54 protein-coding genes (2 of these 54 running past the window's edge) are annotated in these 57,671 nt (G+C 43.8%); 37 read left to right on the forward strand and 17 right to left on the reverse strand.

From position 1 onward, the window contains the following. A protein-coding gene (locus V6669_RS14635; RefSeq protein WP_338594624.1) for a redoxin domain-containing protein crosses the window boundary here: on the forward strand, nt 1–25 show its final stretch. It extends 527 nt beyond the left edge of the window; the window shows 25 of its 552 coding nt (coding positions 528–552); its start codon lies beyond the left edge, outside the window; its stop codon occupies nt 23–25. A 181-nt stretch (nt 26–206) separates the two neighbouring features. Here the strand turns inward: V6669_RS14635 and metE are convergent, their stop codons facing one another. Beyond that, nucleotides 207–2,501: a 5-methyltetrahydropteroyltriglutamate--homocysteine S-methyltransferase gene (gene metE, locus V6669_RS14640; protein ID WP_338594626.1), complete on the reverse strand. Its 2,295-nt coding sequence runs from the start codon at nt 2,499–2,501 to the stop codon at nt 207–209. A gap of 684 nt (nt 2,502–3,185) precedes the next feature. Between metE and V6669_RS14645 the strand changes: the two genes are divergently transcribed. Beyond that, a complete protein-coding gene (locus V6669_RS14645) occupies nt 3,186–3,809 on the forward strand; it encodes a hypothetical protein (RefSeq protein WP_338594628.1) in 624 nt (207 codons plus the stop codon). A 73-nt stretch (nt 3,810–3,882) separates the two neighbouring features. Here V6669_RS14645 and V6669_RS14650 read toward each other — a convergent pair whose 3' ends face one another. After that, on the reverse strand, nt 3,883–4,548 hold the full coding sequence (locus tag V6669_RS14650; RefSeq protein ID WP_338594950.1) for an MBL fold metallo-hydrolase: 666 nt from the start codon (nt 4,546–4,548) through the stop codon (nt 3,883–3,885). Nucleotides 4,549–4,766: 218 nt separating this feature from the next. On the opposite strand from V6669_RS14650, the gene V6669_RS14655 reads away from it, so the two are divergent. After that, nucleotides 4,767–5,237, forward strand: a complete 471-nt coding sequence (locus tag V6669_RS14655; RefSeq protein ID WP_074095010.1) for a GNAT family N-acetyltransferase — start codon at nt 4,767–4,769, stop codon at nt 5,235–5,237. A 142-nt stretch (nt 5,238–5,379) separates the two neighbouring features. Here V6669_RS14655 and V6669_RS14660 read toward each other — a convergent pair whose 3' ends face one another. Then, nucleotides 5,380–5,745: a helix-turn-helix domain-containing protein gene (locus V6669_RS14660; protein WP_074096895.1), complete on the reverse strand. Its 366-nt coding sequence runs from the start codon at nt 5,743–5,745 to the stop codon at nt 5,380–5,382. Nucleotides 5,746–5,850: 105 nt separating this feature from the next. Between V6669_RS14660 and V6669_RS14665 the strand changes: the two genes are divergently transcribed. Both V6669_RS14665 and V6669_RS14670 read left to right on the forward strand, forming a co-directional pair. Continuing rightward, a complete protein-coding gene (locus V6669_RS14665; protein ID WP_338594629.1) occupies nt 5,851–6,708 on the forward strand; it encodes an arginase family protein in 858 nt (285 codons plus the stop codon). A 144-nt stretch (nt 6,709–6,852) separates the two neighbouring features. Then, entirely contained in the window at nt 6,853–8,031 is a 1,179-nt protein-coding gene (locus V6669_RS14670) for an MFS transporter (protein ID WP_338594630.1), read from the forward strand. A gap of 88 nt (nt 8,032–8,119) precedes the next feature. On the opposite strand, the gene V6669_RS14675 is transcribed toward V6669_RS14670, so the two are convergent. Then, nucleotides 8,120–8,932: an undecaprenyl-diphosphate phosphatase gene (locus V6669_RS14675; RefSeq protein ID WP_036608062.1), complete on the reverse strand. Its 813-nt coding sequence runs from the start codon at nt 8,930–8,932 to the stop codon at nt 8,120–8,122. Nucleotides 8,933–9,143: 211 nt separating this feature from the next. Between V6669_RS14675 and V6669_RS14680 the strand changes: the two genes are divergently transcribed. The 5 genes from V6669_RS14680 to V6669_RS14700 all read left to right on the forward strand — a co-directional run bounded on the left by V6669_RS14680 (nt 9,144) and on the right by V6669_RS14700 (nt 13,098). Further along, the gene (locus V6669_RS14680) at nt 9,144–10,172 is read left to right on the forward strand and encodes an ABC transporter substrate-binding protein (RefSeq protein WP_338594634.1); all 1,029 of its coding nucleotides are present in this window, start codon (nt 9,144–9,146) and stop codon (nt 10,170–10,172) included. Between the two features lie 186 nt (nt 10,173–10,358). Continuing rightward, on the forward strand, nt 10,359–10,784 hold the full coding sequence (locus V6669_RS14685) for a MarR family transcriptional regulator (protein WP_017688556.1): 426 nt from the start codon (nt 10,359–10,361) through the stop codon (nt 10,782–10,784). Nucleotides 10,785–10,922: 138 nt separating this feature from the next. Then, nucleotides 10,923–11,567: an SDR family oxidoreductase gene (locus tag V6669_RS14690; protein ID WP_338594636.1), complete on the forward strand. Its 645-nt coding sequence runs from the start codon at nt 10,923–10,925 to the stop codon at nt 11,565–11,567. 51 nt (nt 11,568–11,618) lie between these two features. Beyond that, the gene (locus V6669_RS14695) at nt 11,619–11,963 is read left to right on the forward strand and encodes a rhodanese-like domain-containing protein (protein WP_017688554.1); all 345 of its coding nucleotides are present in this window, start codon (nt 11,619–11,621) and stop codon (nt 11,961–11,963) included. A gap of 112 nt (nt 11,964–12,075) precedes the next feature. Then, nucleotides 12,076–13,098 (forward strand): NADH:flavin oxidoreductase/NADH oxidase, encoded by a 1,023-nt coding sequence (locus tag V6669_RS14700; protein ID WP_338594638.1) that lies wholly within the window; start codon nt 12,076–12,078, stop codon nt 13,096–13,098. A gap of 137 nt (nt 13,099–13,235) precedes the next feature. Here the strand turns inward: V6669_RS14700 and V6669_RS14705 are convergent, their stop codons facing one another. Further along, nucleotides 13,236–14,159, reverse strand: coding sequence for an AraC family transcriptional regulator (locus V6669_RS14705; RefSeq protein WP_338594640.1), 924 nt, complete (start codon nt 14,157–14,159; stop codon nt 13,236–13,238). Nucleotides 14,160–14,449: 290 nt separating this feature from the next. On the opposite strand from V6669_RS14705, the gene V6669_RS14710 reads away from it, so the two are divergent. Beyond that, entirely contained in the window at nt 14,450–15,028 is a 579-nt protein-coding gene (locus tag V6669_RS14710) for a TetR/AcrR family transcriptional regulator (RefSeq protein ID WP_338594642.1), read from the forward strand. 98 nt (nt 15,029–15,126) lie between these two features. Here V6669_RS14710 and V6669_RS14715 read toward each other — a convergent pair whose 3' ends face one another. Continuing rightward, the gene (locus tag V6669_RS14715) at nt 15,127–15,540 is read right to left on the reverse strand and encodes a MerR family transcriptional regulator (protein ID WP_338594643.1); all 414 of its coding nucleotides are present in this window, start codon (nt 15,538–15,540) and stop codon (nt 15,127–15,129) included. 192 nt (nt 15,541–15,732) lie between these two features. On the opposite strand from V6669_RS14715, the gene V6669_RS14720 reads away from it, so the two are divergent. From V6669_RS14720 to V6669_RS14730, 3 genes are all read left to right on the forward strand, one after another. Continuing rightward, on the forward strand, nt 15,733–16,773 hold the full coding sequence (locus tag V6669_RS14720; protein ID WP_338594644.1) for an NAD(P)-dependent alcohol dehydrogenase: 1,041 nt from the start codon (nt 15,733–15,735) through the stop codon (nt 16,771–16,773). Between the two features lie 179 nt (nt 16,774–16,952). Further along, complete coding sequence (locus tag V6669_RS14725; RefSeq protein WP_338594646.1) at nt 16,953–17,426, forward strand: HIT family protein; 474 nt, start codon at nt 16,953–16,955, stop codon at nt 17,424–17,426. 126 nt (nt 17,427–17,552) lie between these two features. After that, entirely contained in the window at nt 17,553–17,924 is a 372-nt protein-coding gene (locus V6669_RS14730) for an iron chaperone (RefSeq protein ID WP_338594647.1), read from the forward strand. Nucleotides 17,925–17,998: 74 nt separating this feature from the next. Here V6669_RS14730 and V6669_RS14735 read toward each other — a convergent pair whose 3' ends face one another. Further along, nucleotides 17,999–18,979 carry an aldo/keto reductase gene (locus tag V6669_RS14735; protein WP_338594648.1) on the reverse strand — a complete coding sequence of 327 codons (981 nt, stop codon included), beginning with the start codon at nt 18,977–18,979 and terminating at the stop codon, nt 17,999–18,001. Between the two features lie 411 nt (nt 18,980–19,390). Between V6669_RS14735 and helD the strand changes: the two genes are divergently transcribed. Both helD and V6669_RS14745 read left to right on the forward strand, forming a co-directional pair. Next, nucleotides 19,391–21,805, forward strand: a complete 2,415-nt coding sequence (helD, locus tag V6669_RS14740) for an RNA polymerase recycling motor HelD (protein ID WP_338594649.1) — start codon at nt 19,391–19,393, stop codon at nt 21,803–21,805. 221 nt (nt 21,806–22,026) lie between these two features. After that, nucleotides 22,027–22,731 (forward strand): SDR family oxidoreductase, encoded by a 705-nt coding sequence (locus V6669_RS14745; protein ID WP_036670878.1) that lies wholly within the window; start codon nt 22,027–22,029, stop codon nt 22,729–22,731. Between the two features lie 118 nt (nt 22,732–22,849). Here V6669_RS14745 and V6669_RS14750 read toward each other — a convergent pair whose 3' ends face one another. The 3 genes from V6669_RS14750 to V6669_RS14760 all read right to left on the reverse strand — a co-directional run bounded on the left by V6669_RS14750 (nt 22,850) and on the right by V6669_RS14760 (nt 25,936). Next, nucleotides 22,850–23,680, reverse strand: coding sequence for a carbohydrate ABC transporter permease (locus V6669_RS14750; RefSeq protein ID WP_338594650.1), 831 nt, complete (start codon nt 23,678–23,680; stop codon nt 22,850–22,852). Between the two features lies 1 nt (nt 23,681). Next, on the reverse strand, nt 23,682–24,554 hold the full coding sequence (locus V6669_RS14755) for a sugar ABC transporter permease (RefSeq protein ID WP_036670879.1): 873 nt from the start codon (nt 24,552–24,554) through the stop codon (nt 23,682–23,684). 68 nt (nt 24,555–24,622) lie between these two features. Then, nucleotides 24,623–25,936 (reverse strand): ABC transporter substrate-binding protein, encoded by a 1,314-nt coding sequence (locus V6669_RS14760; RefSeq protein WP_338594651.1) that lies wholly within the window; start codon nt 25,934–25,936, stop codon nt 24,623–24,625. Between the two features lie 206 nt (nt 25,937–26,142). Here V6669_RS14760 and V6669_RS14765 point away from each other — a divergent pair, with 206 nt between their 5' ends. The 3 genes from V6669_RS14765 (at nt 26,143) to V6669_RS14775 (ending at nt 31,840) form a co-directional block, all read left to right on the forward strand. Further along, nucleotides 26,143–27,906 (forward strand): histidine kinase, encoded by a 1,764-nt coding sequence (locus V6669_RS14765; RefSeq protein WP_338594652.1) that lies wholly within the window; start codon nt 26,143–26,145, stop codon nt 27,904–27,906. Nucleotides 27,907–28,084: 178 nt separating this feature from the next. Next, on the forward strand, nt 28,085–29,611 hold the full coding sequence (locus V6669_RS14770; protein WP_338594654.1) for a response regulator: 1,527 nt from the start codon (nt 28,085–28,087) through the stop codon (nt 29,609–29,611). Nucleotides 29,612–29,854: 243 nt separating this feature from the next. Then, a complete protein-coding gene (locus V6669_RS14775) occupies nt 29,855–31,840 on the forward strand; it encodes a methyl-accepting chemotaxis protein (protein WP_338594655.1) in 1,986 nt (661 codons plus the stop codon). A gap of 94 nt (nt 31,841–31,934) precedes the next feature. Here the strand turns inward: V6669_RS14775 and V6669_RS14780 are convergent, their stop codons facing one another. Continuing rightward, entirely contained in the window at nt 31,935–32,807 is an 873-nt protein-coding gene (locus V6669_RS14780; protein WP_338594656.1) for an AraC family transcriptional regulator, read from the reverse strand. A 244-nt stretch (nt 32,808–33,051) separates the two neighbouring features. On the opposite strand from V6669_RS14780, the gene V6669_RS14785 reads away from it, so the two are divergent. Further along, nucleotides 33,052–34,251, forward strand: a complete 1,200-nt coding sequence (locus tag V6669_RS14785; protein WP_338594657.1) for an MFS transporter — start codon at nt 33,052–33,054, stop codon at nt 34,249–34,251. A gap of 214 nt (nt 34,252–34,465) precedes the next feature. After that, the gene (locus tag V6669_RS14790; RefSeq protein WP_338594658.1) at nt 34,466–35,221 is read left to right on the forward strand and encodes a gamma-glutamyl-gamma-aminobutyrate hydrolase family protein; all 756 of its coding nucleotides are present in this window, start codon (nt 34,466–34,468) and stop codon (nt 35,219–35,221) included. A 114-nt stretch (nt 35,222–35,335) separates the two neighbouring features. Here V6669_RS14790 and V6669_RS14795 read toward each other — a convergent pair whose 3' ends face one another. Beyond that, nucleotides 35,336–37,660: an MMPL family transporter gene (locus V6669_RS14795; RefSeq protein WP_338594659.1), complete on the reverse strand. Its 2,325-nt coding sequence runs from the start codon at nt 37,658–37,660 to the stop codon at nt 35,336–35,338. Between the two features lie 19 nt (nt 37,661–37,679). Next, nucleotides 37,680–38,327 carry a TetR/AcrR family transcriptional regulator gene (locus V6669_RS14800; RefSeq protein WP_338594661.1) on the reverse strand — a complete coding sequence of 216 codons (648 nt, stop codon included), beginning with the start codon at nt 38,325–38,327 and terminating at the stop codon, nt 37,680–37,682. A 236-nt stretch (nt 38,328–38,563) separates the two neighbouring features. Between V6669_RS14800 and V6669_RS14805 the strand changes: the two genes are divergently transcribed. The 5 genes from V6669_RS14805 to nspC all read left to right on the forward strand — a co-directional run bounded on the left by V6669_RS14805 (nt 38,564) and on the right by nspC (nt 44,463). Continuing rightward, nucleotides 38,564–39,457 carry a TetR/AcrR family transcriptional regulator gene (locus tag V6669_RS14805; RefSeq protein WP_338594662.1) on the forward strand — a complete coding sequence of 298 codons (894 nt, stop codon included), beginning with the start codon at nt 38,564–38,566 and terminating at the stop codon, nt 39,455–39,457. Between the two features lie 216 nt (nt 39,458–39,673). Next, nucleotides 39,674–40,933 carry a cytochrome P450 gene (locus tag V6669_RS14810; RefSeq protein WP_074095035.1) on the forward strand — a complete coding sequence of 420 codons (1,260 nt, stop codon included), beginning with the start codon at nt 39,674–39,676 and terminating at the stop codon, nt 40,931–40,933. Between the two features lie 252 nt (nt 40,934–41,185). Continuing rightward, the gene (locus V6669_RS14815) at nt 41,186–41,554 is read left to right on the forward strand and encodes a nucleoside deaminase (protein WP_338594665.1); all 369 of its coding nucleotides are present in this window, start codon (nt 41,186–41,188) and stop codon (nt 41,552–41,554) included. A gap of 541 nt (nt 41,555–42,095) precedes the next feature. Next, entirely contained in the window at nt 42,096–43,334 is a 1,239-nt protein-coding gene (locus V6669_RS14820; protein WP_338594667.1) for a saccharopine dehydrogenase family protein, read from the forward strand. A 1-nt stretch (nt 43,335) separates the two neighbouring features. Then, nucleotides 43,336–44,463 (forward strand): carboxynorspermidine decarboxylase, encoded by a 1,128-nt coding sequence (nspC, locus tag V6669_RS14825; protein ID WP_036670896.1) that lies wholly within the window; start codon nt 43,336–43,338, stop codon nt 44,461–44,463. Between the two features lie 200 nt (nt 44,464–44,663). On the opposite strand, the gene V6669_RS14830 is transcribed toward nspC, so the two are convergent. After that, nucleotides 44,664–45,437 (reverse strand): SDR family NAD(P)-dependent oxidoreductase, encoded by a 774-nt coding sequence (locus V6669_RS14830; protein ID WP_307412863.1) that lies wholly within the window; start codon nt 45,435–45,437, stop codon nt 44,664–44,666. Nucleotides 45,438–45,548: 111 nt separating this feature from the next. Between V6669_RS14830 and V6669_RS14835 the strand changes: the two genes are divergently transcribed. From V6669_RS14835 to V6669_RS14855, 5 genes are all read left to right on the forward strand, one after another. Continuing rightward, a complete protein-coding gene (locus tag V6669_RS14835) occupies nt 45,549–45,905 on the forward strand; it encodes a MerR family transcriptional regulator (protein WP_338594670.1) in 357 nt (118 codons plus the stop codon). Nucleotides 45,906–45,995: 90 nt separating this feature from the next. Then, nucleotides 45,996–46,868, forward strand: a complete 873-nt coding sequence (locus V6669_RS14840) for a YitT family protein (protein WP_036670902.1) — start codon at nt 45,996–45,998, stop codon at nt 46,866–46,868. 168 nt (nt 46,869–47,036) lie between these two features. Further along, a complete protein-coding gene (locus V6669_RS14845) occupies nt 47,037–47,231 on the forward strand; it encodes a hypothetical protein (RefSeq protein WP_017688524.1) in 195 nt (64 codons plus the stop codon). A 215-nt stretch (nt 47,232–47,446) separates the two neighbouring features. Continuing rightward, nucleotides 47,447–48,580, forward strand: a complete 1,134-nt coding sequence (locus tag V6669_RS14850; RefSeq protein ID WP_338594674.1) for a serine hydrolase domain-containing protein — start codon at nt 47,447–47,449, stop codon at nt 48,578–48,580. A 300-nt stretch (nt 48,581–48,880) separates the two neighbouring features. Continuing rightward, a complete protein-coding gene (locus V6669_RS14855; RefSeq protein ID WP_338594676.1) occupies nt 48,881–50,023 on the forward strand; it encodes a DUF4309 domain-containing protein in 1,143 nt (380 codons plus the stop codon). A 98-nt stretch (nt 50,024–50,121) separates the two neighbouring features. Here the strand turns inward: V6669_RS14855 and V6669_RS14860 are convergent, their stop codons facing one another. Next, a complete protein-coding gene (locus V6669_RS14860) occupies nt 50,122–51,090 on the reverse strand; it encodes a DMT family transporter (RefSeq protein ID WP_156946115.1) in 969 nt (322 codons plus the stop codon). Between the two features lie 156 nt (nt 51,091–51,246). Then, nucleotides 51,247–51,807, reverse strand: coding sequence for a TetR/AcrR family transcriptional regulator (locus V6669_RS14865; RefSeq protein WP_338594952.1), 561 nt, complete (start codon nt 51,805–51,807; stop codon nt 51,247–51,249). A gap of 200 nt (nt 51,808–52,007) precedes the next feature. Here V6669_RS14865 and V6669_RS14870 point away from each other — a divergent pair, with 200 nt between their 5' ends. Further along, nucleotides 52,008–52,415 carry a cupin domain-containing protein gene (locus tag V6669_RS14870; protein WP_338594678.1) on the forward strand — a complete coding sequence of 136 codons (408 nt, stop codon included), beginning with the start codon at nt 52,008–52,010 and terminating at the stop codon, nt 52,413–52,415. A 175-nt stretch (nt 52,416–52,590) separates the two neighbouring features. Here the strand turns inward: V6669_RS14870 and V6669_RS14875 are convergent, their stop codons facing one another. Next, nucleotides 52,591–53,160, reverse strand: coding sequence for a TetR/AcrR family transcriptional regulator (locus V6669_RS14875; RefSeq protein ID WP_338594679.1), 570 nt, complete (start codon nt 53,158–53,160; stop codon nt 52,591–52,593). A 187-nt stretch (nt 53,161–53,347) separates the two neighbouring features. On the opposite strand from V6669_RS14875, the gene V6669_RS14880 reads away from it, so the two are divergent. The 5 genes from V6669_RS14880 to V6669_RS14900 form a co-directional block, all read left to right on the forward strand. Then, nucleotides 53,348–53,782: a nuclear transport factor 2 family protein gene (locus tag V6669_RS14880; protein ID WP_338594682.1), complete on the forward strand. Its 435-nt coding sequence runs from the start codon at nt 53,348–53,350 to the stop codon at nt 53,780–53,782. 248 nt (nt 53,783–54,030) lie between these two features. Continuing rightward, nucleotides 54,031–55,020 (forward strand): LacI family DNA-binding transcriptional regulator, encoded by a 990-nt coding sequence (locus V6669_RS14885; RefSeq protein WP_338594684.1) that lies wholly within the window; start codon nt 54,031–54,033, stop codon nt 55,018–55,020. Continuing rightward, nucleotides 55,013–55,891, forward strand: a complete 879-nt coding sequence (rbsK, locus tag V6669_RS14890) for a ribokinase (protein ID WP_338594686.1) — start codon at nt 55,013–55,015, stop codon at nt 55,889–55,891. The genes V6669_RS14885 and rbsK overlap by 8 nt, the downstream gene beginning before the upstream one ends. Then, nucleotides 55,891–56,292, forward strand: a complete 402-nt coding sequence (rbsD, locus tag V6669_RS14895; RefSeq protein WP_338594688.1) for a D-ribose pyranase — start codon at nt 55,891–55,893, stop codon at nt 56,290–56,292. The genes rbsK and rbsD overlap by 1 nt, the downstream gene beginning before the upstream one ends. A gap of 14 nt (nt 56,293–56,306) precedes the next feature. Further along, a protein-coding gene (locus tag V6669_RS14900) for a sugar ABC transporter ATP-binding protein (protein WP_338594690.1) crosses the window boundary here: on the forward strand, nt 56,307–57,671 show its 5' portion. The gene runs 117 nt beyond the window's last position; 1,365 of the gene's 1,482 nt are visible here — the first part of the coding sequence; the start codon lies at nt 56,307–56,309; its stop codon lies beyond the right edge, outside the window.

Raw genomic sequence — 57,671 nt, forward strand, 5'->3', positions numbered from 1 at the left:
GCAATGGCTGGAAGAGAGTATCTAGTCGTAAGCGTTGGATGGTGATAAAAGGGGCAGGAACGCTAGAGATCGCCCAAATTTGGAGTAGATGAATGTATGTTAAAAGTAACTACAAAAATATAACATAAAAAGGCGGACACCCATCTAACGAAGGGGTGTCCGCCTTTGTTACTTTTGCTTTTGAAGATATGCTGCTTCGCAGCCGATTACAATACAGCAGCTGAAGCGTGATTGGTACGAGCGATTCTGGTTGCATCAACCATGTTGCGCAGAGAAGCAACCGTTTCTTCTTGTCCACGGGTTTTCAATCCGCAGTCCGGGTTGATCCAGAACAGCTTCGGATCAAGAACACGCAGGGCACGTTCAATCATGCTGCTCATTTCATCTACACTCGGAACACGTGGACTATGAATATCATATACGCCAAGACCGATACCGAGCTCATACGTATTTTCTTCAAAACTATGAATCAGTTCACCGTGACTACGGGATGTCTCAATGGAGATAACATCCGCATCCATAGCTTCAATGGAATCAATCATGTCATGGAATTCGCAATAGCACATATGCGTATGAATTTGAGTCGTTTCATGCACCGTGCACGTGGAGATACGGAACGCTTTGACTGCCCAAGCCAGGTAATCAGCTTGTTCATTTTCTTTCAACGGAAGCCCTTCACGAACAGCCGGCTCGTCAACCTGGATCATGCCAATGCCTGCCTGTTCAAGTGCTTCGACTTCCTGTCTCAAAGCATATGCCAATTGATAGGCAATCTGCTCACGAGCAATGTCTTCGCGTACGAATGACCAGTTCATGATGGTAATCGGGCCAGTCAACATGCCTTTGACAGGACGCTCAGTCTGCGATTGGGCATATTTCGTTTCTTCAACCGTCATTTCACCAGTAAACGCAACATCTCCGAAGATGATAGGTGGCTTCACGCAACGTGAACCATATGATTGTACCCAGCCGAACTGTGTAAAGGCAAAACCAGCAAGTTTCTCGCCAAAGAATTCAACCATGTCGGTACGCTCAAACTCACCATGCACCAGTACGTCAATTCCGATCTCTTCTTGAATCTTGATCCAGATATCAATCTGATCCCGGATGAAGGCAGCATACTGTTCGTTGTTCAACTCACCCTTGCGCCACAACTGACGTGCTTTTCTGACTTCAGCAGATTGTGGGAAACTACCAATCGTTGTTGTCGGGAAGAGTGGCAATTGCCATTTGGCCTGTTGGGCTTCATGACGCTCGGCAAAAGGACGGGAGCGCTCCGGCTGTTGAACACTGATGGAAGCAACGGCTTTCTGTACAGCGGTACGGTTCCGATCTTCGGATTGTTGAAGCGCCTGAAGAGGAAGCTCTGCTTCGTTAATTTTAGCGGTAATCTCTGCACTTGGTGAGGATAAGGCTGTAGTCAAAAGAACAATCTCATCCAGCTTTTCATCTGCAAAGGCAAGAGCATTTTTCAGTTCAGATGTAAGTTTTGCCTCACGTTCAGTTGTAACTGGCACATGCAGCAGGCTGGAGGACGATTGCACGATAATACGTTCAGGCGTCACGAACTCAGTCAATTCATTCAGCAAATTCAGTTTTGTTTGAAGTGAAGCTTTCCAGATCCCACGTCCATCAATAATACCTGCTCCGAGCACTTTGTCTGCCGGGAAACCGGATGTCCGAATAGATTGTGTGTTACCAGAGAGTCCATGTACAAAATCAAGTCCTACACCTTGAACTGGCAATGCCACGATGTCGCTGTAGTTTTCGACAGATTCAAAGTACGTTTGCAGCATGATATTTAAGCCTGGAACAGCTGCTGCAAATGTTTCATATATTTTATTCAGACGCTGTACGTCTTCATCGCTTAATTTGGTTACCAGAATAGGTTCGTCGATCTGCACCCACTGAACGCCTTCGCTTGCAAGTTCTTGAAGCAATTGAGTGTACAGTGGCAGCAAACGGTCCAACCAAGCGTCCGTCTCGGATTTATCATAGCCCTTGGAGAGCTTCAGGAAGGTCAACGGTCCAACAATAACCGGTTTTCCTTCAATGCCGAGTTTTTCTTTTGCTTCACGATAAGCGACAAGTGGTTTGTTTTCCGTCAGAGTTGGGGAAGCCCCGTCCAGTTCAGGTACTATGTAGTGATAGTTGGTGTTAAACCATTTTGTCATTTCGCTTGCTGCGGCATCTTTCGTTCCCCGGGCAATGCCATAATATACAGACAACGGAACCGAGCCACCATCATAAGCAAATCGTTTGGGAATGATGCCAAACATCACGGCCGTATCCAGGATATGATCATAATAGCTAAAGTCATTAACCGGAATGATGTCGATGCCTTTTGCTTGTTGCTTGCGCAAATGATCGATACGGATCTCCTGCAAACGTGCGTGAAATTCTGATTCCTCCAGCTTACCTGCCCAGAACGCTTCCAACGCTTTCTTCCATTCCCGATCAGCACCAATACGCGGATATCCCAATACACTACTTTTTGTCATCGTTTAAAACCCCTCTGCTTTTATGTTACACAAAATTTATCACAGATCCGGAGTTATAATGTAATTCCATTAAATTATACCTAGTTATAGCCTAGGGCTATATCAAAAGGTGTATGCTACATAAGTTGAATTAACGAGTATTTACACTTGCCACTCCGATGACAGAATAACCTTCCAACTCAGCTAAGGATAAACAATAGATCGTAATCATATTTTGTATGCTTTTGCATTCACTCGGGATAATAGAAAGTAAAAAAAGGTGGATGAGTATGGTAATTCAAAAACGATTTGTTCTCTTAATACTTTCAGCTATAACATTAATGATAAATAGTGTTTCCCTATACACAGATGTTACATATGCAGATCCTGAGAGCGTACAACAAGAAAATTATAAGCCATTAGCACTTACGATGCTCAACCCATACATTTCCCGTGAGATTACCAACTATTATCAGGCAAATCATAAACCTGTCCCTAGCTACGGTCTATATGATATTCATGTATTGGAACTTAAAAGGCGCACACAAGGTGGTTATAACTTTCGAACCGTTCTGGAAGTCAGAACGTTCTACGGTCCACATAACCCGCCATATGGGAAAGAGATCATTACGTTTGAAATAGACCCCACTAATGTTACAATGGTGAACTACGTTCATACGAATGATTGAAAGGAAGGCGGTACGCATGAACCTGTATCATATCCAGTCGACTGTGCATGGGATCAACAGAGTAAAGTCCTTTTTGGAAGAAAATTATATTGGTATCGCTTGGTCAGTTACAGGGGATCTGGAGAATACGCCCCCGGAGCTATGGAAGGAACAGTTGGTGCTACACTATAGCTTGGATGAAGCTGAAATGGCGAACACACTTGCGACACTACATATGTTTGTTAACCTCATGCAGGACGGAGATTATGTCTTAATCAGTGATGATGAATGGACGTATGTGGGGGATATCGGGGATTATTATTACGACGATTCCGCTGGTTCTGAAGAGGACTTGATCTGTCACCGACGCGGAGTTACCTGGTTGGGGCGCATTCCTCTCACTGAGTTGAATGACAAAGTGCAGGCACTGCAGAAAGACTCATCCATCCTTGCGAAATTTGAGTATCCTATATCACAAGGACAGCTGGATCGAGGTCTTGCAGTCAGCATAACAGCCGAAGCAACGAACTCTCTCTCAACAGGGGTAGATGAAGCCACGGTTCAGACAGCTCTCCAGGTGCTGAGAGAAGCGTTACACAGTGAAGAAGAAGAGCTGCGAATTCGTGCGGCTACAGCCATTTTGCAGTATGCCAAACAATAGGAAGACTATGCTAAGACTAAGAATGGTTTCTGGTTCTAGACGGTAACCATTCGCGGATCAGCAAATTTACTATTTATGACCCTTGAGTAAGTTCTGAGATCTGTTCATTTACATTCATATGACTTCGTCCACCGTGGTAACAAATCACAGATGAAATGTCGAGTTCCATATACTTTTTCAAGGAGCAACGAGCCGTTTCGATATCCAGCGTAGTAGGTTCATGAATGCCTCCAAGCCTGCCGTCTACACTATACATTGAATCTCCGGCGATGAGCGTTTTGCTGCCCATCAAATATAGACTGATATGACCTGGCGTATGACCAGGTGTATGAATAACACGAATTCCGCCGCAAAACGGCAGTACCTGACCATCAGTTACCGTTTCATCTACTTTGCCCATTGGAGGATGCTCAAGGTGACCGTCTTTGAGAAGAGGGAACTGTCCCTCAATATATGGCTTATCCAGCGCATGCGCATATATCTTGACTTGTGAGCCACACTCCTGCAAAATCTCGGGAAGACACCCGATATGGTCCACATCCTGATGCGTCAAAATCACTGCTTTAAGTCGGCTGATCGGCACACCAATCTTTTCGAGTGCGATACGCAAATCGTCATATTGTCCAGGGAATCCGGTATCAATTAACACAACCATTTCTTCATCCCATATGAGAACAGGGTGAATTATATTCCCCTCGAAATTAAGCTGAAGCATCGTTATTCCCTTTGAAATTTCCATCATATCAGACCTCCGAGAGTTGAAATTCATATACATCGTTGCTTGTTATATTTCTTATGTAAACGAATAAAGACGGCAATAAGATACGTTCGGGTATTTATAGGGTGTACTTATAGAAATATTCAATGAATTGGGGAATTGACGCTTGCTGTTGGGAATGATAATTTAGATATATCATTAAAACCAATAAGTCCAATAAGATAAAGGGGGTATGTGGGATGACACATATCGTGCATGCAGCAGCTGAAGATATTCGGAGCGAGGATTCGTTGCTATTGATTAAGGAACTGAGTGAAGAACTCGGTTTGTTATATGGCGGTGATGGAACGGCGGGATTTCAACTGTCAGACGTTGAAGTGCCACGTGCGGCTTTTATCGTTGCTAGGATCGACGGGTATCCGGTCGGTTGCGGAGCACTTAGACCCCTTGATGATACATCTGTAGAAGTTAAACGCATGTATACACGCAGTGGTTACCGCCGTAAGGGGATTGCCCAGGCGATATTGGCCGAGGCAGAGCGTCTTGCGAACGAACTTGGTTATACCAATCTGAAACTGCAAACAGGTCCCTTGCAACCAGAAGCTGCAGCGCTGTATGAGCGTGTAGGGTATTATCGGATTCCTGTTTTCAGTGGAAATTGGGACAGAGTGTTGGCCTACCAGAAAGATCTGGTACACGAAAAAGTATAATTATACGCAACACAGCTTCTATTTGCTGAACGGACAGAGGAACACAAGATAAAAGTAAAAAAGTCGCCGATTGGCGACTTTTTGCATTTTAACATACTCCATATACTCCAATTATCTCATCTGAAAATACAGACAAAAGTGTTCAATCCGTTGCGCTAGTATTGATCGAAGGTTCCTGATGTTGGACACCCCATTCGCATAGTCCTTCCAAAACGGGCAATAACGTTTCAGCTTTGGCTGTCAGACGGTACTCGACTTTAGGAGGGACTTGGGGGTATTCTTTCCGCTCCACCATACCATCTGCTTCCAATTCTTTGAGCTGTGAACTCAGCGTTTTATACGTGATGGCGCCGATCTGTCTTTTAAGTTCATTGAAGCGGACAGGCTGGTTATCAGCCAGAAGATACATAATCACCATTTTCCATTTGCCACCAATAACGGACAACGTGTATCCAAAAGGGGTATCTTGAATATTTTTAACTTTACCGTGGTATTCAGCCATACTCATCATTCACACTATCCTTCCGGGTAGTACCTATCCTAAAAGACCGTACTATTTATTTGTTTGGGCTCAGTTTATACTAACCTTACTTTGAAGTAAAGGAGATTTACGATGACTCAAAAAACAATACGTTTACTTATGCCACAATGGCAAGGTGGAGATAATCCTAACTACTCTTTTGGAGCGGAGCTGCTTGCATGGCTCGCACCTGACAATGATCAACCACTCATTCATGTTCCTGTTGAGGCTTATGATGGAACATCTCTGGTAAGCGAGAACGGGATAAAAGGCAGAACACAGCTACTTCAGCAATTGCAGGCTGCCCAGCATATTATTCAAGCTCACCAGCCTGATCGCATTGTCATGTTTGGCGGTGACTGTTTGGTTGAACAAGCCCCGTTTGCTTATTTAAATGAACGATATGGCGGAGAACTTGGTTTGATATGGATTGATGCACATGGTGATCTGGTTAGATACGAGGGTTATGACAACGGTCATACTTTACCACTTGGGAACCTTCTTGGGGAAGGCGATCCGGAGTTTGCCAAACATGTGAGTGTCCCCTTGAAGCCTGAACATGTCTTCATGGCCGGGTTGACAGCCCCCACGGAACAGGAAACCGAAGTGATTCAAAGATTGGGTATCCGAACGGCTGGAACTGAAGAATTAACCCATGGCATGGATTCGATTAAGAAGTGGATTAAAGAGACTGGGTTCAAACATCTGGCAATTCACCTCGATCTGGATGTGCTTGATCCCAACATGTTCCGTTCATTGTTATTCGCCAAGCCAGGAGAACCTTATGAGTTTTCACCAGCGGGAACCATGCAATTACCTCACTTGCTTCATCTGATCAAAGAACTGTCTGAAGAAACAGATGTAGTTGGATTAGGGATAACTGAGCATATGCCGTGGGATGCCATTAACTTGAAGAATTTGCTTGGAGAAATACCTATCCTGAACCAGTGATATAGGTAATGAGTCGCCAGAATATATCAGAATACTGATATAAGGAGTCAAAATATAGGAAGATTACAGATAGAGATATCAATATTATTATATGGGTGGTTCGACGAGAAGCAGAAATTAAACAAACTGAGGAGAGACACCCAGATGGTCACGTTATTGTTAATCATTATTTATCTCGCATTTATAGGGCTGGGATTACCTGATGCTTTACTTGGCAGTGCCTGGTCCGTTATGAAAAACGATATACATGCGACAACAGAAATGGCTGGTTACATATCGCTAATCATTTCATTTAGTACAGTCGTGTCCAGTCTGTCTGCCAGCCGATTGTTACACCGGTTCGGAACGGGTAAAGTCACATTATTCAGTATCCTCTCAACAACGATCGCGCTGTTGGGATTCTCATTCTCTGAGAATTTTATGTTTTTACTGATTCTGGCGATCCCTCTCGGCTTAGGTGCAGGTTCGGTGGATGCGGCACTAAGTAATTATGTAGCGTTGCATTTCAAGGCCAAGCATATGAACTGGTTACATTGTTTCTGGGGAATTGGCGCAGTGACAGGCCCACTCGTTATGGCATATTGGCTGAATCAAGCAAACAACTGGCGTGCAGGATACGTTACTGTGGGATTGATTTTGCTTGGGATCGTGGTGATCTTATTATCAACATTGTCTCTATGGAAGATTTTTGAGAAGGGAAGAGTAGAGGGGTCAGGCGATGAGAAGAAACGCGTAAGCAACCGTGAGGCCATACGTATCCCCGGCGTGAAAATGTCGATGCTTGCGATGCTCTGTTACAATGGTTCCGAAACTGCTGCCGGTCTGTGGATGGCTTCTTTCTTCATTGTTAGCAAAGGAGTTTCTCCAGGTACTGCCGCAGCACTTTCCTCTCTATTTTTCATTGGCATTATCTTGGGCCGTGTAATCTCAGGTTTTCTTTCGACTCATGTATCCAGCAAAAATCTCATCAGATATGGTGGAATCGTTGGATGCTTCGGATTGGTTATCCTGGTTATGCCGGTACCGTACTGGGTTGCCGCAGGTGCTTTATTTATCGTGGGATTGGGCGGAGCACCGATCTACCCGAGCATTGTTCATGCGACACCGGAACGCTTCGGTGAGAAGGCATCCCCAAGTGTAATTGGACTTGAAATGGCAAGTGCCTATACAGGTTCAACACTCATCCCGTTAGGTATGGGACTCATTGCAAGCGAATGGGGAATGTCAATGGTACCCCTGATCCTGCTAATTTTGTTCAGTGTCATGTTCGCGGCTACAGAGCTGGTAAACAGAAGCAACAAGGCTACGCGTCTGACCGTCTAACTCTTGCTATAGGTCATTAAGGTTCTGCCACTATACAACAAAGGAACAACCATCGCTGGTTGTTCCTTTTGGTGTGTGGACTATTTTTTTATAAGAAGATCAGCAACAATGTACCTGCGGCAAAACAGTAATACGAAAAGTATTTCAGGTTGCCTTTGGCCATAATGCCCATAAACCATCTCATGGAGAAATACGTGACAAAGAGCGTCGTGATGAATGCGATCAGATAAGGAATAGCCAGTTGTGATCGATTCGGATCATTGGCAATGTCGGATACACCCATAATGAGTCCACCGATACTTATGGGAATGTACAGCATAAAGGAGAACTTCAAAGCGGTTTCCTGTTTCATGCCAACAGCGATGGACGCAATTACAGTTGCCCCTGAGCGGCTAATGCCCGGAATAAGAGCGACCGCCTGAGCCAGACCTACCAACAGTGCATCTTTCGTAGACAGATCACCGTCTTGCTTGCGCCCACGAAGATTACGAATAAGCCACAAGGCAACACCGGTGATTAATAACGCGATGGAAACGGTATATACGGACGAGAAAATTTCTTCAATCCGGTCTTTGAACAGGACTGCAACGACAGCAGCAGGGATCGTACCAATAATTATGTATAAGCAAAACATGAAGTCTGCTCGATATTCTTCTTTACGAGTACGCAGGTAACCCAATGCACCAATAATCAACTTTTTGATATCTTCCCGGAAAATAAAAATAATAGCGATAAGTGATGCTGTGTTTGTTAAAATCTCAAATGACAATCCATTCTGCTTGATGCCCATCAGTTTCTGGGCGATGATCAGATGACCGCTTGAGGAGACGGGAATCGGCTCCGTTGCACCTTGAACAATACCTAAAAATAAATACTTTAACCACAATATAATCTCTTCCATGTTGTCCTCCTTGAATACGTTTCATTGGCTTTCCAATGATCTCTCTTTTTAATAAAAGTGACTTGTCTACTCTATTGATGATAGCTGTTTAACTTGGTGACTTGCAAGTTAGAGTTCATAGAGAGAGGGAAATAAACATAGCTTGTCAAATCCTACATAGCATGATATCGTTGATAACGATTATCAATATCAACGAAAAGGTGGGTTTATTTTGCGTAAACAGATAAAATCAATATGGATCATGATGGCACTTATCTTGCTGATTGTACTTAGTGCATGTGGTCAGTCTGCGACGACCGATAGTACAACCGGTGATAGCACGAATACAGCTGCGGAGACAGAAACCAAGACGAGCTCGGATTCAGCTTCTTCAGCTGATAAAGCGGCAACTGCCGAAGAGGAACTTGTTACGTATCAATCGGATGCAGGAGAAGTACAGGTACCGAAGAATCCTAAGCGCATTATTGATTTGACATCATTTTCGACAGGGTACTTTGTTGCCCTGGATGCACCAGTAGTCGGCGCTTTATCAGGAGCGATGAACAACAAATATATCAAGGATCAACTTGTAGCAGCGGGCACCAGTGATCTGGGTCAAGAGCCTACACCAGAGAAACTAATCAGTTTAAAACCGGACTTATTTATCGTGTACACTGGAACAGAGGGCATCGACAAGCTGGAGCAGATTGCGCCTGTTGTACAGATTGCATATGGTAAGCGCAATTTCAAGGATCTGATGCTTGAAATGGGCAAGCTCACCAATAGAGAAGACGCAGCTAAAGCTTGGAATGCTAAATGGGAAGCGAAGATCAACGAACTGAAGCCCAAGGTTCAGGAAGCTGTAGGCGATCGCACCGTTTCCATACTGAATCCATACGCCAAAGGATTATTTGTATTCGGTCATAACTATGGTCGAGGCGGTGAAATTATTTACGGGGAGTTTGGTCTCAAGGCACCAGCCAAGGCCCAAGCTGAAGCGATTGACAGCGGAACTGGATGGGCTTCGATCTCCATGGAACTATTACCGGAGTATGCGGGGGATATCATCTTCACAAGCCCGTGGTCGGGAGATACAACTGATCCCAAGATCGTATATGATAATGCATTATGGAAGAACTTGCCTGCGGTGAAGGCAAATCATGTGTTCCAGCTTGACCCAACTTCAGATTCGTACAACGATCCGTTAACGTTGGAAGGTCAGCTGCAATTTATTTCCGATAGCCTGCTTACCGTAAAGTAAGATTAGACTGCATAAATGGTGATACTGGAGCATTTCCAAACGTCGTTACAAGACGGGGAAATGCTCTTCTTATGAGATTAGAATGTTATATATGTCGATATTGGATGGATTTTGACCAATGTAATTAAGCTTGATACAATAGGATAACAGCTGATGAACATTAAATATCAAGTGGGGTGATCTAGATTGCAGCAAAAGAGTGAACGTTTGAATGTTTGGTTGGCTTTCTCTAACATTCATACCCATCTGAACGAGAAGCTGGAACAAGCTCTGCTTCAACAATATGACTTATCTTTGAAGGAATTTTATGTGTTAAACTTCATATATAATGCGGAGGGTAAGGAATTACGCCTACAGCAACTTCAAGAACTAGTGGGGTTGAGCCAAAGTGCTACTTCCAGGCTCGTCGTTAGGATGGAAGCCAAAGACTGTGGGGCTCTGGAAAGACATGCATGTGAAGATGACCGGCGTGGCATTTATACTCGTATTACGGAGCTTGGAGAGAATAAATACAAGAAAGCACTTCAAACGTTTAATCAGGTCTTGCAAACTGAATTGGAACAGGATGGATTTGAGACTCGATTAGAGAACCTCACTAAAGAATTGTTCTAGGGCTAGGGTGAATATAGGGTAATGTAATCATTTACCCTATAAGAAGACTTGACACTCATTAAAATATCCTTTAAATTAAATGCATGCGCATGAATTTAATGTGGATGCGGTGATTCATGTATAAAGGAGGTATTGAACATGAAGGTATTCGTCGTTGGATCAAATGGACAGATTGGTCAACAGCTTATTCATCTTTTGAAGAATAGTGAAGAGCACACCGTTCTTGCCATGGTACGAAAACAAGAACAGGTAGATTCATTTGCAGCACAGGGTGTGGATACGGTGCTTGCCAACTTGGAAGGTACGGTTGACTCACTTGTAGCTGCTGCAACGGGTTGTGACGCAATTGTATTTGCAGCTGGCTCTGGTGGTACAACGGGATATGATAAAACACTCCTCATTGATCTGGATGGTGCCGGGAAAACTATTGAAGCGGCTCAAAAAGCGGGTATTGATCGATTTATCATGGTGAGTGCGATCCAAGCCAATAATCGTGATAACTGGCATGATAACACCCTTCCATATTATGCAGCGAAGCACTATGCTGATAAATTGTTAGAGATCAGTGGATTAACATATACCATTATACGTCCAGGGATTCTAATGAATGAACCAGGAACAGGTAAAGTTTCTGCTGCCGAGAATATCACAACCGGTAACATTGCTCGTGAAGATGTAGCTCATGTGATTTTGGCCAGTTTGAGTGAGAAGAATACCTACAAGCGTTCATTTGATCTAATCGCTGGTGAGGATACAATATCTGAGGCATTGATTAAGCTTTGATGCAAAACAAAATTTTCGACGATATCTGATGAGTTAAGAGAGGGCTATACAATGATTATGTTGATGCTTTTGACCTTCATATTAGGTATCTTCATCGTTGTACGTCAATTTTGGCCAGTACGCAATCTTGAATATATAGATTATCAAGTATTTCTCAGACAAGAGCGTGATTTTCGGCAGTATAAAGTGATTGATATTCGAGATGCGACGGATTATATGGCTAATCCTACTCCGGATACGATTAACATCTCATTGGGACGGCTTGCTTTCACCTGGGAAAAATACCTTCTTCGAGAAGATAACGTAATTATAATGTCACCTGGTATGCTTCAATCCAAAAAGGCTGTCCGTATTTTGCGAAAGCATGGATTTGAATGTCTTTATGTGATGAAGTAAAAGTTAAATGTGAGTTCCAAATCATACGGAGTTATTAATTGCAGGTATTTTTTCGATGCTTGCGCATGCATTTTCATTATACGTGATTCATGAAAAGGGGAGTTTTATTTTGATGACAGATTTGTTTAGTCCATATTCTTTTAAAAGCCTAGAGCTTAAAAACCGTGTCGTAATGGCTCCAATGTGCCAATATTCAGTTGAGCAAAAAGATGGTATTGCAACAGATTGGCATTATATGCACTACGTTAGTCGTGCCGTGGGAGGAACAGGTCTCATTATCATTGAAATGACAGATGTGGAGCCGGATGGCCGGATCTCAGATTATGATCTTGGACTGTGGTCGGATGAACAGATCCCAGCTCTGAAGCGGATCGTCGATGCGTGTCACAGTTATGGTGCCAAGGTCGGTATTCAGATTGCTCATGCGGGCCGCAAAGCAGAAGATGCCGAAGTTCCAGTTGCTCCATCCGCGATCGCCTTTGATGAGAATTCCAAGCAACCTAGAGCGCTCACAACGGATGAAGTTAAAGGAATGGTTGAAAAATTCCGGAGTGCTGTAGCTCGTGCTGTTAAAGCCGGATTTGATACAATTGAGATTCATGGTGCACATGGTTACTTAATTCATCAATTCCATTCTCCACTAACAAACAAGCGAGAAGATGAATACGGTCAAGATTTAACTTTATTCGGCCGGGAGATTATTCAGGCTGCTAAGGCAGAGATGCCCGAGGATATGCCCTTGATGATGCGTATTTCAGCCAAAGAATATGTAGAAGGTGGCTATGGCATTAACGAAAGTTCCGAGTTTGCCAAAGCATATCAAGAGGCAGGCGTTGACGTATTTGACATCTCATCTGGTGGCGAGGGACCTATCGCTGCATGGGGCAGACCAGGAACTCACGCGGCTTATCAAGTACCTCTCGCTAAAGCAATCAAAGAGGCTCTTGATGTGCCCGTGATCGCTGTTGGAAGACTCGATGATCCTACGTTGGCGAATGCTGTCATCGGAAATGAAGAAGCCGATCTCATTGCAGTCGGTAGAGGTCTGTTAAGAAATCCTTATTGGGCCTTGGAAGCTGCGTCTGCTTTGCGCAAGACAACGGAAGTTCCAAAACAATATACAACTGGCTTTTAATGTACTGATAATTTAATGTTGATGATTTAGAGATCTTCATTAATACATGAATAAGAAAGGACTCCTCTGACAAAACAGAAGGAGTCCTTTTTTGGGTTAAACTAGACAAGGTAAAGAAACATAATAGCCAGTCTTCATCAATAGAGTGTAGTCGTTTCATCGGCTCTGCCTCTCAAGCGTTTAATATCTTCTCTGGGCGGATATCCGAACATACGAGAATATTCACGACTGAATTGGGAAGGACTCTCGTAACCTACCTGAAATGCTACATCTGCTGCATCGGTGGATTTGGATAATAACAAGCGGCGAGCTTCTTGCAGCCTCAGTTGTTTTTGAAACTGAATCGGGCTCATGGCAGTCACTTCTTTAAAGTGTCTGTGCAGCGAAGCAGTACTCATATTCGCCAAATCCGCCAGATCCTCGACCCGAAAATTTTTATCAGAGTGATTCATAATATATTCAATAACGTCTCTGATTCGATAGGTATGGCTGCCCTCCATGGTAGCTTGTTCCAGGGCAATCCCATGTGGGCCTTTCAGAACTTTATAGAGAATTTCCTTTTTGAACAAAGGAGCGAGTAGTGGAATATCTTCCGAATGATCTTCCAACAAACGGGCTAACCTGATGACTGCATCCAGCAGAGATGGCTCGGCTTGGCTGACAAACATCGCACGTCTCGTCGTTTTCCGCGGTTTTGCTGGGAAATCAGAATGGTTCAATACTTCCAGAATCTCACTGGATGTGAATTCAAGTTTCAGCGCCAGATAGGGAGCCTCAGACGAGGCTTGAATCACTTGTCCACTAACCGGCAAGTCAACGGTTGCCACGATATAACTTCCTGGACCATACCGGAAACGATCCTGTCCCAGCAGGACCTCTTTTTCACCCTGAACGATAATGCAAAAGGATGGTTCATTCACTCTAAATATAGGTTCAGTAACGACGGATTCGCGGATTAAAAATAATGAGGGGATAGCCGTAGGGTGCACCCCGTCCTTGTCAGACAAACGGTCAATGAGTGTGGCTAATTCGTTTTGTTGTTCGTGTATTTGATCAGACATACGTAGTTCTCCTTTTTCGACACAACATAATAAGTTACATTCTATCGTATATAGACCCTGGGCGGTAGAAAACGGATAGGAATAGGCAAACATTTGATGTGAATGGATAAGACATGCTGATTGTTGGTTACATATTCACAAGTACACAGGTCATGATATACAACAAGTACAGAAGATATACACTTACGGATCAGCTAATACATGATCAGATGAGAATGAAAAGAGGTATCTGCATCTTTTATTTACTGATCGTTCCCGATGTGTTAGATTGATTTTAGGAGGGAAGTCGAATGGCTAGAAGTAAAGAGTTTGAAGTGAACGAAGTGTTGGATAAAGCAATGAAGATCTTCTGGGAACAAGGTTACGAGAAAACGTCGATGAGTGACCTGGTTGAGCATATGGGAATTCATCGCAGAAGTATATATGATACATTTGACGACAAACATTCGCTGTTCTTGCAGGCAATGGATCGTTACAGCGGTAAGGTCAGCACCACATTACTTGCAGAAATCAAGGCATCCAAGACGGCAGTGGAAGCACTGCATAAAATTTTTGATGTTATGATCAGTGAAGCAGAAGAGACACCATCCGGTTGTTTGATCGTGAACTCGGCTGTGGAGCTAGGCACACGTGATCAGGAAGTGGACAACCGATCTCTTGAATCGTTTAACGAAGCTGAGCGAATGTTCGAGCAGATTATTCAATGGGGGCAGCGGGAGGGAGAATTCTCTTCTGATCATGATGCGAAGGAAGTGGCAGAGTACCTGCACAATATTTCTGTCGGTATCAGAGCCATGGCAAGAACCTCGACGGATAAAGAAAAACTAAACCGTATTATCAATGTAACGATGAAACTTTTGGAAAAATAATGAGTGGAGACATATCCAAAAAAGTAGCTTGAAATCCGTTAGAGGACTTCAAGCTACTTTTTTGTGCGCTAATTTTAGAAAATAGAAAGTATGAACCATTAATTGGTGATGGCATTTTCCATCGGTTTAATTTTATGAATCTCTTCGGTTCCAGCCTCCAAAGCTGTTTCGTAGTAGGAGCGTTTGTGCTCGATGACTTCCATGGTCTTTCTTAGTTCCTCCATTTGTGCTTCCACAATAGCTTTTCGCTCCGTAAACATGTCATATCTTTGCTTCAGCGAGGAGTCCCCTTCAGAGCACCATTCAATGAAGTCCTTAATGTCTTTAATAGGCATCCCGGTCAGCTTCAGACATTGGATGATCTTTAGAAAGTCAATGTCGGAGTCTTTGAACAAACGTGTTCCGCTCGTGGTACGTTCCACAAAAGGCATGAGTCCTTCCTTGTCGTAGTAACGCAATGTATATACCGTAAGGTCTAATTTTTTGGCAACTTCACCGATTGAATAGGTCATTTAGAATGAATTCCTTTCTACTAGGGGTAGACTTCGAGTTAACTCTAGGATTGATCCGAGTGAATTCTAACATGTTGGATTACTGGATGTCAAAGTACGTTGGAGATAAAAAAATAAGATAAACATTTGACCTAGAGTTAACTCGAGGGGGTAAGATTATTTTGAACTTTAAATTACGAGGAGGTTATACCATTGATTATAGCTAAAGCCAGAGCCGTTGACGGACCAGACCAACAATTCAGAAGTGCTGAAATTAAACGACGTGATCTGGATACCAATGATGTATTAATCGAGATTAAATATGCAGGTATTTGCCATTCTGACATCCATACTGCCCACGGTGAATGGGGACCTGTGAATTATCCACTCGTTCCTGGACACGAAATTGCCGGGATTGTAACGGATGTAGGAACCGGAGTATCCAAATACAAGGTCGGTGACCGAGTAGGGGTCGGATGTATGGTGGACTCTTGTGGTGAATGTGTTAACTGTCGCAAAGGTGAAGAACAATACTGTCTCAAAGGAAATATTCAAACTTACGCTGGAGTAGACAAATACGGTGAGCCTACGCAAGGTGGATATTCAACTCATATTGTTGTTGTAGAGGATTTCGTCGTTCGCATCCCTGATAACATTGCACTTGATGCTGCTGCACCTTTGCTGTGTGCCGGTATTACGACGTATTCACCACTTCATCACTGGGGAGCTGGCCCAGGTAAGAAGGTTGCCGTTGTAGGTATGGGTGGTCTTGGTCATATGGCTGTCAAAATTGCACATGCGATGGGTGCCGAAGTAACGGTTCTCTCCCAATCCTTAAGCAAAAAAGAAGATGGACTGCAATTTGGTGCAGATCACTACTTTGCCACAAGCGAACCGGAAACATTCGAGAAACTTGCAGGTACCTTCGATCTGATGATTAACACAGTAAGTGCTAATATTGATATTAACGCTTATTTCTCACTGCTCACGCTGGATGGTACACTTGTGAACGTAGGTGCTCCTGCAGAACCTTTAGCTGTTAACGTTTTTTCTCTTATCGGTCATCGCCGTTCATTCGCTGGTTCCATGATTGGTGGCATTCGTGAGACGCAGGAAATGCTCGATTTTTGTGCAGAACATGATATTGTACCTAATATTGAGGTCATCACCGCCGATCAGATTGACGAAGCATACAAACGTGTATTGGCTTCCGACGTGAAATATCGCTTTGTTATTGATAACAGCACAATCTAAGTGTGTAATATTGATAGTTAAAGATAGAAGAAAGCAGCTACCGCCAAGGTCAGCTGCTTTTTGCTTATCAGTTTGTTAATTGCTGATTCGTTCTACTACCCGCGCTCTTGTCGCAACGAACAGAAGATACCTGCGTCTAATAACTAGTTAGAAAAATATGAAGGAGTGGAATGAGAGAGATGGCAGCATCATTTTCACATCAGCCCGAAGGGTATGAATGTCCATTTTGTCGTATTTGGGGTATCGAGCGACCTGATCAGGGAACAAAGCAAAGGGATATCATCTATCAGAATGAAAAGGTAACGGCATTTATAGCAGGCAAATGGTGGCCAAACAATAAAGGACATGTTCTTATTATTCCGAATCAACATTTCGAGAACATCTTTGAACTCCCTGCGGATTACGCTGTTGAAATACACCGTGCGGCTCAGCTTACTGCATTTGCAATGAAAAGTACATATGGATGTGATGGGATTTCTACACGGCAACATAATGAACCTGCTGGTAATCAAGACGTGTGGCATTATCATCTGCATGTTTACCCTAGATACGTGAATGATCAACTGTATCTGTCAAATGGTTCTCCGTCCGATCCAGATGAACGGGCTCTCTATGCGGATAAGTTGCGATCTTGGATAAAAGAAAACATTTAAAGTCTAGCAGGCTGCTCATTTTTTGTTGAGTTATTGGCAGATAAGGGTTTGGAATTTGATATTCATGATAGAATGAGTTTGAATGGGGAAAATTAAATAGTATATTTCATAATATAGGGGGAACCAATGGAGACCTTTGCAGAATTTATAGCACGCATCGATAATCCGGAACACCAGGCACGAACAGAAGAAGTTTTGAACTGGGTCACTGAAAAATTCCCGAAATTAAAACAAAAAATAGCCTGGAACCAACCGATGTTTACCGACCATGATACCTTTATCATTGGTTTTAGTGTATCCAAGCAACACTTGGCTGTTGCTCCCGAGAAGGCAGGAATTAATCGTTTTTCGGAAGAGATCACTCAGGCGGGGTATGATCATACCAAAGAGTTGGTGCGGATGAAGTGGAAACAGGAGATTGATTATTCATTACTTGAGCGAATGATTGAGTTCAATATAGCGGATAAGGCAGAATGTTCAACTTTCTGGCGAAAATAAATCATGATAAAAAAAGAAGACCCCCAACTTCCGAGTACGGAAAGGGGGGGCTTCTACATTGTAAGCAAAAGCGATTATTGAGCACCTACAACAGGGTGAGGCACATAGGGCTCTTCAAGGAATGAGACGTCTTCTGAGGTCAACTTAACGGAAAGAGCACCTACCGCATCTTCCAGATGCGATATTTTGGTGGCACCAATAATTGGAGCCGCTACAGTGTCTTTTTGTAGCAACCACGCAAGTGCAATGTGTGTGCGAGGGACACCGTATTTTTCTGCAATGGATGCAACTCGTTCAACAACAAGCTGATCTGCATCGCTAGTCGCATTGTACTTGGATTTCTGAATTTTGTCTGTCTCGGATCGGAGTGTCGATACGGACCAGTCACGGGTTAACCTGCCTGAAGCAAGAGGACTGTAGGGAGTCACACCAATCTTTTCTTCCTTGCATAAAGGCAACATTTCACGTTCTTCTTCACGGTAGATGAGGTTCAAGTGGTTTTGCATGGAGACAAACTTGGTCCAACCATTTTTTTCTGCTACATGTAATGCTTTTTGGAACTGCCATGCAAACATGGCTGAAGCGCCAATATATCTCACTTTACCGGACTTCACCACATCATGTAAGGCTTCCATGGTTTCTTCAATAGGCGTATTGTAGTCCCAACGATGAATGATATACAGATCTACATAATCCGTTTCCAATCGTTTCAGGCTTTTATCAATCTCACTCAGGATGGCTTTTCTGGAAAGGCCAGAACCGTTGGGTCCTTTATGCATTTGTCCGTGTACTTTGGTAGCAATGACAACCTCATCCCGATTGGCATAGTCCTTTAATGCCCGACCAAGGTATTCCTCGCTTGTACCCAGAGAGTATACATTAGCTGTATCGAAGAAATTAATGCCTAGATCCAGTGCTTTTTTGATCACGGGGCGAGAATTTTCTTCATTCAGTACCCATTCATGAACCCATTTACTGGCGTCCCCAAATCCCATACATCCCAGACAAAATCGAGATACGTCCAAGCCTGTATTACCAAGTTTTGTATATTCCATATCATGTTCAAATCCTTTCTAATGTTTATTATTGCCACCTGTATGGTGACCTATTTACACATTATTATGTCATAACGAATGGAACAACCTGTACCACATTACTATCAAACTTTTGCCTAATCCTATCAAAATCCTGGAATCCGTTAGATAGAGGACACAAAAAAAGATGCCCCCAGAGTAGTGAAAGGGACATCTTTTTTTCAATATGAATTATTGTTCAACTCAGTCAGAACAGAAAAAAAGGATTGAACGTGAAAAAAAGCCATGATATAATCTATAGCGCAATTGACATTTATATTGAATGTAAAGGGTGAATCATTATTTCTCCTAATTTAATTTTACATCCGACATTCCGATTTGTCAATGCTCTTTTTTTGGTCCTAATAAATGGAAAAGGGAGTGGACTTATTCATGGATAAAACAAACGAATGGAAGTTGGAAGAGGACAGATTAGTGCAGGTGAGGAATAAACTTCAGGCACGACTCGACGAGCTAGAACCGAAGGTTGCCGGACTGCATGAACAGGCTGCCGAAATTCGTAAACGGTTCTGGGAAGAAGTGACGATCAATACGAGTTCGTACAGTGATTTTGAAGATGCATTCTATACCATTAATCAGCAGTCCAGAGTGTTGGCCGAGAGGGAGCGCGGGCACAAGCTGTTAACACAACAATGGAAAAATACAAAGAGACTGCTTCCAACGCCGTATTTTGGCCGTTTCGACTATAAGGAAAAAGGCATGACATTGACTGAACAGATCTACATCGGCGTATCATCCTTCATGGATGAAGATGGATTGAACTTTCTAATCTATGACTGGCGTACGCCAATTGCGAGTTTGTACTATGATCACTCTCCCGGGCCAGCAAGTTATGACACACCTTCAGGACGAATTGAAGGAAAGATGGAGCTCAAGCGTCAATTTCAGATTCAACATGGGCAGATTCATAGCATGTTTGATTCAACTGAGACGATTGGTGACGAATTGTTGCAGCAAGTGCTCGCCAAGGGTGCAGACTCACAAATGAAGAGCATTGTAGCAACGATCCAGAAGGAACAAAACGCCATTATTCGTGATGATCGAAGCCGAATGCTTATCGTTCAAGGGGCAGCTGGCAGTGGCAAGACGTCCGCTGCGTTACAGCGAGTGGCCTACTTACTATACAAACACCGCCAGACCGTCAAAGCAGATCAGATTGTACTTTTCTCCCCGAATCCGATGTTTACCAGTTATACTTCCACCGTGCTCCCGGAACTTGGCGAAGAAAATATGCAGCAGACGACTTTCCAGGAATATCTGAATTATTGGCTGGATTCCTCCTTACGACCAGAGGATGCCTTTGATCAGATTGAATATGTGCTGACAGCCCAAGAAGATCCGGGATATGAAGCTCGTCTGGAGGCGATTAAGTACAAAGCTTCCGAGACATTCCTGCAAGTGCTCCAAAACTACGGTAAGTGGCTGGGGCGGGAGGGCATGCGGTTCAACGGCATTCAATTTCGGGGACGTGAATTCATCACCTCAGATCGAATCAAGACCCAATTTTACAGTTTGGATCAAAATCTTACCTTGTCCAACCGTATACTTCTTTTGCAGGAATGGCTGCTGAGAGAACTTGTTTCGCTGGAACGTCTGGAACGGGAAGCAGACTGGGTTCTGGAGGAGTTGAATTATCTGGACACAGAAGAGTACGTGGAAGCTTTCCGCATGTTGCACAAAGAAAAGCCTGTGTTTGATGTGGCGGAAAAATACGCAGCACGAGATAACGGGAATAACAGTGCAGTGCAAGATGAGGGTGCCTTTAACTTTGCAGTGCAGGAAGAGGAGTTGCTTCGTCAGAAACTGGTGAAAGACATGTTTAAACCTTTAAGAAAGAGTGTGCGGAAATTCCAGTTCGTGGATGTGAAAGGCATATACGAACAACTATTTGTAGATGAAGCCGCTTATCGAGAACAAACGAATGGGGCAATCCCCCCACAGCACTGGCCTGAGATTTGTAAACAGACCAAGGCCATGATCCTTCAGAACAAGCTGTTCCATGAGGATGCTACTCCGTATTTATATGTAAAAGAGATGATCGAAGGCGTCCGGACGAACACAGAGATTCGTTATGTCTTTGTCGATGAAGGCCAGGATTATTCGGCGTTTCAATATGAATATCTTAAAAAGCTGTTTCCTCGTGCCCGCATGACGGTGCTGGGGGATTTCGGGCAAGCGATCTTTATGCAGGCTACGGATTTGGCAGCATTCAACTCGCCACTGGTTCACCTTTACGGAGAAGGCGAAACTACATTGATACGCCTTGTACGCAGTTATCGTTCAACCAAAGAGATTGTTGAATTCACGAGACAGATGTTACCTGGGGGAGAAGAGATAAGACCGTTTGAAAGGGGAGATCAGAAGCCTCTTTTAACAAAATTGAAGGACAAAAATCTGCGTGGTACACAGATTCTCGCAGACATCGCCGCGCTTAAGGCGGAGGGGTTTGATTCCATCGCTGTGATTACGAAAACCGCGGCTGAAAGTCGTGATGCCTATGAAAGGTTGCAAAGTCAAGGCGGCGAAGGGTTACAGCTCATAACAAAGGATACAGAGATTTTCGAAAAAGGGATCATGGTTATTCCTGTGTATCTCGCCAAAGGCGTTGAGTTCGATGCTGTCCTGATCTATGATGCTTCACCCGTCGCTTACAGCCAGGAATATGATCGCAAGCTTCTGTATACGGCCTGCACACGAGCCATGCACCGACTTCATCTATATACAGTGAGTGACTGGTCACCATTTGTGCAGGCGTTACCTGCGAATCTGTATGACATAAAATCATAATCCATATGTAAATCCGTTCTCAATGAAGGACCAAAGAAAGATGCTCGGAGCCTTATTTCAAAGGTTATCGGGCATCTTCTTTTTATAAAGACATGAATCATAAAAGTTATTCTTTACTGATCGTTCCCGATGTGATAAATTGTTATTGGGAGTTATGAGAATGATCATTCCCATAACAGCTCAAAAATAAATACATTCTCAATGAGAGGGAGTAATAATAAATGAATATTTCCAAACAAGTTGCTATTGTAAGTGGGGCTAATCGAGGGTTGGGCAAGGAACTTGCTCTTGAACTGTTGGCGAGGGGAACCAAAGTGTATGCTGGCGCACGAAACCCTGAATCAATTGATCTGCCGGGGGCAATTCCACTGCAACTCGATATTACGGATTCACAATCTGTCATGGCTGCAGCTGAGGTAGCCAGTGATGTAACCCTTCTAATCAATAATGCTGGTTCCGCTACTGGTGCTTCTCTGCTCACGGGTGAGCTGAACGATATTCACTTGGAATTCAATACACATGTATTCGGTACGCTCTCAATGATTCGTGCGTTTGCACCGGTGATAGAGAAGAATGGGGGCGGTTCGATATTGAATATCCTGTCCGCTCTATCTTGGCTCAGCCTTGGTAACTCAGGTGCATATTCAGCTGCAAAATCCGCTCAGTGGGGAATTACGAATGCATTACGTCTGGAATTAGCCCCTAAGAACGTTAGTGTTGCCGGATTGCACGTAGCGTTCATGGATACGGATATGACGGCAGGTATCGACGCACCAAAAACGAGCCCAACTGATATTGCCAAAATTGCAATAGATTCCATCGAAGCGGATCTCTACGAGATTATTGCTGATGATACCAGTCGGAATGTACAACAGGGTCTTGCTGGTGGTGTGGCTGCCCTTTACCCGCAATTGTTTCAAAAATAAAGAGGCGTAGATACATTTTCTTGTTATAAATAAAACAACCCCCACCAGATATGGTGGGGGTTAAGTACGTCATGAATCCTCCAATTCCATTCCCTCAAGAACGGTGAGGATATAAGGTTTAACCTTTAACTGCACCGGCAGTAAGGCCACTGACAATATATTTTTGCCCAAATAGATACAGGATGAATACAGGCAGTGAAGTAAGCACGAGATTGGCGAAGATCAGGTTCCAGTCCCGGCTATATTTGCCGTAGAAATTGTAGATCGATAGTGGCATCGTCCATGTGGAACTGTCTGTCAGGAAGTACACGGGAATCGTGATGTCGTTCCATAAGGACATGAACACCATGATCGCTACCGTTGCGTTAACGGGCAGGATGAGCGGTGTGACGATGCGGAAGAACACGCCGAACACACTTGCTCCTTCCAGAAATGCCACTTCGTCCAGCGCACGTGGAATGGTTTTGATGAATCCACTATACAAGAATACACTGAAGGCTGTATTTAACGCGGCGTAGATCAGGATGACACTTGTGATGCTGCCGTAGAACCCCAATCCCTGTACAACCCGTATGGTTGTAATAATCGACATTGGCGCAATCAGTCCCATGAAGAAATACATGTAGATCGTGCCGGATAATTTGGTTTCCCGACGTGCCAGAATGAATGCTGCTGCCGAAGAAGCAACGATATTAATGATGGAAGATACGCCAGTAATCAAAATGCTGTTGAAAAACGCTCGCGACAGACCGCCTTCCTGGAAGACACGAACATAGTTCGAGAACTGCCATGTTTCCGGAAAACTCAGGGAGAAGCTAAGCACTTCGGCGCTGGTTTTGAAAGAACCAAAGATCAGAATGACAAGCGGCAACAGAACGATAAGAGAGGCCAGAATCAGGAAACCTTCCACGATATAGTTGCGGATGGCGAGTTTGCGTGTATAGCCCATGTTATTCCGTAACCTCCTTACGCCGCATGAAGATCAATAGCGGTATAGCGATAATGGTAACGACCACGAACAGAAGGGTGTTGACCGCGGTACCAAGTCCCCAGTTGCCTTCGCCGAAAGATCGCAGAATGATCGTACCTACGACCTGGGAAGCGTTACCCGGGCCACCACCGGTCATGACATATACTTCGGAGAATACTTTGAGTCCACCGATCAATGTCAACATCAGGTTAATGTTAATCGCGGGCAGCAAGAGTGGTAGTGTGATTTTGAAAAAACTTCTCCACGAACTTGCGCCATCAATCTTGGCTGCCTCGTAATACTCTTGAGAAATGGACTGCAGGCCCGCCAGATAGATGGCCATCTGGAACCCGGCACTCTGCCAGATCGAGACGATGGCAATCGTCCAGATCACAATCGATGGGTTGGTGAGCCAAGCTTGGCTTAACGAATGTAACCCAACAGATTCCAACAAATTGTTGATTGTACCTTCGGTACGCAACATGGGAGTGAACAGAATGCTGATCACAAGGATGCTGAGAATGGAGGGGGAGTAGAAAATCGCACGCAGCAGGTTCTTTGTTCTTAATCGCATGTTAAGTCCTACGGCCAGCAATAGGCCGATGACATTTTTGCCAACAACGGTGACGATTGCAAATATCGCCGTGTTTTTCAGCGCCAGAATAAGCGTTTTGTCCGAGAAAATTTTCTGGAAATTATCCCATCCGATGAACTTCAGCTCCAGCCGATCCAGCCGCCAATCCGTGAATGAATAATAGAAAGCGGCGAGAGCAGGCACAACGAAAAAGATGGAGTAGATAATCAGTGCGGGAAATATCATATAATACGAGTACAGATTTTTAGTCCTTTTCATGTCTCACACTCCGTTATAACTAGGCAGCATAACGGTCGATCCTGTTATGCTGCCTTATATTTCACTCTTTAGAAACCTTCTACGCCTTTATCCTGCATCAGCTGACTGAACTTCTCATCCCAGGATTTCAGTACTTCTTCCGGTGACAATCCACCCGCGAATTGATCCTGCAACAATCGGTACAGTTCGCTGCGATCAACCAGCATGTATGCATCCGTTGTCAGCACGGTTTTCTTCGGCGTAATATAGTTGTCTACAATATCCTGCTTGTAAGCCGGCAATTCTGGTGTGGTGACGTCACTGAAATTGGATACATATCCTTTGGAATCGACGATCTGTTGTGCGACATCCTTGGAAGCGATATAGTCCAGGAACTGTTTGGCTTCATCCAGATGTTTGGATTTCTTCGGAATGAACAGTTGTCCGCCCAGTGGACTTGCGCCCAGACTGGCATTATCCAACGATGGAATCGGGAATACGCCCAGTTCCATATTTGGATCTTGCTCGGCAACGCCTTCAATTAACCAATCGCCCATAAACATCATGGCAACTTCCTTGTTCAGGAATTTACCTACGGCCATGTCATAGCTGTCACTAAGCACATCCGTGTTGGTATACCCTTTGGTGTAAATCTCGTATTGTTGTTCCAGGAATGTTTTGAATTCCGGGATATCAGACCATTTTTTCTTATTACTGTTCAGCTCATCAAAAAAAGTCGGGTCATTTTTTGCTACAAAATCGGCAAATGCTGCAGCAGGCCAGATGTTGGCAGCCCAGGCGTCTTTATAAGGCATGAATACAGGTGTAATGCCACTTGCTTTGATTTTTTCACAGATCGCCAGAAATTCTTCGTAGTTGGTTGGAATCGACAATCCGAGTTCTTCAAAGATTTGTTTGTTATAAACGACCCCTTGCATCCCTGTATCTTGACTGACATGGAAGCTGTAGAGATGACCACCAGAAGAGAGGACGTCTTTGTTCACAATTCTGCTCGCCCAAGGCTCGTTATCCAGAATCTCGAAGTTACGTTCAAGGTTCAGGTCTGTGACTGCGCTCGCCAGATTGTACTGAATAATGTCAGGCGTTTCATCTACAGCCAGTTTGGTTTGCAGTACCGTTGTTGTTTGTTCCGCTGGAATCAGCTGCAAATTGACACGAATGTTCGTTTGTTTTTCGAATGCATCAAGAATGTCCTGCTGGATGAAGGCAGAGTCCTGAGAACTTTTAGAGATGGCCAGCTCCAAAGTGACTTTGCCACTCTTGCTGTCCCCGCCAGCAGCTGTGCCGGAATCCGTACCTCCTGATCCACAAGCCGTTAACGAGACCGATAATAAACTGGCCAGAATAATGGAAATCGCCTTTTTTCTTTTTATTGTTTTCAATGCAAATCCCCCTCTAAAACGTTTAGTGAATCCGTTTACAAGTCCGATTATAGATTCTTTTCTCGCCCCGGTACATGTCTGTGCTTGAACGTTAATGTGTAAAATTCTGAACTTGAAATCGCTATCATTTCATGAAATACCGTGATAGAGTAGACATGAATGTAAGGGATTTTACATCATGTCAGAACAGGAGGGCACCTCTAAGAATGGCAAAGCTCATACATAAAGCAACTCAATTCAGTTTGCAGACAAAGGTGTTTTTGACGTTTCTGGCTCTGCTTTTGTTCGTGCTGGGCTGTTTTATCGTGTATGTGAATGTGATTGTTGTTCGCCCGCTCAAACTGAAAACGGAGCAGGATACACTCGTGACCGCTACAAAGGTAAGAGAGCAAGTTGATCTCTACGTAGAACAACAGAACCAGATGTCGCAGCGAATATTATCCAGCAAAAATATATTTGCAGCCATGGACAAGAGCTCCTCTGCGCATAGTAATTATGAAAGGCTGAAACAGATTCGGATCATCAAAGACATCATGTTTCAGGCCATCGGGCCGAGCATGAATATCAAGGACATGTCCATCTACGACAATCACGGGGTTCTCCTGACATCATATCTGGGTTCGGGCAATCCTCCCGCAATCCTGAACACCATGATGGAGAGTAGTCAGGTTGGACGAGATTGGACGGAAAGTGGTTTTGTTCTGCTGCGTCAAGACGATACGATCTCCTTTGTGCGCACGATCAATGATCAGAACGGCAAGGTGTACGGTTATCTTAGCATCCAGATGGAACAGGCCTATATACAGAACTTAACGGAGGGCATTACCGCTGGCGATGTCTATATTCTGAATGAACAAGGGGAGCAGATGACGGGCTCGGAAGCGGGTGTGACATTTGCCAATTGGACAAAGCCTTCATCAGACGAGGGACTGGATGTGGACAAAAACGACAATTATATCACGCATTCCACTTCACCAAGTACAGGTTGGATCACGTATATCATAACGCCCAAAAAATCTGTCCTGGGTTCGATCCATTCGGTTCAGACGATGTCCATTCTGCTGATTACAGCACTGATGCTGGTTTCGTTTGTGTATATCTTCCTATCCACACGTAACCTGCTGTTACCCATCCGCAAGCTGCGTGGTCAGATCTGGCGCATGAACTACAGCAATATGAATCTGAAAGTGGATGAAACGCCGAAGAATAATGATCTGTTATTGCTGAATGAAGCTTTTCAGGACCTGATGGAAAGACTGCAGCAATCCATTGACCGGGAAAAATCGGCGCTTCATGAGGAAGTAAAGGCTCGTAATTCGGCGCTGCAAGCCCAGATTGCTCCTCATTTTATTCATAACGTTCTATATCTGATCAGTATTGCTGCCCAAGAGGGGAAGACCAAAGTTGTATCGGATATGTGCAAACATCTTTCGGACAGTCTGCGTTATATTGTCTCTTCACCATACGCGCATGTGACTTTGGCTGAGGAGCTTCAACATACGAGACATTATCTGTCCCTTGTACAACAAAAGTACGAAGAGGATCTGGAGTGGGACATCCATGCAGACGAGCTGGCGAACGAAATCCGATTGCCGCGGTTGGTCATTCAGCCGTTTGTGGAAAACTGCATTGAACATGCCTTTGCCAACACCGCGCCGCCTTGGCGTATCCAGATTACCGTGAAGCAATATAACGGATTATGGGCTTTGGAGATCAAAGATAATGGAGAGGGCTTTCCACCGGATAAGATCCAGGAGATTTTATCCAATATTCAGGCATCGGATTCCGGAATGAACCAGACGGCCGATCGTGCCACAGCCCTTGGTAACATGGGGATTATCAATAGCGTCAATCGACTCAAACTAATGTATAACAACCGGCTCTTCATTAATATATTTAACAATCATGCGGAAGAGCAACATGGAGCAACAATTCAAATCATCGGCTCATTGACGAAGGATTTTTATTAGGGAGTGTCTGAAAACTCCGAAGGAAGCAGATTTTGCCGAATTTTCGTTCCAAGCCAGGAAGTTTTCCGCAGGCGTGCCGGGGCACGTCAAGGGAAAGTAACGCAGCAGGGGGCGAAAAGGCGGTAAAAGATGCACTTCAGCGAGTTTTGAGACACGACCGAACAAGGAGGGACAGACAATGTATAACGTTATGATCGTTGAAGATAGCAAACCCATATTACGTAATATAAAAATGCTCTTGGAAACGCTCAACTTCCCGATTCGTGTAGCGGCTACGGCAACAAATGGAGAGGAAGCCTTGGCAGCGTTAAAGCAGGAACCGATTGATCTGCTGTTGACCGATATACGAATGCCGAAAATGGACGGACTGTCCCTGATTGAGCAAGCCAAGCTTGCCAACCCGGATCTGAAGGTCATTCTAATTAGTGGGTACAGCGATTTTGAATACACAAGAAAAGCATTGAACCTGCAAGTGTTTGACTATTTGTTAAAACCTGTCGAGCGAGAGGCGCTTGAAGAAGTCATGGGTCGGGTAATTGACCAACTTGATCAACAGATGTCCAAGGAACTGCTGGATTTGCAGGAAATCATACATCCTCAATGTGAGACTACGCCGAAACAGGGGGAGGAGTTTCCGCCTTTATTCAGCCAGATGTTGATCATTATGAGCAAACAGCCTTTTACCACAGGGCATGAACGATGGGTACAGGTGGATCTTGAGGGTATAGTGCAGGATTTTTTTACATTTCATGCTTGTCGTGTGTACACCAGTCAAACCCCATATCAATTTGTTGCTTTTGTTAACAAGAGTGCACTTGAGGTGTACTCTTCCGTACATGAATGTCTTGAATCGTTGCGACGGCATTTGGTTGGGCATGACATCGATGCGATCATTGGAGGACAACTTCTATTCGCTGAGTCTGGTAATCTGCCGGAGCTCTATCACCGCATGTCGTCCATTTTGTCTGAGCAGCAACGGTTGAAACAAGGATTAGCGCTGGATACCGGGAATCCGGTGTCGATGGCCAGATCTGAGACAGGCTGTCTGGATCCCGTGCAGGAATCTGCTTTTGTACAGATGATACAGGCTCGGCAGAAAGAACGGTTTGCTCTTAAGTTATCTGAATTGCTGAATCGATGGGCAGAGGAAAATGTACATATGACCGAGGTGGAGCGGTTTATCGGATTGATTGTAGACACGTTTGCTCATCTGTACGAGGAACAGGGGTCGGGCATGAGATTGGGTCTGGAGCTTCGGTCAAGACAATTCGCCCATGCACAGTCCTATTCCGATTTTTGTCGGGAACTGACGGAATGGACGGGACAGTGCTTTGATATGCTGCAATCCCACGTTCGAAAAAGTAAAGCGATCCTGTTCGAACAGATTGACGATTACGTAAAACTAAATAAATACTCTCCATTGTCTATCAACGACATTGCCATGAAGTTTCACGTTAGCCCGTCGTATGTCAGCAGAGTGATCAAAAATGCAACACAAATTACGTTTGTTCAGTATTATAGCCAGCTTCGCATTCAGGAAGCCTGCAGACTGATGGAAAGTCAACCGGACATGAAGTTTAAGGAAGTTTCCGATTTGCTGTCGTTTAGCGATCAGCACTATTTCTCGAAGGTGTTCAAAGAGTATACGGGACTAAGTCCTACCGATTATAAACAACAGATGTCTGGTATAAAGACCCAATCATAGTTAACAAACCCTTTTTATTTATGTTATAATACTAAACAAATACGGCTTGTTACTGAATTCATTCAGGCAATACCTATGTATATTTACGCTCAAAGTCTCTTTGGGTGTGCATATATATGGGTTTTTTTGCGTTTACTTGCCGATTGATTCTACCAAATATGGATAAAGAGAGGAAGATTCACTTTGGAAAAGAAAAAGAAAAAAAGGTCATTTTATAGGAAAGGAGGAGCCAGTTTACGATTAATGAGTACTAGACTCATTGCAGCTTTCCTTGCGGTGCTTATTATTCCCACTGCACTTATCGGTTATTTCTCGTATCATAGTGCCAAAGATCAAGTGCAACAAAAAATGACAGAGCCCATCAATACCATATTAACGATGGCAGGACAGCATATTAACAATCTGGTGGGGGAAAAAGCAGCATTATTGAGTTACATAGACAGTATGTATGGCTCCACTCCCAGTCAGGCGAACAACGAAACAGTACAAGTAGGAATCGACGAATTAGCTGATACATATCCTGATCTTCTTGCCATCACTGTGGGCAGCGACCAAGGTGGTGTTATATCATCTCCAGCAATAGAGGATACAACATATGATCCACGCAGCACAACATGGTACACCAATGGTATGAGTAACAATGGATCACTCTTTTTTTCGAGTATTATGACAGATCCGGTATCCGGTAAGATTTATGTAGAAATTTCAAAGGCTCTTTCAAATCAACAAGGTGTAGCAAGTATTAAACTTGATCTGGAGCGATTAGCAAAAGAAATATCTTATGTGGATGTCGGAGGTAATGGGAGCCTGATTGTGGTTGACTCCAATCGAACCATCGCAGCTTGGTCTGGTGCCATTGTAAAAGGTGGCGGAGGAGAACTCGGCGGAGCGCTCATCGAGGGAATTCCAGTTCATCCAAATACGGCTTCAAGTTCCGATGAGCCGATGGCATTTTCTCAATTTGTCAGAACAGATCTGGCGTATGATCTAGAGGTTTATAACGGGGTTAATGCTTTGACGGGGTGGAATGTCATTGCATTGATGGGCCATGAAGACTTTATCGCCGCAGCGAAACCCATCATGGTATCGAGTCTAACTGTCATTGCTGTATCTGTATTAATTGCTGGCGTAATTATTTTCTTCATTCTGAGATCTTTTATTGTACCTATGCAAAAACTGAGAAAGGCAACCCGCAGCGTAAGCGAAGGGAATCTGTCCGAACGTGTTAATCTTAAAACCGAGAACGAATTCGGTATATTGGCAAATGATTTTGACCAAATGACCAGTTCCCTTCAATCGGTGGTTGCTGAACTTCATCAGACGTCATCGTTGTTAAGCCACTCTTCCCAAATGATTCAGGAAAGTACAGAACAAACCACCCAATCGGTTCAACATGTGGCTGAAACCATGCAGCAGACTGCGGAATCAGCTATCGTTGGGGCAGAAAATTCGGAACAAACCGCAAATGCCGTAGAAGAGATGGCGAGAGGCATCAGTACAATTGCAGAATCTGCGAGTGCCATCGTTGATTCGGCTGAAGAGACGGAGCGCGCTGTTGCTAATGGTGGGAAAACCATAAACCAGGTCGGAGAACAAATGGAACATATTCTCGGAGCTGTTGAAGAAACCTCGGCATTGATTAATGAGCTGTCCAGTCTGTCCGCCGAAGCTAATCGAATGAATGAAGCGATTGCGGATATCTCTCGGCAAACCAACCTTCTATCACTGAATGCCTCTATTGAAGCTTCAAGAGCAGGAGAACACGGTAAAGGTTTTGCTGTCGTTGCTGGTGAGGTGCGCACGTTATCGATGCAATCCAAACAGAGTGCGGACGACATTGGCGCTACCATTGGCAAAATGCTCGATCTGATTGCCAAATCCACATCTCTTATGAATGATAAAGTTCGCAATCAAGTTGGTGAGGGCATGCGGATCAGCCAAGAAGCTTCCGCAACCATATCCAACATTGAACAATATACAACGCATATCGTGGATCAAATTCAGGATATTTCCGCTGTCTCCGAACAGTTGTCAGCCAGCACGGAAGAAGTCTCGGCTACAGTTGCCGCGATGAGTCATATCTCTAAAGTGTCGGCAGATAGCGCTCAGACAACTTCAGCAGCAGCCCAAGAGCAAATGGCGGCAATGGAGGAGATATCTGCATCCTCTGCACAGCTATCCAAAACAGCTGAGAACATGCAAGAGTTGGTTCGCCGATTTAAGCTCTAGAGTAGAAGTAAGTAAATGTGTAAAGAGATATGTAAGAGATGTGCAAGGCCTAGAGGCGCTCCCCAAATGGAGCGCCTTTCTGCGCTTAGAGAGATTAGTAAGAATGTGATGCCTCATCCCCGAACATATCCTTTTGATTCTTTTTTCGGAAACTTCGTGGTGATTCACCAACCGTTTTGGTAAATAAAATTGTAAAGTAATTGGGGTTATCGTAACCGACCAGTTTGGCGATTTCCCATATTTTTTTGTTGGTTGAGACTAATAATCGGGTAGCTTCCCCCATTCTTCGTTGAATCAGATAATGATAGGGAGAAGTGCCATAGTGATTTTTATACATATGAATTAAGTAATAAAAATCGATATGAAATTGATCTGCCAATTCTTTGAGTTTAATGTTTTGCCGATAGTGGGTATCCAAATAGTCTTTAATGCTCTCAGCAAGGTTGTTACTCCCAATAGTCTCCCCACTAGGAAGCTGTTGACGGGACTGACGATCAATGATGAGAAGTATGGCTTTCAGGACATGCCCAGAGATAGATTCATAACCATGTTCCCGGATTGAAAATTCATTGAAGAGAGTCTGCATTAACGAATGGAGCTCATCGGAATAACGGTTTGCTCGAATGATCGGTTTGTTAGAGGGAGGGATGACCCAATCCTCAAGGGTCTGGGTGTCTTCTGTAAAACGAAAGCCGCAATAAAAGGTGGATAACGGGAATTCAGGATTGGACTTCTCCTCATGAAGAGTCCCCTTGTTATATATGAGCATGTCACCTTTTTGAGCCCAGTGTTTGGTACCGTCAATGGTGAACAATCCTTTGCCTTCAGTTACGTAGATAATCTCATGCAGATCGTCATGTTTATGCGTCGGAAAACTCCAATGGGGGTTGTCGACCAGTTTCCCTACATAAATAATGGTGTAATCTCGGTTTGCATGCAGTTGGCCGGATTCGTGGTGTGTATTCATCTATGTCTTCCCTTCAGAATCTGTATTGAAAGTCTGTGTTGAAATGACAACATATATAATGTTTTGCAATAAACCACAACAACCTTGATTGTCGCCATGGTATATCTGACAGTACAATTTCACTATCCAAAATGTACTATATATCGAAAGTGAAAGGATGGGAAAGTAGAAAATACATGAACTAATGATCGTAGACAGAATTGAAGCGCTTGCAACAATAGAAAGGATTAGTGAGTATTGATTTATGACTAGAAATAGAGAGAACCTACTTATTTTAACGCTTACGCTCGTTAGTTTTGTACTGGGAACAACCGAGTATGTCATCGTGGGTGTGTTGAAGGAAATTGAAAGTTACATGAAAGTATCACTTGCTGCCGCGGGTATGCTTGTCTCCGGTTTTGCGATTGCATACGCAGTGGGTACACCATTTGCCGTGGCCTTCTTGGCCAAAATATCCAGAAGAAGTTCCATATTGATTGGATTTGCAATCGTGTTAGCATTAAATCTATTGACCGTGTTCTCAACAACGTTCTCTTCTCTGATGGCCATTCGCATCGTTTCGGCCGTTGCTTGTGGACTTACGATATCACTTTCGATCTCAATCGTAAGTGACGCAGTGAACCGGGAGCGAAGAGGGGAAGCTATCGCCTGGATTTTGGGCGGATTTTCAATCGCTAATGTGTTAGGTGTTCCGCTCGGTACATTTATCGGACAACATCTGAGCTGGTCCATGACGTTTGTTGTTACGGCGTGTATAGGTGTTGTACCGTTGCTGTTCATGTTCCGTATTCTGCCACGCCAAACAACTACGATTGTCGGTTCGTTCAGTGATCAGATGTCTCTCTTTGTGAAGCCGCGCATATTGCTTGCCTGTCTGATCCCTGTACTGGGAAACAGTTGTATTTTCGTGATTTTTACATACATTACACCACTCCTAAGTGAGACAATGGGTGTGCCTGTACAATGGATAAGTGCCATACTTCTGATCTATGGTGCCTGCAGCATCCTGAGTAACTGGATTGGTGCCAAAATAGCGAAGGGTGACTTCCTGCCCAAGCTCAAGCGGCTTTTTGTTATTCAAGCCATCCTCTTCCTAGGAATGAGTTTTACCGTTTCTAATGTGTGGATGGGCTTGGCATTCCTGTTCCTGATTGGATGTCTGTCATCCTCCATGAGCGCGGCATCCCAGCTATATTTGTTTGATGTGTCAGGATCGATCGCGCCGGGTTCCAAAGCATTTGCATCTACACTCCTGCCTGTGGCAGCCAATGTGGGTATAGCGTTAGGCTCCGGCGTCGGGGGAATTGCCGTCAATTTGGGTGGTGTCCAGTGGGTGCCTCCAGTTGCTGTGATGCTTGCCTTGCTGGCTTTTGTCGTTACCCTGATATGCCAGCGTTCCATCCAAGTAAATTCAGACGAAACAACCACTGTAAAAGCAGCCTAGATGAGATGATGTTTAAACCAAACGGATGAATGCATATATATGGGATTGGAACTACAAACAAAGTTGCTGTTATGCGGCTTTGTTTGTTTTTTAGTTTTCCAGCATTCCGGATGAAACGGGTTCGTAGATGATAGAGGTAGGATAATGCAATAATTCAGTGAATTTGTATAGGAAGAGATCTGATAAAATGAATGAAAAGCTGGGAGGTAAAGCCATGAAAAAGCCGATGATTGGTGTACTGCCTTTATATGATACAGACAAAAAAAGTTACTGGATGCTTCCAGATTATATGAACGCCATAGAAGGAGCAGGTGGGATTCCAATTATGCTACCTTTGACAACGGATACCGAGATCATAGCAACGCTGGCTAATCAGTTCGATGGGTTCCTGTTCACCGGGGGACATGATCTCAATCCTGAGCTGTATCATGAGCATGCAGAGGTTACCTGTGGAGAGTTGTGTATTGAGCGCGATATGATGGAGTCGATATTATTACAAAAGGTAATTGAGCTTGATAAGCCTGCCTTTGGCATATGCCGTGGACTACAGCTATTTAACGTTATTTTGGGTGGAACGTTGTATCAAGACATTCCGACTAGTCTTCAACTTCATGTGAACAAGTTCGTTAATCATAAGCAAAGTCCGCCGTATACGAAACTAGTACATGATGTACATATAGAGCAAAATAATTTGCTTCATGATATCTTGCAAACAGATACGATAAAAGTTAACAGTTATCACCATCAGGGGATCAAGGTGTTGTCGGATAAGTTAACTGCCGTGGCAGTCGCTGAAGATGGACTCATCGAATCCGTGGTCATGCCGAACCGTTCATTTGTTTTGGCTGTGCAATGGCATCCAGAGTACAGCTATAAAGTAGATGACTATAGTCAAAAGTTATTTGCGGCGTTTGTTAATTCTTCTAAATCCTCGCGCTATAGTACACATATTGAAGACATCACCGCATAAATGTGGAGTAGAAAAAAAGACCTCCTGTTTATAAAAACAGAGGAGGTCTTTGTATTGGTGAATGTAGTCGTGATGAGTAAACGTGGTATTACCATTACGATTGTAGTGGAATGATTATTTTAATCCAGACTTCGTGTTGGTATGCTCTTCAGCATTCAGGGAAGCAATCAGCTTCTCACCTTCAACATCCAAGTTTGGCAGAATGCGATCCAGCCATTTCGGAAGTGCCCAAGCTTTGTCTCCAAAAATAGCCATGATGGCTGGGACCAAGCCCATGCGGATGATAAAAGCATCAATCAGAATGCCTACAGCCAAAGTGAAACCAATCTGCTTGATCATGACATCATCGGTGAATATAAATCCTGCAAATACAGAGACCATAATCACTGCTGCGGCAACAACCACGCGACTTACCTGATTGTATCCATGAACAACGGATTCGGTCCCGCGATGACCATGCACATAGGATTCCCGCATGGAGCTAACAAGGAAGACTTGATAGTCCATCGCGAGGCCATACAGGATACCTGTCACGATGATCGGCATGAAGCTCAGCAGCGGGCCGCCGGTATCGAAACCAAAGAGCGAATGCAGCCAGCCCCATTGGAATACAGCAGTGGTGATCCCGAATGTAGCCAGGATACTAAGCAGGAAGCCAATTGTTGCTTTGATGGGAACGATGATCGAACGGAATACGAGTAACAGGATGATCAGCGACAGCAGGATTATGATGCCTACATAAATAGGGAATACCTGCGCCAGTTTGGCTGACATATCGATGTTAACAGCTGTGAGTCCAGTAACTCCAAGTTTCACATCATAGGTCTGTGCGATGCTGGAATTAGCCGCGCGTAGATCAGTGACCAGTGTTTTAGTGAGATTATCGTTAGGACCCGTTTTTGGAATGAGACTGAAAATAGCTAAATCTTCTGTCATACCAAGCGGTGTGACTTGTGCAACGTTATTCTGACCTTGAAGTTCCATCACCAGACCACCCATGAGTTCCGGTGTAACTTTTGCGGAAGACTGATTAGGCTCTGCAACCAGAATAAGTGGTCCGTTAAACCCTTCCCCGAAGCCTTCGGAGATGGCATCATAGCTTTGTCTTGCAGTTGTATCCAGATTCGCTGAGGAAGCGCCAGGAATACCCATTTCCATTTTGGTAATCGGCGTCGCGGCAAAACCAAGAATGACGATGATGGCGATAATGGTGGCCCAACGATTTTTGATAACGAATTTCACCCATCTGTCCGCGACTCCGCGGCTAGTGGCTTTAGGATGTTTCGTGCTTTTCTCACGAGCTTTGGCGGAACAAATGCGTTCTCCTACCAATCCCAGTAAAGCAGGCAACAGGGTTAAAGCAACAAATACGTTGATGAGTACGGTGGCAGCTGCGACCAAAGCCATCGTAGACAAAAATGTGAGACCGATGACAAGCATACCGCACAGTGCAATAATGACGGTTAATCCGGCAAAAAATACTGCGCTGCCCGATGTACCAATGGCTCTGGCCGTTGCTTCTTTTGCGCTCAAGCCTTGATCAATGATCATTCGACGCTGGCGATTAACAATGAAGAGAGCATAATCGATTCCAACAGCCAATCCAACCATGAGAGCCAGGACGGAAGTAACACTAGGCATTTCGATGAATTTGGAGATGGAGAACGCACCACCAACTCCAATGGCAACTCCGAGGAGTGCGGTGATCAGAGGCAGACCTGCTGCAACAACGGAGCCAAGGGTGATCAGCAATACAATGACAGCAATCACCAATCCGACAATCTCAGCCGAGCCGACCCCAATCGATACCGTTTTGAGCGTTTCGCCCGGCAAGACCGTAATGTTGGTTCCTTGCTCTACCGTCATAACAGATTGAATAACGGAATCAAATACATCCTGTGTTATGGCAGACTGCTCGATTGTAAATTGGAACTGGAACAGTGCAATACTGCCGTCCGAAGAGATCAGCATACCAGGTACAGGAACACCATCGACCATCAAAGGTCCATAGGGAGGAGGCGTGGTTGTTGCGGATTGTGCCGTATCGGTAGCCTGAGCGTTCTGAGCCATTTCCGCCGAAGCACCCGAATTACCCGCTTCAGCTGCATAGTCCGCAGGATTAATGACTTTGTCTAATCCGTAAACTTCATTAACACCTTTCATCATGGCAGCCAAACGTTCAGGCGTATCCAAACGCTCGTTGTCCGGTGCCTTGAAGACAACACTTCCTTGACCGCCGGAGGCGGCTGGCAGTTCTTTTGCCAATTGATCCAGAACCTTCTGTGACTCTGTGCCTTCAATCTTCATTTCAGAACTGATGTGAATACCATTGATGCTGATCATGGAGATGACAATTCCCAGAATTAAAACCCAGCCAATGATGAAGGTTGCAGGTTTCCTAAAAGCGGTTTTCCCCACTCTGTATAATAATGTAGACATTTCTCTAATTTACACTCCTCTATGATGAATGTGGATGGTTGGCATGTTCGAATCCTGCCCGCAAATGATTAAATGTGGTTTCCAAAAATTGATCAAAGGTGATAGCACCGGGCTTGGTATCTTCAGTAATGACTTGTCCGGGCAGTAACACATTGAGTCTTCCATCAATTAATGGCAGTATTGTTCCATATAGTGCGTTGATCAAAAGATAAGTATAGATCTCGTCATACTTCCCGTTAGATAAGTCTAATAAGGTATCTTGTGCCTGCGTCTGCATCCGGTGCATGGCTCCAAGGTAATGCGGTTCTAGCACAGGATAAGTCTGGGATAGTGAGAGCAGCTGATGAAGTCTTCCTATTAGTTCTGTTGTAAGCTGCATCTTGATCAGGTTATACAGTACGTCGAGCAAGGAGACGTTGTCGGGCATTTCGGTAAGTAACTCTTCGAGTTCCGTTGTATTCTGAACGGATATCGCACCTCTTGCTACGGCTTCTTCTTTACATGTGAAGTAGTTTGCAAATGTTCTACGTGAACAACCCACCTGATGCACGATATCTTCGACCGTAAAGCCATCAAGCCCATGTTCAAGGGTAAGTTCAAATGCAGCACTAGCAAGTGCTTTTTCAGTTGCTTCTTTCTTCAAATGTCGCAAGTTTCGTTTGATCATTATTCTCCGCTTATGCGTTCACCTCCAACACCAATGACTATGGTTTTATTCTTTTAAGAAGAGCACACTTACTGAATATGCACTTTGTGAGGTTTATCATAACAAACAAGTTGCTCATTGTGCAAATTTACTCATTGTGCAAATATTTTATATGATATCTATACTACGAATCTATGCTTCAACTCCTGAGGAATGAATGTTAAAATCAATAGAAAAACTTGGGGCGATAACGAGATATGAGTAGTCGTAAACAAAGTTTATTGGAAACAGCACTTGCACTATTTTTAGAGCATAGTTTTGCAAATACAACAATCCAGATGATCTTGGATCAATCGGGTGTATCCAAAGGCACATTCTACAAATTCTTCAGTTCAAAAGAAGACTGTTTATATTCAATTATTGATCAGCGTATGCAAGAGGATGTTTTTATTCGCAAAGAGCTTGAACAAAATCACTATACATCTGATTATGACCTGCTCGTAGATCAGATTGCGATTCCTATGTCCGTACCTAATAAAGAGCGAGTGTGGGAATTATATTGGACGGGTTTTTATTCCGGGGAGATTAACTCAGCCAAACTAGCTACTGTTCACCTAAAATGGCTGTCTACACGCTTGATTCAGGTGTACGGGAACGACATTAGCTTATATGCCAACGAAGGGGCAATATTGTGCTATGGCATATTACATCAGATTGCCAACACATCAAGAAGTCTAAATACACCAAAACCGGTATGGAGCGAAGTGGTTCCAAAAGTACTAACGTACATTGAAGTGATCCTAAGAACAATGCATCAGAGAAATGAACATATTTTCGACTTTCAGTCTCTCAATTTCCTGAATGCCGATGAGCGTAACCATGATATGGGACTGGGTATTGATACTCTGTTGGAGGAATTGGAAGAGTTCAACAACCGTGTTCAAAAATCCAAGGAATCTGCATCATTAAAGCAACTTTCGAAGGGGCTTTTAGCGCTATTACAAGATCAAGAGGATTTAAATATTCCTGTAATTGAAGTGGTGCTTCAAGCGTTTCACAAAGAATACAAATCCAGTGCGTTTCAATCTGAAGCCAATAGAATGACCGAAGCCTGTTGGTGGTACTTGGAACTGGTGAAGCAACGGAATTAATATGGGGGTTGGCTCAAAGCCAACCTCTTTTTTTGCTTTTTTATGCCCCTAGTTTTTATTAATATACTATTAGTATATTAATAAAATGTTGTTATAACAGTTGTTTTATGTTGTTTAAACTATGATATTTGAAATTAAATATACGAGTAGTATATAATCGAAATGAACATATATTTCCATAGATTCGAATAACTTCACTTCGAAAGGAAGATTTATATGAATAACTCGAATAACCAGACATCAGAAAAAGTAGAATTTAATTTGTTTAGCGAAGAAAATAGTAAAGATCCATTTGCCATGTTTGCACAGATGCGTTCCAAAGGCTCCGTTGTTCCTATTCCTAATCCGATGGGTGGAGCAGGGCAAACTTGGATTGTAACTCGGATGGACGTTGCCATGGAAGTGCTGAAAGATCACTCTCGATTTACGGTAGATATGAACTCTATTGATAGTGGCAATGATATTCGAAAGAATCTATCAGGCGAGCTTGGTTCATCGGAACCCCAGACTTTTTTTACCGGAAAGTCGATGCTCTTTGTTGATGAACCGGATCACCGGAGACTGCGTAGCCTGGTTTCCAAAGCGTTCACGCCAAGATATATGGAAAGCCTGCGTCCACGCGTTCAGGAAATTGCGGATGAGTTGATTGACCAATTCGAAGGCAAAGGAGAGATGGATCTTGTAAAAGACTATGCCTATCCTTTCCCAATCAACGTTATTTCCGAGATGTTGGGTATACCTCAGGAAGACCGACCTCAGATCCATGTATGGTCTGAAGCCATTGCCAAAGGTCTTGGTTTTGGTAAACAGGACCCTGCCGTAGCGCAGCACTTGCGATCATTCGCAGAGTACACCTCACAGCTTGTGGCGAACAAACGATTAGAACCTTCAGATGACCTCATCAGTCAATTGATTGCGATTGAGGAGGAGGGTGATCGACTGAATGAAGATGAATTAATATCCATGATCACGTTATTGATATTTGCTGGACATGAGACAACTTCCAATCTGATTGCAACCGGCTCTTATCTTCTTCTGACCCATCCCGAACAACTGGAACAACTGAAACAAGATCTGAATCTGGTTCCTTCTGCGGTGGAGGAGTTGCTACGATATAACGGACCCGCCACTTCTTCAGGTCCTCGTTATGCAACACAGGACACGGAGTTGGATGGACAATTGATTCAAAAGGGAGATGTTGTGATTCCCCTTCTGAAATCAGCGAATCGGGACGAGCATCAGTTCACTGACCCCGAAGATTTGGATATCGAACGCAAAATAAAACGGCATTTGGCCTTTGGACACGGCATCCATATGTGTCTTGGCGCTCCCCTTGCTCGTGTAGAAGGGGACGTGGCGTTTACCACGCTTTTACGTCGGCTACCGGATATTCAACTCAGTATTCCTCAGGAAGAGATTCAGTGGCATTCTGCTTTGTCATCACAGGGATTGGCAGCATTGCCTGTGAAATTTTAATAGATAAACGTAGTACGACCCATTGGAGTATGACGAATTTTCGTCATACTCTTTATTGGTATAGATGATAGAATGGAATGAACAAGAAGCATTTCATGTGGTGAACATGCTTAATGTAAAAGATAAAGTGGGATACATAATTTTTGTGGTGGAGGTAAACCTTATGAATAAAGATGAACAATTCATGCATAAGCCATTGAAATTGCTCTGCAAGCTCGCAAAGAAGGAAACGAACCATTCGGAGCCATTCTGGTGAAAAACGGAGAGGTCGTCATGATTGGGGAAAATAAAATCAACACTTTTTGTGACCCTACGCATCATGCAGAAATTGGGCTTATCCGAAAGTATTGTACCGAACATCATGTGTTTGACCTGAGCGAATACACTCTGTATACGAGTTGTGAACCGTGTGTGATGTGTTCCGGTGCGATGGTTTGGTCGAATCTGGGGAGGCTGGTGTACAGTGTATCCCATGATCAATTAGCGGAAATTGCTGGTGGCAACATCATGATCGCGTGTGAAGAAGTATTTGACAAAAGTCCTCAAAAGCCTGAAGTAACAGGGGGTTTACTTAACACAGAGGGCTTAAAAGTATTCGAAGGATATCAATTTCATTCCTAGTCGTTATCCAGATAAAAAATTATTTTTGGATAATTGCTTGATTTTTTTTTCAACGTCTGATAGTGTAAGACCTGTGATTTTGGGAAGTTAATTTATCAATATGAATTAGAGCTTTCCAGCAGATAATTTTGACCACTTCACCAGGAAGTTAAGGCCATACGGACAGCCGGGTCAAACGCCGATTGGCAACTTACGTTGCTTTATTGATTGAGTTCAAAGCTCAAATTTTATAAGTTGGTTACTTTACAACCAGTGCAATTGCACATCAACTTGTGAAACGGTCAATAAGAGTGGTAAAGGCGAATTATTTGCTATATAGACTCTGATCCAATATTGATATACATGAAGGAGCTTTCCGCCAAAGGAGTTCTTGTGAACTTTTTTGGTCATGGAGACTTCACGTCTTTTTTATGATGTATATCGATAAGCAAGTGTGATGATGCGCGATTGCGAGCATTTTTCACCTTGCTTTTTTTGTTGTCTTGTTGTCACCGTATTAAACCAATTTTAAAAAATACATATTGGGATAGGAGAATGTAAAATGGGAAAAGCACTAATCATCGGCGCCGGCGGCGTTGCTTCCGTGGCAGTACACAAATGCGTTCAAAACAGCGAAGTTTTTGAGGAAATCTGCATCGCGAGTCGTACTAAATCCAAATGTGATGAACTCAAAGCCAAGCTGGACGGCGGAAAAACAAAAATTACAACAGCACAAGTTGATGCTGACAATGTCGACGAACTGATCGCTCTGATCAACGAAGTTAAACCGGATATCGTTATGAACCTTGCTTTGCCGTATCAAGATCTGACAATCATGGATGCTTGTCTTGCAACTAAAACAAATTACATGGACACAGCGAACTATGAGCCACATGATACAGCGAAGTTTGAATACAGCTGGCAATGGGATTACAAAGAGCGTTTTGAACAAGCAGGCATCACTGCATTGCTCGGTAGTGGATTTGACCCAGGTGTGACTGGCGTATTCTCCGCTTATGCCCTGAAGCACTACTTTGACGAAATTGAGTACATCGACATTCTGGACTGCAATGGCGGCGACCATGGCTATCCGTTCGCAACCAACTTCAACCCTGAGATCAACATTCGCGAAGTATCTGCGAACGGAAGATACTGGGAGAATGGTGAATGGATTGAAACAAAACCGATGGAAATCAAACGTGTCTACGACTTCAAAGAAGTTGGAGAGAAAGACATGTACCTGTTGTACCATGAGGAATTGGAATCTTTGGCAAAAAACATGCCAGGTCTGAAACGTATCCGTTTCTTCATGACATTTGGTCAAAGCTACCTGACTCACTTGAAAGCTCTTGAAAATGTAGGCATGACTTCAATCGAGCCTATTGAATATGAAGGTAAACAAATTATTCCACTGCAATTCCTGAAAGCAGTACTGCCGGATCCAGCATCCCTTGGACCACGTACTGTGGGTAAAACAAACATCGGTTGTATTTTCAAAGGCAAAAAAGATGGTCAAGACAAAACATATTATGTATACAATATCTGTGATCACCAAGAGTGTTACAAAGAAGTGGGTTCCCAAGCAATCTCGTACACAACAGGCGTTCCAGCTATGATCGGTGCAGCAATGGTCATGACAGGCAAATGGAACAAACCAGGCGTATATAATGTAGAAGAGTTCAACCCGGATCCATTCATGGAAGAGTTGAACAAATGGGGCCTCCCATGGGTAGAAGACTTCAACCCGGTACTCGTTGATGAGCTGCCAGAAGAAATTAAAGAATCGGAGCTTGTTCGTTAAAATGCGGTTTGAGCAATTACCGACACCATGTTTTGTTGTTGACGAGGCGCTTATTGAGAAAAACCTGCAAATCCTGAACGGTGTTATGCAGCGTACAGGTGCCAAAATCGTGCTGGCTCAAAAAGCATTCTCCATGACTGCGATGTATCCGCTGATTGGAGAATACCTGAGCGGTGCAACGGCGAGCGGTTTGTATGAAGCGCGTCTGGGCCATGAGGAAATGGGCAAAGAGAATCATGTCTTTGCTCCGGCATACCGCGCAGAAGAGATCGACGAGATTATCTCCATCTGCGATCACATTATTTTCAATTCTTTTTCACAGCTTGCAAAATTCAAGGATAAGGCGCTTCAGGCTGGCCGTAAGGTCGGCTTGCGCGTCAACCCTGAATGCTCTACCCAAGAAGGGCACGAGATCTACGATCCGTGTTCTCCGGGTTCGCGTTTTGGCGCGAAACTGGAGGATTTCGATGCAGACCTGTTGGAAGGCGTCTCCGGACTGCACTTCCACACACTGTGTCAGCAAAATTCAGATGATCTGGAGACTACGCTGAACGCAGTTGTTGAGAAGTTCGGACAATGGTTGCCGCAGATGGAATGGATCAACTTCGGTGGTGGGCACCATATCACACGTGAAGATTATGATATTCCAAGACTGGAAGCATGCATCAAGCGTATGCAGAACGACTATGGTCTGGAAGTATATCTGGAGCCGGGAGAAGCTGTTGCGCTGAATGCGGGTTATCTGGTGACTTCTGTGCTGGACTTCCATAAGAACGGTATGGACATTGCCATTCTGGATACTTCAGCTACATGCCATATGCCTGATGTGCTGGAAATGCCATATCGCCCGCCGCTGATCGGTTCGGGAGAAGTGGGTGAGAAGGCTCATCTGTATCGCTTAGGTGGACAAACCTGTCTGTCTGGTGACGTGATTGGGGATTATTCATTCGATCAGCCTTTGCAAGAAGGCGACCGTCTGGTATTCGAAGACATGGCGATTTACTCCATGGTGAAAACCAACACGTTCAACGGCATGCCGCTTCCAGCGATTGCAGTCAAAAGAAAAGACGGCGATTGCGAAGTTGTCCGTGAATTCGGATATCAGGATTTCAAAATGAGGCTGGCATAATTACTTCATTATATAGTAAACATTCAATTAAGAATTGAATATAAAGCATTGAATATAAATACAAAGAAGGGAACCTGGAGACAGGTTCCCTTTTTAACGTTAACTGATGTTTAACGATTACATTTAATGATGTTTATCATTGAGGTTAGATGAATGTTAACTGGTATTGAGCCGACTTAGCTTCGACTTCAGTTTTCGGGTTAATTTTGTGGTTTCGAGGCTGCTCTCGCAGCGTATGGAAAGATCGGTTCTCTTAGTTCAAAGTCATATGTTAACCCATCCACAATGCCCACTACACTCTCACTGTCATACAACTCCAGCAAAAATCCAGCCATTTGTTCCGCCGTATGGAACTTGGGAACCCTGCCTTCATATTCAAACTCATCTACATTAAAGGAATGTTTCGCAAATTCCGTCTCGGTTGCAGCCGGAGCGAGCACCTTGGCCTGCATCGCTGCGTTCTTACCTTTTAACTCTTGCGCAAGTCCTTCCGTAAAGGCACTAACATAGAACTTGGTTGCACAGTAGGTTACTGCATCGGCTACAATCGTATATCCACCACCAGAGGAGATATTAATGATCTGTGTGCCATCAACATTTGCATAATCACGTACATACAGGGAAGAAAGAATCGTAAGAGCTTCTATATTAAGATGAAGCATCTGCTCAATCTTTGGCAGGTGTTGTTCGCCAACGGAAGCGAAATTCCCGAATCCGGCGTTGTTGATCCAAGTCTCAATGGAATAAGCCTGAAGACTTTCATAGAATTCATGCACATTAGCGGCAATAGACAGATCCACTGTACGAATGACAACATCCAGATCTGGATTGATTTCAGCTACTTTTGCTTTTAATTTGTCCAATTCATCGGTTCTGCGTGCAGCCAGGATCATATTTTTGCCACGAGCTGCAAAAGCTAAAGCCGCTTCATATCCAATGCCTGAACTGGCACCGGTAATCACTGTATATTTCATGGGAATTCCTCCTGGATCTGATTTCATTTTTTATTGTGATGTGACCACGAGTTGATTATACTGATTAGAGCTTACTCTAAGTCAAGCGGGAAAATGGAGGGGAGGTTAACCATGCATACCATAGGTGAAGTGGCAGAATTACTCCATATCAGTGCACATACGTTGCGTTATTATGAGAAGGAACAGATTATAACTCCTTTCCGAGATGCCAGTGGAGACAGGCGATACAACGAGTCACACCTGAAGTGGCTACAATTTGTGATCAAATTAAAAGAGACTCAAATGCCCATTGCTATTATTAAGAAATATGCCTCCTTGTTTCAGGAAGGGGAGCATACGGCGGCGGATCGTTTAAAGCTGCTGGAGGAGCATAAAGAGTCGATTCAAAAACAGATGCACATACTTAACACAGCTGATGAGATGCTTGAGCATAAAATTTCGTCGTATCGAACGCTCATCGGACAATGAACTAACACACACAAATGACGATCTATTGCCAAAACAGTGATTTTTATTATAGACTGTTTTTTATCGGTTGTTCATCAAGGGGGAAATGCAATGCATCAAAACAGAAAACAAAAGTCAAACAAGTTAAAGATTCTCTCCAAAGTATTATTGATTATCATTGGGGGATTTATAACGGCATATGGTCTGGAAGCCATATTGATCCCGAATAATGTCTCAGATGGTGGTGTCACAGGTCTGAGTATCGTAGGATCACAGCTGTTCGGATTACCACTGGGGATGCTCATCGGGATTATTAACATTCCATTTGTGTGGCTCGGGTACAAGCAAATCGGAAAAAGCTTTGCGTTATATTCGATCATCGGTATTGCTTCACTGGCAATCAGTACGAGTCTGATGCACCATGTACCAACTATCATTGAAGGTGATACCTTGCTTGTTACGGTTGTCGGCGGGATTATTATCGGTTTTGGTATGGGACTTGCATTACGTAATGGTGGCGCATTGGATGGCATAGATATGCTGGCTGTACTCCTTTCGCGAAAAGTACCTTTTGGAACCAGTGATCTCATTCTGTTCCTCAACATGTTTGTATTTATTGTCGTTTCTACCGTGTTCGGTCTGCAAGGTGCGATCTTGTCAGGACTTGCGTATTTTATTGCTTCTAAAGTAATACATATTGTTGAAGAGGGCTTGAGCGGCTCCAAAACGTTTAAAATTATTACGAATCAACCTGAGATTATGGTTGAAACCATTCGAGACCGCTTAGGCCGTGGAGCAACGTATACTGAGGCTTACGGTGGCTACTCTAATGAGCAATTCAAGGAAATTACTTGTGTCATTAACCGGATGGAAGAGAGTAAAATTAAAGATATCATTCACGAAATTGACCCAACTGCTTTTGTAGTCGTATACGATGTAGCTGAAGTAAGAGGCGGAAATTTCAAAAAGAAAGATATTCACTAACATACAAAAACGCGCTGACAGGAGGAATACTCTTGCCAGCGCGTTTTTGTTTTACCTTGTTAAATAGTAATACTTTGTACTTCATGCATAAGCCCAGCTCACTTATGGAAAACTTCTGTAGTGCGAGTTAAATTGCATGACTTCAAGTATGTATGGGAGGTTAGCATAGTGACAAAGCAGGACCCGCAAGAGCTTTTGAAGCAAAAACACGAGCTGGATGAGCAAAAGAGACAGTTTACTAATTTTTCTCGAAATATTTCAGGCCATGGCGAGGTTGAAGCTGGTCAAGAGTTCAGTGTTGACCGGGTGCCAGATGATCAAAATCGTATGAAATCGGTTGAGAACAGACGCGGCGAAGTCTAAAACGTTACAACATAAGCCGATCCTTTCATGGATCGGCTTATTCAGTGAAGCATTGTGACAAACAGAACTATGTATTGTAGTTTGCACATACGAGAGGATATCGATGGTGGTCAATAGATGTAAAAGGTCGTATATTATTAATATGTGGATTGTGGGATTGAATATGGACCACATCGCAAAATGATAAACGATTTTACATAGAAGGACGGGAAAAAATGGACTTTAAACCGCTTGCTTCATTTATTGACCGCATGACATCCTGGCGCATTCCGTGGGCAGAGGTGCTGGTCATGCATCGAAATGATACCGTTTTCCATTATCGTAACGGTTACGCCAATCTGGAAGAGAAAACGCCCATCGGTGATGGAGCGATCTTCAATCTATACTCCATGACCAAAATCATGACCTGCGTGGCAGGGCTGCAACTGGTGGAGAAAGGTGAAATGCTGTTAAGCGACCCACTGTCCGATTATCTGCCAGAGTACGCTGAGATGACAGTTAAGAAAACGATGGCGAATGGCGAGATCCGACTGGAAAAGGCGACAAGAACCATTACAGTGCGAGATTTGTTCACCATGACAGCCGGGTTCTCGTATGACGTTGGTTGTCCAAGCATTCAAGAAGCTGTAAAAAGCACCAACGGAACATTGCCTACACGTGACTTCGCGAGAGCGCTTGCAAAAGAACCGTTGTTGTTTGAACCAGGGACACATTGGAATTACAGCATGTGCCATGATGTGCTGGGAGCCTTGGTGGAAGTGGTAAGTGGCAAAAGCTTTGGTACGTATCTCTGGGACGAAATCACCGGACCACTTGGTATGAACGATACAGCGTTTAATCTGAACGATGAGCAGCAGACACGCCTGATTCCGCAATATGCTTATAATGATGAGCTTGAGAAGGCTGTCCGTCTGGACGGCAACGGATTCCGGGTAGGGACAGAGTTGGAAAGCGGCGGTGCAGGATTGTTGTCAACCGTTAGTGACTATGCACTTTTCTTAAATGCACTTACTGGGCGTGGTACGAGTCCCGAAGGCGTCCGCATTTTGTCACAAGCTTCAGTGGAACTGATGCGAACGGATCACCTGAACGAGATGACTCGGGGTGATTATTCCTGGGATCATATGTATGGATACGGCTATGGATTGGGTGTTCGCACACATATCTCCAAAGCAGGAAGCGGCTCACTGAGTCCAATTGGCGAATTTGGATGGAGCGGCGCTGCTGGTTGTATGGCTATTATTGATCCGGATTCAGATCTTACAGTTATGTATGCCCAGCATTTGCTGAATAGCCAGGAGCCATACGTTCAACGACGCTTACGAAATGTCGTGTACTCCTGCCTGTAAATCATATCGTATTCGAAGTTACTTGAAGAGCCGCTGATCAGCGGCTTTTTTATGTTATATGGAAGGAAAACTATTGATTTAGATTGTTATATATTTCTTTATTAGATAGGGTATGTTATCATTCTTAGGAAAATAGTACTAGTAGGAGGATATGCCTATTGAACATGAACCTATATTAATTACATAGTTTGATCAAGATTACACGCTAGCAATTACTTGTTTGAATGTTGAGATTGTGCACGGTTTAAAATTAGAAAAACGCTACTAGATTTTTATTTTTTACTCAAAGGAGAGTCAACAATGATATACCCTAAGCACCAATCAAAATGGGCTTCTCTGGCCCTACTAACTTTAATCGGCTATGTTCTGAGCGCATTGCTTCTGCTTCCACCCAATGCTGCTGCCAAAGGAGAGAAAATCTCCGCCAAACAGCTCGAAAGTATGAGCCGGCTTTCATTTACGCTTCGTGATGCCAAACAAGCGGCTTACACCGTTTATATTTTCGCTTATGATGAACAGAAGAGCACGCTGACCGAAGAAAATGGTTGGACAAACAATAAAAAAGGCGACAAGAGTTATTCAGGCACGTATCGTGCAGCCTTGCTGAAAAAAGGTGCAGCATACGGAACAGTCCAAGCAGCAAAACTGGATCTGAATACGATTATTTTGCCGCAAACCTGGAACTTCGTTGTGAAAAGCAAAGAGGCTAGTACACCAGACATGCTGATGATTACCGATTGGGGAACTTCTAATTTTAATGAGGTGAAAACCTATATTGTTCGTTCCGGGGAATTGCGCCGTGTAACATATGTCGATAATAAGGGTAAAAAAATCGACGATTCCTACTCTGCAAGCAGAGATGATGGAATCCGTACTCTTTCAGGTGCCCGAGTACAGTTCAAAAATTACAACAACCTTCAATTCGTCTATGGAGTTAATACGTTTAAGTTGAATGTAAACAAATCGGAGTTGCGGTTGGAAGATACGCGTAACCTCCGTTCAAAAGCTTGGCCGAACTCGGGTGTTGGCGATCGCGCTTACCTGAAAAGCTTGAAGGAAGCTGCTTTAAAGGGTGCATTACCGGGCCGGACGGACATCAAGATTGGCATGACGCTTCAAAATGCGCAAAAAAAGCTGGGGAAACCAACCTCTCGTTCAAATGAGGAATGGGGAGCGGTCTATTATTATTCTAAATTCGGCGTCGGATTTGATTCATACATGCACGAGCTTACCAATAAATCACGTATTGCCGTTTTTGATTTGTACAATGAAAAGCAGAATCTGTCACCATGGAATGTGAAAATATGGATGGGGAAACCTTCCTCAGAGTATTACAATGAAGTCGTTGGTGGTTATGAGATGGTATACCAATTGGGTAATCACGCCATTGTATTCAATTATGAGGAAGAAGAGGACTTGATTGACTTTACGAGTATATATTAAGCTATACCATCGTAAGAAACAAAAGTGTATCGTATTCTTATTACAAAAAAAAGCCGCTAAATAGCGGCTTTTTTGATTTCCATGAGATGGACGGTAGTCTATTTTATTGGGGTATCATTAGAGCTTTGCACAGAACGTACACGATTGACTAAGTAAATGCCAACCGACACGAACAGTAATGCAGCCAGATTTTTCAGTTCCAAGATCGTTTCCCCCAGGAATAACGCCGATAACAATGCGCCAAACACAGGGATTAGGAAGTTGTAGACAGACACTCTTCCGACCTTGTTATACTTGAGAAGCATATTCCACAAACAAAATGCGACGGATGACAGCAAGGCCAGGTAGATCAAGTTACTGGTGGATTCCAAGGTGAAATGAGTAACCCGACCGCCGAGTGATAGACCTAACAGCGTAAGTACCAGTCCCCCAACAAACAGGCTGACCCCTGTTATGATCAGAACATCAATCGTAGCGGTGAGACGTTTTGCGTAAAGGGCCGTAACGGAAAAAACAAGTGCTGCTATAATAACAAACCCTTCGCCTGTGAATGAAAAGGAAAAAGCAAGCAGATCCGTATGGAAGTTTACGATGATTACACCAATGAATCCGAGCAAGCAGCCAACGATTTTATTTCTGCTTAATTTGTCGTTTTTATAGATGAAATGGGCCAGAACAACACTGAAAAAGGTTGTCGTTGCGTTCATAATGGAGCCTTTGACACCCGTCGTATTGGCTACGCCAACGTAGAAAAACATATATTGCAAACCGGTTTGCAATATACCTAACATGATAAGGCTTGTCCACTGCTTCCTGGACAATTGGAGCTTCTCTTTTCTAACGATACGAGACAGGAGCAAGAGCAGCAAGCCCGCCAGTGTAAATCGGTATCCGGCAAATACATACTTGGAAGCAATATCTTCCGGCAGAATGTTAAATGCGATATATCCAAGTTTGATGGACGGGTACGCACTTCCCCATAACAAGCAACACAGGCTTGCCACGAGCATGACAAAAATAGGATCACTAAACTTACTTGGTTTCTCAAGGGTATTTCTCTCTATCACTTTCGATCTTCTCCTCGCATTTCATGCACATATGTATGTACGAATCTAATTCTTCACTGACCATATCACATAACGCCAATGTTTGTAATGATAATTAATAAACCGCTCCCCAGGTGGTAAGATTATAAAGAAGGAACGGTTCATGAGGAGTCTATGTTATAGATTCCTTTCTAATAAAATCCCAACTTGTTCTGCGACAATGTGAGGTTGCCGAGGTAATCCATTCGTGAAATAGGATTCCACGATACCAACGATTGCTGTACCAAAGAACGTAAGAATAACTTCTTTCGTTAGTCCTTTATTTTTGCCCTCCTTTACATTCACCTCATCTTCTAGTTCTTCAATGACGAGAGCCAGGAAGCGATTGCGGAAAAAAGGGGCCCCTTTACTCTGTAACATAGCCGAGAAAAATGAATAGTGAACTTCAAAATAATCGAACCAAAGTACATTGCTTTTTATAAAATCCAGATCGGATGCTTCTTTGCACAATCTTCTTAGTTCATCAATATGTTCTTCAATTAATTTATCCAGCAAGTCAAATTTGTCCGAATAGTGATGGTATATCGTTCTGCGGCCGACATTTGCATGATCAGAGATATCTTGCATGGTAATGGTATCAAAAGGTTTGTCGTTCATGAGTTTGATAAAAGCGGATTTGATCGCTTCCTGAGACTTTAGTATTCTTCGATCTGTAATAGAAACGATAGTAATCACCATTCTTTCCAGAGAGTAATTGCACAAATTTTGTCTCCTTGCGCCATAAGGCACAGATCGGGTTCATTTGATCCTTGCAGAGGCAGTGCAATTATTTTATATTATACACGAATGTGCGATATCGCACGTATGTGTGTAATCATTTTTAGGTCAACATAGGAGCAGGACGCATTAATTAATAAAATCACATTGGAGGAAATGAAATGGCTAAACATGAAGAAGTTAAAGATGGAGTGATATTCCCGGTAGGAGAAAAAAACGAAGCATTTGCACAATATTTTGTAGGGCAAAGTTATCTCCAATCCTTGGTTGCTGATCCCAAAGTGAATGTGGGTGTTGGGAATGTAACGTTTGAACCGGGATGCAGAAATAACTGGCATATCCATCGCGGTGGATTTCAGCTGTTGTTAGTAACTGGTGGGGAAGGTTGGTATCAGGAAGAAGGAAAACCTGCTCAATTCCTAAAAGCCGGCGATGTTATTGTGACTCATGATGGTGTGAAACATTGGCATGGGGCCGCTAAAGATAGTTGGTTTGAACACATTGCGATCACTGCAGGCACACCGGAATGGTTGGAACCTGTTACAGATGAAGTATACGGGGAGTTATAAAATAAGCGGTGAAATGTAAACAGTAATGTGACTTAAAGTGAATACATGATGTAGAACGATATAGACTATGAAACTACGTTAACAGGCTGTTGAGATTCCTCAACAGCCTGTTTTTTTTATCTGTAATTGTAACCTTGACCTTAGCCGGATAGATCGTTGCTGTGCGGGGACCGTTTCAGTTGATTACCTGATTTCGCTTCAACAAACCCCATAATTGTTCCGCTACATCTTCAGATGACTGAGGCATATCATTCATAATCCACCATTCAATGATGCCGACAAAGGCAGACGCCATAAATTGAGTGATAAATTCTTGGTTATAGTGACTATTGTCACCTTCCATATTGATGTTAATCCTTATGTGCGTTGTCACGAGTTCCAACATCTGTTCACGAAACGCAGGAATTCCTTTGTTAGAGAGCATTGAAGCGTAAAAACGATGGTGCTCTTCGAAATATCGAATTACAGGTAGAAAAGAAGATTGAATAAGATCAACCGTTTCGCCATTCGCATTCGTAGTCGTCGTTGCGGAGATCATTTTGTTTAAGTTTTCTTTAATGCACTTGTTCAACAGATCATACTTATCACTGTAATGAAAGTATACCGTCCCCCGATTGATATTAGCTCGATCTGCTATTTCGTTAATTGTAATGTCCTCAAAATTTTTCTCGGCAATGAGAGAAAGAAAGGACTGGAAGATAGCTTGCTTCGTTTTGATGACTCTTCGATCGATTTTAATGTCCACTTGGTAACCTCCACCCCGAGATATCTAACACTTTGTGATTGAACGTTGGATATCGAACAAAAAGCGCCAGATTAACGATTGTAGTTATTTTTGTACTCTTTATAATAATCAATAAGCCATACTTATTCAACAAATGTTGGATAAAAAAATGCTATGGCTCACACGATACATCAAGGAGGACAAATATATGTTACTGAAAATTTTACAAGCAAAATCCGAATTGAGAGATTTGGTGGACTCGTATGCTACATTAACCGATGCCAAAAAAATTGCAGATCAGATGCTCTTATTCACACCGGATACACGATTCAAAGTATATTTTGGTGATCAACTGATGTCTGAAGTAACCGGAACCAAGCAGCTGGAAGAAGAGTTTAACGGCCATGTGGCACTCGTGAAACGCTATTTCACCACGAACGCACAGCATGTAGTGAACGTGGAAGGTGATACTGCAACAGGCATTGTATTTTCTCAGATCAAAATGGTTAGGGACGAAGAAGGCAAAGAAGTTCTCACCGATTATAGTGTTCAATATCATGATGTTTATGTTCGCCACGGCGAAAAGTGGTTGATACAGGAGCGCACTTCACAATATATCATCATCGAAGCAAGATCTCTGTAAGCATAATGATATACCCAAAATAATGCTTAAAGAAATGTCGAGGGCGTTCACTGATGCTCTCGTCATTTTCTATGTTTTGCAGCATGTTATTTCAGGCGTCGAACAGGCAGTATGGCTTGGGTTTGCGTGTATTACAGTCCATTTTCCAATGGACTTGGAGAAATTTCCAGAATGAAAACGCTTGTCAAATCAAAAATAATATGATAATTTAATGTCTGTAACCGGTTACACATAGAGGAGAGCAACTTATGACAACAATTAAAGACGTAGCTCAACAGGCTGGCGTATCTGTTGCCACCGTATCCAGAGTCATTAATGATAGAGGTTATGTTCATGCGGACACACGCAAGAAAGTGGAAGATGCTGTGAAGGCGCTTAACTTTTCGCCAAATGAAGTGGCTCGCTCATTATATAAGCGTAAATCCAAACTGATTGGCCTGTTGTTGCCGGATATTACGAACCCTTACTTCCCGCAGTTGGCCCGCGGCGTAGAGGACCGGATGCAGGAGCAGGATTACAGACTGATATTTGGAAATAGTGATGAGGATGAACGGAAGGAGCAGGATTACATCCAGACGTTTATCCAGAACAACGTGGTTGGTGTGATCTCTTCAACGAACTACCCTCATTCTTCAATATATGAAAAACTGAAGATTCCCGTGGTGTTTCTGGACAGAACTTCACTGGATCGTCCATCCGTGTATGCGGATGGCAGGGAAGGTGGAAGACTAGCGGCAAGGGAGATTATCAAACGCGGCAGTCGCCGGATCACAGTTATGCAGGGACCGTCACAGATCAGACCCGCTCAAGATCGTTTTGAAGGGGCGATTGAAATCATCCGTGATGCTGGGTTAGACTACCGGGTAATCAAGACAACCTCATTTTCAATTAACGAGGCGGGTGTATGGGCTGAAGAATTATTTAGGAAGTACGCGGACACAGACGGGGTCATTGCCAGCAATGACATCGCAGCCATGGCAGTACTGCATGAGGCATCACGAATCGGAAAAAAAGTTCCTGATGACGTACAAGTGATTGGTTTCGATGATATTCCGATGAGCAGCCTGTTATCGCCGGCATTGTCCACCATCCATCAGCCAGCATACGAGATGGGAAGAGAAGCGGCGGGATTACTTATCCAGCTTGTCGAACAAGCTGCAATAGAGAACAAAAACATACAGTTGCCCGTAAGTTTCATCGAACGGGGCACTACGAGAAAGGTGAAATCAGATGGCTAAAATATGTGTAATAGGAAGCAGTTCAATGGATCTGGTTGTTACTTCGTCAAGACGGCCGGGGGCGGGTGAAACCGTTCTTGGCGACAGCTTCAAAACGGTCCCTGGCGGTAAGGGAGCCAATCAGGCTGTTGCCGCTGCACGACTGGGTGCCGAGGTTGCGATGATCGGCCGGGTAGGCGACGATGCCTTTGGCAAAGATATTTTAGAGAACTTCAGAGCAAATGCTGTAAATACGCAAAATGTGAAACCGGTTACACATTTAGAAAGTGGAACGGCTCATATCATTCTGGCAGAAGGTGATAATAGTATCGTAGTGGTTGAAGCGGCGAATCGGGAAGTCACTCCTGCATATGTCGATGAAGCAGCTGAAGTGATCCGTGATGCAGATATCGTGCTGATCCAGCAGGAAATTCCGGAGGGAACGGTTGTTCATGTAAGTACATTATGTGCAGAATTCGGAACACCGCTACTGCTTAATCCCGCACCGGCTAGAACATTACCGCAAGAAGTGATCGACAATGCCGCATATATCACGCCGAACGAGCATGAAGCCGAGATTTTGTTTCAGGGTATGAGTCCGGCACAGGCATTACGTCAGTATCCTAACAAGTTGTTCATCACGGAGGGCAGTAAAGGTGTACGTTACTTTGATGGCACTGAGGAAATTCTAGTCCCAACTTATAAAGTTGAGGCTATCGATACTACTGGGGCAGGGGATACGTTCAACGCCGCATTTGCAGTTGCTTTGGCTGAAGGAAAAGCGTTGCAAGAGAGTATACGCTTCGCCAATCGGGCTGCATCGTTGTCCGTCACCAAGTTCGGAGCGCAGGGCGGCATGCCAACGCGTAATGAAGTAGAGGAGAGCTTGTAATGAAAAGAAATGGCATGTTGAATAGTCACATTTCCAAGATTTTGTCTGATCTGGGCCATACGGACATGATTGCAATTGCGGATGCAGGTCTGCCGGTACCGGATGGGGTACTCAAAATCGATCTGGCCCTCAAACTGGGAACACCAAGTTTTCGCGAAGTGGTGGAAGCGATCGCTGAAGATATGGTCATTGAGAAAGTCATTGTGGCTGAAGAGATTCGCGAAGGTAATCCCGTAGCCATGCAATTCATCACAGAGAAATTCGGGGTAGAAGCAATCGATGCTTCCGTCAGCCACGAACAATTCAAAGTATTAACCCGGCAGGTGAAGGCGATCATCCGCACAGGTGAAGCGACACCCTATGCCAATTGCATTTTACAATCGGGAGTCCATTTCGGTTAAAAGGAGGTTGCGTAATGCACATTCAGATGCAAGATATTCATAAAGCCTTTGGAACGAATCAGGTGCTGAGCGGAGTGGATTTTGAACTAAAAGATGGTGAGGTCCATGCCCTGATGGGGGAGAATGGAGCCGGCAAATCCACACTGATGAATATTCTGATTGGTCTCCATCAGAGAGACCAAGGGACCATCATGATCGACGGAGAAGAAAACTATTTTGGAAGTCCAAAGGAAGCCGAGAAACTGGGTATCACATTCATACATCAGGAGCTGAACGTATGGCCTGAAATGACGGTGCTGGATAATCTCTTCATCGGTAAGGAACTGACATCATCGTTCGGATTGGTCAATACAAGACAGATGAAAGCGCTTGCCAAAGAACAGTTCGCCAAGCTTTCCGTAGACATACCACTGGAACGTCCTGCGGGTGAGTGCTCTGTCGGGCAGCAACAGATGATCGAGATTGCCAAAGCGTTAATGACAGATGCCAAGGTCATCATTATGGACGAGCCAACAGCAGCACTTACGGAGCGCGAGATTCAGAAACTGTTTGGTGTAATCAGCTCGCTGAAGAAGGAAGGCGTGTCCATCGTGTATATTTCTCACCGAATGGAGGAGATATTCACGATCTGTGACCGGATTACCATCATGCGTGACGGAAGAACGGTAGACACGCAAGCTATTCCGCAGACAAGCTTTGATGAAGTGGTGCGGAAAATGGTAGGTCGTGAACTTACCGAGCGTTATCCTGTCCGGAATCCTTCTTATGGTGAAGTTGTCCTCGAAGTAAGGAATGCAAGCAGCAAAGGTCTATTCGAGAATATTAACTTCACCGTGAGAGCGGGGGAAATACTCGGTTTCTCAGGACTCATGGGTTCTGGACGAACAGAGATCATGAGAACCATCTTTGGTTTGGATACGTTGGATAGCGGTGAAATCTTCATCCGCGGCAAAAAAGCGAACATTCGTAAACCGGCAGATGCAGTGAAACATGGAATCGGATTTATTACAGAAGACCGCAAGGATGAAGGGCTGGTATTAGACTTTTCTATTCGCGAAAATATGGCGTTGACGAATCTGTTCAGTTTCTCAAACAAAGGTTTCATCTCAGCTTCGAAAGAACAAGACTTTGTAGATACATTGATCAAACGTCTACAGATCAAAACGCAATCCTCCGAGACGGCGGCAAGGAATCTATCCGGAGGTAACCAGCAGAAGGTGGTTATCGCGAAATGGGTTGGTATCGGTCCAAGCGTACTTATCCTGGATGAACCCACACGCGGAGTGGATGTCGGAGCGAAGCGCGAAATCTATGAATTGATGAATGAACTGACAGACCGCGGTGTTGCAATCATTATGGTATCGTCGGAGCTACCTGAA

This window comes from Paenibacillus sp. Y5S-9 (genome assembly GCF_036894235.1).
In the GTDB taxonomy this organism is placed as follows: Bacteria; Bacillota; Bacilli; order Paenibacillales; family Paenibacillaceae; genus Paenibacillus.

Bases quoted from the DNA above. Each gene is read 5' to 3' on its own strand.
- metE (WP_338594626.1), bottom strand. From the start codon at position 2,501: ATGACAAAAAGTAGTGTATTGGGATATCCGCGTATTGGTGCTGATCGG.
- V6669_RS14645 (WP_338594628.1), top strand. From the start codon at position 3,186: ATGAACCTGTATCATATCCAGTCGACTGTGCATGGGATCAACAGAGTA.
- V6669_RS14650 (WP_338594950.1), bottom strand. From the start codon at position 4,548: ATGGAAATTTCAAAGGGAATAACGATGCTTCAGCTTAATTTCGAGGGG.
- V6669_RS14655 (WP_074095010.1), top strand. From the start codon at position 4,767: ATGACACATATCGTGCATGCAGCAGCTGAAGATATTCGGAGCGAGGAT.
- V6669_RS14660 (WP_074096895.1), bottom strand. From the start codon at position 5,745: ATGAGTATGGCTGAATACCACGGTAAAGTTAAAAATATTCAAGATACC.
- V6669_RS14665 (WP_338594629.1), top strand. From the start codon at position 5,851: ATGACTCAAAAAACAATACGTTTACTTATGCCACAATGGCAAGGTGGA.
- V6669_RS14670 (WP_338594630.1), top strand. From the start codon at position 6,853: ATGGTCACGTTATTGTTAATCATTATTTATCTCGCATTTATAGGGCTG.
- V6669_RS14675 (WP_036608062.1), bottom strand. From the start codon at position 8,932: ATGGAAGAGATTATATTGTGGTTAAAGTATTTATTTTTAGGTATTGTT.
- V6669_RS14690 (WP_338594636.1), top strand. From the start codon at position 10,923: ATGAAGGTATTCGTCGTTGGATCAAATGGACAGATTGGTCAACAGCTT.
- V6669_RS14695 (WP_017688554.1), top strand. From the start codon at position 11,619: ATGATTATGTTGATGCTTTTGACCTTCATATTAGGTATCTTCATCGTT.
- V6669_RS14700 (WP_338594638.1), top strand. From the start codon at position 12,076: ATGACAGATTTGTTTAGTCCATATTCTTTTAAAAGCCTAGAGCTTAAA.
- V6669_RS14705 (WP_338594640.1), bottom strand. From the start codon at position 14,159: ATGTCTGATCAAATACACGAACAACAAAACGAATTAGCCACACTCATT.
- V6669_RS14710 (WP_338594642.1), top strand. From the start codon at position 14,450: ATGGCTAGAAGTAAAGAGTTTGAAGTGAACGAAGTGTTGGATAAAGCA.
- V6669_RS14715 (WP_338594643.1), bottom strand. From the start codon at position 15,540: ATGACCTATTCAATCGGTGAAGTTGCCAAAAAATTAGACCTTACGGTA.
- V6669_RS14725 (WP_338594646.1), top strand. From the start codon at position 16,953: ATGGCAGCATCATTTTCACATCAGCCCGAAGGGTATGAATGTCCATTT.
- V6669_RS14730 (WP_338594647.1), top strand. From the start codon at position 17,553: ATGGAGACCTTTGCAGAATTTATAGCACGCATCGATAATCCGGAACAC.
- V6669_RS14735 (WP_338594648.1), bottom strand. From the start codon at position 18,979: ATGGAATATACAAAACTTGGTAATACAGGCTTGGACGTATCTCGATTT.
- helD (WP_338594649.1), top strand. From the start codon at position 19,391: ATGGATAAAACAAACGAATGGAAGTTGGAAGAGGACAGATTAGTGCAG.
- V6669_RS14745 (WP_036670878.1), top strand. From the start codon at position 22,027: ATGAATATTTCCAAACAAGTTGCTATTGTAAGTGGGGCTAATCGAGGG.
- V6669_RS14750 (WP_338594650.1), bottom strand. From the start codon at position 23,680: ATGGGCTATACACGCAAACTCGCCATCCGCAACTATATCGTGGAAGGT.
- V6669_RS14755 (WP_036670879.1), bottom strand. From the start codon at position 24,554: ATGAAAAGGACTAAAAATCTGTACTCGTATTATATGATATTTCCCGCA.
- V6669_RS14765 (WP_338594652.1), top strand. From the start codon at position 26,143: ATGGCAAAGCTCATACATAAAGCAACTCAATTCAGTTTGCAGACAAAG.
- V6669_RS14770 (WP_338594654.1), top strand. From the start codon at position 28,085: ATGTATAACGTTATGATCGTTGAAGATAGCAAACCCATATTACGTAAT.
- V6669_RS14775 (WP_338594655.1), top strand. From the start codon at position 29,855: ATGAGTACTAGACTCATTGCAGCTTTCCTTGCGGTGCTTATTATTCCC.
- V6669_RS14780 (WP_338594656.1), bottom strand. From the start codon at position 32,807: ATGAATACACACCACGAATCCGGCCAACTGCATGCAAACCGAGATTAC.
- V6669_RS14785 (WP_338594657.1), top strand. From the start codon at position 33,052: ATGACTAGAAATAGAGAGAACCTACTTATTTTAACGCTTACGCTCGTT.
- V6669_RS14790 (WP_338594658.1), top strand. From the start codon at position 34,466: ATGAAAAAGCCGATGATTGGTGTACTGCCTTTATATGATACAGACAAA.
- V6669_RS14795 (WP_338594659.1), bottom strand. From the start codon at position 37,660: ATGTCTACATTATTATACAGAGTGGGGAAAACCGCTTTTAGGAAACCT.
- V6669_RS14800 (WP_338594661.1), bottom strand. From the start codon at position 38,327: ATGATCAAACGAAACTTGCGACATTTGAAGAAAGAAGCAACTGAAAAA.
- V6669_RS14805 (WP_338594662.1), top strand. From the start codon at position 38,564: ATGAGTAGTCGTAAACAAAGTTTATTGGAAACAGCACTTGCACTATTT.
- V6669_RS14810 (WP_074095035.1), top strand. From the start codon at position 39,674: ATGAATAACTCGAATAACCAGACATCAGAAAAAGTAGAATTTAATTTG.
- V6669_RS14820 (WP_338594667.1), top strand. From the start codon at position 42,096: ATGGGAAAAGCACTAATCATCGGCGCCGGCGGCGTTGCTTCCGTGGCA.
- nspC (WP_036670896.1), top strand. From the start codon at position 43,336: ATGCGGTTTGAGCAATTACCGACACCATGTTTTGTTGTTGACGAGGCG.
- V6669_RS14830 (WP_307412863.1), bottom strand. From the start codon at position 45,437: ATGAAATATACAGTGATTACCGGTGCCAGTTCAGGCATTGGATATGAA.
- V6669_RS14835 (WP_338594670.1), top strand. From the start codon at position 45,549: ATGCATACCATAGGTGAAGTGGCAGAATTACTCCATATCAGTGCACAT.
- V6669_RS14840 (WP_036670902.1), top strand. From the start codon at position 45,996: ATGCATCAAAACAGAAAACAAAAGTCAAACAAGTTAAAGATTCTCTCC.
- V6669_RS14850 (WP_338594674.1), top strand. From the start codon at position 47,447: ATGGACTTTAAACCGCTTGCTTCATTTATTGACCGCATGACATCCTGG.
- V6669_RS14855 (WP_338594676.1), top strand. From the start codon at position 48,881: ATGATATACCCTAAGCACCAATCAAAATGGGCTTCTCTGGCCCTACTA.
- V6669_RS14865 (WP_338594952.1), bottom strand. From the start codon at position 51,807: ATGGTGATTACTATCGTTTCTATTACAGATCGAAGAATACTAAAGTCT.
- V6669_RS14870 (WP_338594678.1), top strand. From the start codon at position 52,008: ATGGCTAAACATGAAGAAGTTAAAGATGGAGTGATATTCCCGGTAGGA.
- V6669_RS14880 (WP_338594682.1), top strand. From the start codon at position 53,348: ATGTTACTGAAAATTTTACAAGCAAAATCCGAATTGAGAGATTTGGTG.
- V6669_RS14885 (WP_338594684.1), top strand. From the start codon at position 54,031: ATGACAACAATTAAAGACGTAGCTCAACAGGCTGGCGTATCTGTTGCC.
- rbsK (WP_338594686.1), top strand. From the start codon at position 55,013: ATGGCTAAAATATGTGTAATAGGAAGCAGTTCAATGGATCTGGTTGTT.
- rbsD (WP_338594688.1), top strand. From the start codon at position 55,891: ATGAAAAGAAATGGCATGTTGAATAGTCACATTTCCAAGATTTTGTCT.